The sequence below is a fragment of the Agrobacterium sp. GW821-FHT02D03 genome, assembly GCF_059421725.1.
Window position 1 is genome coordinate 505343 of sequence record NZ_JBWKVN010000002.1, and the last position, 57671, is coordinate 563013.

Consider the following 57671-nt stretch of genomic DNA (forward strand, 5'->3'; position numbering starts at 1 on the left):
TCATTCGGTAGTTGTAGCCAATTGTAGAATGCTGGTAGTGGGGTGCGGGATCCCTGGCTTGAGTTGCTAGAAATCTCGCGCGATCGGCCAGCGCCTCGTCCTCGGTTACGAGCATGCCGCCGCCGGAGGTGGTGATTATTTTGTTACCATTGAATGAGTAGATACCGATCTTTCCAAAAGTGCCGGAAGCCTTGCCCTTATACATGGCGCCCAACGATTCAGCAGCGTCCTCAATGATCGGGACATCATATTTATCACAGAGCTCAATTAGAGGATCCATATCTGCGCTTTGGCCGTAAAGGGATACAATAATAACTGCCTTAGGTAGACGCTTTTTTCGTGCTGCATGCTCGAACGCCTTCTTTAGTGCGATCGGAGACATATTCCAGCTGTTAGGTTCGGAATCGATAAGCACCGGCTCGGCGCCCACGTAGACTATTGGGTTAACACTGGCTGCGAACGTCAAGGTAGAGCAGAAAACAACGTCCCGCGCGCTCACGCCCAGAAGAACTAGCGCTAAATGGATTGCGGCGGTCCCGGAACTTAGTGCTACCGCATGGCTCGATCCGACAGTTTTTGCCAATTCATCTTCAAAGGCATCGACGTTCGGACCTAGTGGCGCGATCCAGTTCGTCCGGAAAGCTTCGCCCACGAACTCAAGCTCAGCGCTTCCCATGTGTGGTGTGGAAAGTAAGATTTGCTCGTCGATTTGTGCGCGTGCGACTAAGTCAACAACCCGGTTATTGGAGTCCACAACTGGTAGATGGTTGATTGCATGTTCACGCATTAGGTTTAAAGCGCTTCTGCGCGTGAAGCCGGGGGCAAGAACGACCGGATCCCCTGTCGGCAAGATGGAGAGGTCCTCCTCCAGTTGGGCACCATTCAAAATCAAGCGGCGCAAATCGCCATCTGTAATGGTTCTCTCAAAGTCGCCGCGGTCGTTATGGAGGAGGAGTATGCCCTGTCCCGTGCGGTCTAGCAGAGCCAATGCGTCGCGCAGAGTCGCCGAACGAGCTATATTGATTTCTAACGAATGCACTCTAAAACCCTCTTGTTATTCGTCGAGCCGGCACGCCGGCTACTTTAAGATCAGCCGATACATCATGAAGGACGACTGCGCCCGCGCCGATAACTGATCTATCGCCCAGCGAAACACCCGGAAGAACTGTTGCTCCTGCCCCTACTAAGACATGATCCCCCACCCTCGCGCCGCCTCCCAGAACAACTCCTGGAGCTATATGGCTGAAGTCCCCGACTGTCACATCATGATCGACAACAGCACGGTGATTTACGATGACGCCCATACCGATGGTAGTACGAGCCGCGACGACAGCGGCGGCAGCAACAAAGGCGCCAGAGCCGACTTCTGCAAATGAGGAGAGAATTGCTTGCGGATGAATAACCGTATTTGGTACATTTCCGGGCGTAGAGAACTGCTTGTAAAGCCGCTCGCGCGTACTGTTGTCACCGATCGCAACATGAAAATTGCCTAGGTCTGCATCATCATTCAAAAGAATGACCTCAGACTTGAGAAGCCATCGTTGTGTAGCTGACACGTCTTGCGAGTAGAAAACTAAAGAAGAAACCCCCTGCGACAATGCAGAATCGCCAACTACGGCAGCATGACCTCCGGCGCCTATGATACTGAGGGACTTAGTAGGCATTCGACTTTCTCAGTAACTCGCTCGGCAATGGTAGCTCCTCAAGAATTTTTGCGATACGCCTCCCCGTGCGCCCGTCGCCGTAAACATTATGATATCTCTTCCTACCCAATCTCCGGGCTGCACTGATCGCTTGTAAAATGGAGACTCTGTCAGCAGCTGTATCAATGACATTATCATTGCGCTGCCTTAAATGCTGCCGTGATCCGATATTGACGACAGGAATGCCGAAGGTAGCCGCTTCGATAATTCCACTGCTCGAATTGCCTACAAGAATATCAGCGTGTCGCAGCAATGAGGCGAACTGTTCTCTGAGCAAGTGCGTTTTAAGGACAATGCGACCTTCTTGCGCATACTGCTCAAGAACGGTGGTTATCATGGCGCTTCCAGGATCGGAATTTGGCCTAAGCGCAATCACAGAGATCCCTTCCGATAGCAGGGCCTCGAGAATTGCTTCTATCTGCTCATCAGCCTCAGCTGCTTCCTGCAAAACAGGATGATATACGAGCAGAGCAGTTTTTTTATTCAAAGCTAACCCAAGATCGGTAAAAAGTTGGCTATGATCAAGGATTGCCAACTCTTCAAGACCATCCAGCCCTGGCGCACCAACCACCCTTATGGTGTCCTTCTGCTCTCCCATCTTGACGAGACGCTCGCTACTTTCTTCGGTTGCAACAAGATGGAAATGAGCGAGTTTGGAAATCGCATGGCGCACAGACTCATCAATTGTACCCGACCGCTCACCGCCGTGGATGTGTACCACCGGAATTGACATATGGCCGCCGGCGATCGCCGCAGCAAGCATTTCGCCGCGATCTCCCAAAACCACGATACAATCCGGTCTGTTATCAGTAAAAACATCGACAAAGCCACTCAACATCGTTGCAATGTTTTTAGCCAGCGTGGCACCATCCGTCTTCACAAGATCCACAGGCACTCTTGCGACAATCGGCAAACCCGAGTTTTCTATCTCTGTCACTGTGCTGCCGAAGCGCTCGTCTAGGTGCATGCCAGTAGCAACTATGCCAAGTGTCAGCGCTGAACTAGCTTGAATCTGTTTTAAGCTTGAGCGCATAAGCCCGAAATCGGCTCGGGTGCCAGAAACATAAATAATTCTACGATGTGTCTTCACAGGAGGTCTTCCCAGATCAGCGTTTCTCCTGCAGCAATATCTCTAGCTGCCGTCCGACCGAGGGTGTCAGGCAAATTCTTGGGCTGAATGCCTGTCCCAGGTCGCATCAGCGCGAGATCGCCCGGAGTCAATACGCTGCCGACGGGAATAGATCTTGTTGTCGTGACGCTCCGTCTCACCAGCATACGTACGGGAATTTCAGATGGAGCCGGCGCTTTCACGCCGTCACCAAAAGCGTCTTCAACCATCCTGATTTGCTCGATCATCTTCTTCAGTTCTTCCGCATCAAGCGACGCGGCATGATCCGGTCCTCGCGCGGATTTATCCAAAGTAAAATGTTTTTCTATGACGCATGCACCCATGGCAACGGCTGCGGTCGAAACGATTGTCCCTAGAGTGTGATCCGAATACCCCACAGGCATACCAGTTAATTTACCTATGGTAAGCATAGCGCTGAGGTTTACGTCTTTAACCGCTGTCGGATAGTTTGAGGTACAATGCAGAATTGTCAAAACGCTCTCTAATGGAGTCAAAAAATTACGCACGCGACGTTCGTCGTCTATCACAGCGATCGCTTCTTCAATCTCTGATAAATCGGCCATGCCCGTGGACATAATAATGGGCAAGTTTTTAGCAGCCATAAAACGCAAGAACGGGTGGTTGGTGATCTCACCAGACGGTACCTTGATGCGTTTAATGCCAAGACTGACCAGAAGATCGAGAGCGTCCTCATCGAAGGCTGTTGACATGAATTCGATGCCGTTGCTGGCACATCGCTCCGCTAGCTCAAAATGCAACTCATCAGATATTTCTAGTGCTTTAAGCATGTCATACTGGTCGCCGTCACCAGTTGAGCGTTTTTGATACTCAGCTTTTTGAGCACCTCGAGAGGTCAACTTCTGTGCTGAGAAGCTTTGAAACTTTACAGCGTCCGCTCCACTTTCCGCTGCCACATCGACCAGACGCTTAGCGAGGTCTGGTTCGCCATTGTGGTTTACACCTGCCTCTGCGATTATAAAGGTCGACATTTAGATGGTTCCTACCATGCGTTGAGGCCGCCATCGACGACAACGTTCTGCCCGGTGATATATGATGAAGCATCTGAAAGCAGAAAGACCAGTGCACCCGACATTTCGTCCTGGTGAGCCATTCTACCCATAGGAACGCGCCTGCTATACGCGCTTACAAAAGTTTCGTTTTGGCCACTGAATACCCCGCCCGGCGTTAGAGCGTTTACTCGAATATTTTTATCACCCCAATATGCGGATAGATATTTTGTGAGCCCCCACAAACCCGCTTTGGATGCGCTGTAAACGGCTGGCGTATTGATTTTACGCCCTTCATATATCGACCCATCATAAATACGCTGATCTGGTGCCATTATACCATAGATGGACAACGTATTAACGATAGCCCCGGCGCCCCTGGAAACCATAGCCTTGCCAAAGATCTGGCAGGAGATCATAGCGCCAGTCAGGTTTACCCCCATCACGGTATTCCAATCATCAAGGGGAAAAGTCTCAAATGGTTCGAAAAAATTATCTGTTTTGACCGCTGCGTTGTTGACTAAACCATAGACGGGACCAAGTCTCGCCTCAATCTTCTCACTCGCTACACTCATTGCTTCGGGGATGGTAATATCGGCCGCAAATGCTTCCGCTAGACCCTGACCCTTTATCGCATCGACGACCGCTTGGGCTTTAGGTAAATCCGGTTCAATTATTGCTACACGAGCTCCAGCTTCCACCATTGCCTGGACCATACGTCTACCTAATATTCCGCCACCGCCGGTAATCACAATGGTTCGGTCTTTGAGAGAGAAGTTAGCGCCGTGTTTCATTCGCCATCTCCATTAACTTCTCGACGATGAGAAAATCGATCTCTGAATCTATATCAATAGATCGTTCCCGCGGCATTTCAAAAAGCTTGACCCTACCGTTCCACAAACCATGCTTCAGCGCTTCGACGCGCCAAACATAGATGGACGCATTCATGGAAAAAACTTGTGGTGCCGCCTGACGGCCCACGATGTTTGTTGCGGGCTTCTTAACTAACCCGATATTTCCGTCCGGCTGAACCTCCACCATGTTGAAATATGGATTTTTCTCGGACTTAAAGCCTGTAATTACAACGTCGGTGTTAGTATCGAATAAAGCCATAGCCTCTTCGATATCGCTGACGTTCCGTAGAGGGGAGGTCGGATCCAGGTCAACGACACGGTCTAAATTTAGACCCGCACGCTGCAACTCGCCAACCAGATGGTCAATAACCGGGACCTTAGCCGCAGAGCTGGTCGCTAGTTCCGCAGGACGAAGAAAGGGCATAATCGCACCAGCCCTTTCTGCAATACTAGCGATCTCTAGATCGTCAGTGGAAATATAGACGGCGTCAATACCAGGGCAAGCCTGCGCTTGTTCGATGGTATGTACGATGAGCGGCTTGCCACACAGCAAACGTATGTTTTTTCTAGGTACGCCTTGAGAACCCCCGCGAGCGCAAATCGTGGCGATCGTAGTCATGCTAATGCTCCAAGCTTATCAGCTGTGATCGCTAACTCAGTACTTAGAAGACCGTCCTCTAAGCTTGGTAGCAAAGTGCAGTCCTCTCCGCAGGCGCCCGCTAAGAAAGCTTTCATCGCGCTAACGTAGGTGGAGGGAATGTCAAAATCTGCAGGATTCTCAGTCAGAACTTCGCTTCTATCAGGGCTTAGCAGTTCCAACCTCCGCAGAGACAGATCCCAAATCAGCGTCGCTTCGGCTCCAACGAGTTCATAGCGCCGGATCGGTCGGCGGGCAACGTAGTCGACGCTGACTGTGACGAGGCTCCCGCTCCTCGCACGACCTATCATCGTCGCCGCACTTTCCGCATCAATTTCGAGAGCTGGTAGGTGCATAGTGTGACAATGGTCTATTCGGATATCATCAAGAAGATAGCGGGCTGCATCGAGCTCATGGCTCAAATCAAATACAACGCCCCCTCCTTCTGCTTTTCGCGCGCTGTAGCTGTTGCGAAAATCCACAGTCGAGCGCCAATCCGGCAACCACTGGCCCGCAGTAAATGAAGAGCGCGCAATCTCTCCGAGAGAACCTTGCTCAACCAGCGTTCTGGCAAGCCGCAATGAGGGCAACAGCCTCAAGTTGTACCCAGTCGCATGTGTAATTCCTGGCCGCTGTGCCAGCGCTGCGCGCACACGAACGACATCATCCATTGCAGTGACGACAGGCTTTTCCACATAAGTAGGTATGCCAGCTAAGATGAGATCGACGAGAACGTATATGTGTGCAGCGGACGGTGTCGCAAGTACTGCAACATCAGGTCGCATCTCAAGTGCAGCATCTAGGTCACAGACGACTGCAGCACCAGCTATGGTTTGTCCAGGCTTTCGTGCGAGCACTATGATCTCTGCATCCGGTAGCAACGCATGAATGTTGCGAGTATGTCGCTGCCCTATTGAACCGTAGCCAATTATCAAAGCACGCATGAGCCTGCCTCCTCCGCATTAGGATTCAGCTTCCAATGAAACTGCGCAGCATCTCAATTCCAGCTTCCCCACTGCGCTCCGGATGGAATTGGGTTGCGGTGATGTTTCCGCGTTTAATTGCGGCGGTGAGCCTATGCCCCCCATAGTCACACTCAGCCAGGCGATCACGAGGATCTGTTGGTACCGCGGCAAAGGAATGCACAAAATAGACAGCAGTACGATCTGGGGATGTCCCTCTCAGTATCGTACCATCCCAAGACCGATTTGTTTCCTTCGGTGCAAGCAGATTATTCCACCCGATATGAGGTATGCGCTGAGAAGTACCATCAAGTCCGCGCGGCGGAACTGGGCGAACCCACCCCTCGATAAGTCCGAGACCTTCAGTGTCACCGAATTCTTCGCTGCCATCAAACAGAATTTGCATTCCCACGCATATTCCTAACAGCGGACGACCGGTTTCTACAAAACATTTTATTGCATCTTCATGGCCGCGAGCCTTTACCTCGGCCATGCTGTCTGAAAATGCCCCAACCCCGGGTACGACCAATCGTTCCGCAGAACTGGCCACTCGAGGATCCTCTGTAACAGCAAGGTGCGCACCAGCATGCTCGAAGGCACGCGCTACGTTGAGCATGTTGCACATACCATAATCGAGCAGAGTAACTTTGTTAGAAGAGCTCATCTGCTTCTGACCTCAAGTCCAGCATCTAGAGCACCTCTCCGTATTTCAGGAAGAGTCATGCGCCCGTAATGCAGAACGTCAGCCATAGACACAGCGTCAGCTCCACCCTTCTTCGCGGCTTCTATGAGGTGTTCGATGCTTCCCATCCCTCCGCTTGCTATAACCGGAATGGTCACCGCGCTACGAATTTGCTCTATCAGATCGATATCGAAGCCTTTGCCTGTTCCTTCTCGATCAACAGCAGTGATCATGAGTTCGCCCGCTCCCATATCAACCCCGCGTCTAGCCCACTCAATCACATCTAACCCAGTTCGCTCGCGACCGTTATCTGTGTAAGCTTCCCACCTTCTCAATGCCACTTGCTTGGCTTCAATCGAGAGCACCATGGCTTGGGACCCGAAGCGACGCGCGACCTCACTTATAAGTTCTGGCCGGGCGATGGCTGCCGTGTTTATAGCGACTTTGTCCGCACCAGATCGTAGGAGGTGACGCACGTCATCTACTGTGCGGATGCCGCCACCTACTGTAATGGGAATAAAAATCTTATCCGCTGCCCTAGAGATAATGTCGGATAGATTATTGCGGCCATAAAGACTGGCAACGACGTCCATATAGATCAATTCGTCCGCACCGGCTTGATAGTACCGCAATGCGAATTCGTGAGGATCGCCCATCACGCGCAAGCCTTCAAGGCGAACTCCTTTTATAAGGTTTTTTCCTTTGATGTCGAGCCGCGGAATAATTCTGACATTACTCATGAAATCGACGTTCGCATCTAGTTGTCATTCTGCCAAACAGCGTGCCGCAACTGCCACTCGTCATTTTCTAGTTTCCATAAATGGGGTGATCGAAACGTGTCGCCAAGGCGATCGAAATACTCACGATCCATGAGCGGCTGCTCGAACATCTTGCTCGCGACAGGGAAGTCCTTTTCAGGAATCGAGAGATAACCGAAAATCTCATCAGCAAAACGGGTTGGAAACTCATGGTCAAATCGCTTGACGAGGGCCACCCCTTCCTCGCGCTCAATGTCTCCAGAGCGGATTTCCTGCGCAGCATCATAACTGGCTCGGCCGAGACCAAACTTCGCCCCTGTCGTGTAATAATGGAAATCGTCAATCCGATCATCGATGCTATTGTATTTGCTGTAGGTTCCCGGGGTTCGCTCGGGAGACGCCTCGAATCCCCCGTGCTCTACTGCATAATAATAAGCACTTTGAGGATGCCACTTAAGATAGTAGCCGAGGTAGTGAACCTCAACACCGAGTTCGTCAATTTGATCAGGATTTGCAGGTAGATAAGGCAGGAGATCCTGATGCTCTACACCATAGTCCGACTTAAGTTCAGCGATCGAGACGCCGCCAAGATAGACCTGAGATTGATCCTTGGCAGTGAAATACGACCAATCACGCTTTGCAGTGTCAGTATCGCCAATAGGATTACCGTACTCCGCCTCATTTTCGCCGTAGAAGACAAGTGGAATTTTGTGCAACAGCGCCATCTTGGGCGCTAAGGATTTCTGGCCAAACATGAAGGCTTGAAAGGGATGGAAAAGCAGATCAACCGCCAACCGAGTAAGCAGCCTGTGCACACGACCATTCGGAGTCATCAGAAGATTATCATGACCAGCGTGAATCCAGCTTTGGAAGTTCCGCCAACCCCATTCTGTGTAGACATGCGGGGCCCAGGTCACCGTGAGTGGATGCATGCCGTACTTTGTGCGTAGGATGTGTGAAGCGTAGAAACTATCCTTCCCACCTGAACCAGGAACGATACAGTCATAGCTGCCCTCGGTGCTCCGATGACGGTCACACAGTTCACGAAGTTGCTTATCGCGGTCCTGCCAGCTAATCGCGCCGTGCTTTTGTTCGGCGAAGCGGCAAGCATCGCAAATCCCATTTTCATCGAAATGAATGGTTTTCTTTAACGAAGACTTGGTGTGGGTATACTCAACAGCGGAATTTGGACGCTGATTGGATATGACGCATCTTTTGCAAAATTTCACGTCTTTAGGTAGCCCAAACTTAGCAGGCAAGTCGGTAGCATCCGGCGCAAATTCAGATTTGTCTATGCTTCCTGGGTAGCAGATATAAGGCATCCGATAGTTCCTTTGAGGACTCAATCGTCCTACTGTTTTCGCAGCCTGAGGGCGGATCCAGAAACAATCACTGCCTCCGTTAGGTTAGCTTCGCCGCCCAATCCATTCTTCTCACATACGGCAATTAATCCGTTAAATCAAACCCTTTAGCCCTGGGGCGCCTACGTTCCAAAGCTCGGCAAGAGTGCTATAATTTCTTCCGCAACAGCCTGCGTTGCAGCCTTTCTTTCGTTGACTGCTTTGACCGGTAAAGCCTCGCGGGCCAGTATCTGGCATAGCGCCTCATGAAGATCATCAAGATGAGTAACGCCAGTTGAAATTCCCATTCGGGAATAAGGCGCATCGGCGGTGAAAACGGAGCAGTCGACAGATACAACTGGTCGTCCCGCGAAATGCGCCTCAACTCCAACAGTGGACGCCATTACCACGACCGCATCAACAGAATGAATAAGTGCATGAAGGCTTTCCGTTCGATTGCTTAAGTACACATCTTGTTCGGGCTGGAACTCTACGTTCTCGCTTGGGTGATACCGTACGATGAGCTTCCAATTATGCTTTTGCCTGACGACGTGCCTCAACGCCACCTCAATGCGACGAGGAAGACTTGGATCACCTTTTTCCCCAGTGAAAGGGTGGCGCTCGGGCTCAACATTAGACGCCCAAAGAAGCACTTTATCATTCGCGTTAAACCCACGCTGGGCTCGCAATTCTCGGCGACTCTCTTCCAATTCAGTCGCGAAAATCGCATCGAAAGCCGGGTTGCCTGTGATTATGATAGATTCCGGAGAGCATCCTCGCGCAACCATGAACTCAGCAACCTGTTCGTTTAGCACGCAAATGGTCGTAGCATAACCTGGCTCTGCTATCCACTTGACTTCCTGAAGTCCAAACAGATCGACCACGCAGACGGATGGTATTCCCAAGTTGCGAGCAGCCATGAGAAGCGCCCGCTCAGAGCGAGGCGAATTAGTAGCGACAACGACGCGCGGCCGTATCTTTTGAAGTAAGGCCTCCATCGTCCTAACTGGTAGAAATCCCTGACGGCCATTTTTTTTGAAATGGCTTCGGGCAGCTATTTCACCTTTCGCGACAACGAGATCCCTAAAGTTTAAGCCGTGATAGGCGACACTCTCAGAATGATGAACAATAGAGCCTGGGACTTCCGGGCCTGCTAACTCCAATCCCCATGCTTGCACCTGAGCATCGTTAGCAAAATCGAGTTCGTTGTATCCGAAATAATCAAGCCCATGGTGTTCAAGGTCGGCCTGAGCTGTTGTCAGCCCCAGAAAGGCAGATCGAAGACCGTGACGTGTGATCGCTTGCGACACTGGGCGCAACATTGTCACGTGTCCGCCCCCGTACGCGGCGAATAGAACGTCGATTTGATCGTCAGGCGGCTTTCTCATGAAACAAACGTCTTTGCCCAGTGTTCAAAGGCGACCAGCGCACGTATCTCCCGTGTATTGTTCGAGGAACCTTCAATATGACTTTCTAGCAAGTGAGAAACTTCATCCGAAAAGAGGCCAGCACTGCGACCGAATGAAGCTTCTCCTAGCATCTTTCGGCAATATTCACGCAGTTCTTGACGAAACCATTCACCAACTGGGACGGTGAACATCTGTTTTTTCCGATAAGCAAGATTCTCGCCTATCATAGGAGCTACCGCTTTTTTCAAAATGTACTTCGTAACGCCGTTCCGAAGCTTCATGTTACCAGGCATGCGAAAAGCCAGTTCCATCATCCGGTAGTCAAGAAAAGGAGTTCTGGCTTCAAGTGAAACAGCCATTCCCATCCGGTCGGGTTTCACGAGATTGTTGCCGGAGAGAAGCAGCTCCATGTCGATATAGAGGGCCTGATTAACTCGATCCCAATGCGGCACCTTGTCGAACAGTTCTTCAACCAGTCCATAAGAGCCAGATCGAGGTATTCGACGCTGATAAAGTCTTAACTTGTCCTCATCATGAAAAAGGCTGATGTTTCGATAGTAAGCGCGTCTGAAGACCTCGTCACTCATCGAATCTACGTCGGCTTCGAAGAAAGTCTTATACTTATCGTAGCCAGCAAATAATTCATCACCGCCATCGCCAGTCAGCACCATTTTCACATGCTTCGAGGCCATCTCCGACACTTTAAACGTAGGCAGGAACGACACATCGCCGTGCGGTTGATCGCAATGGTAAGTTGCCATCGGCCAGAGGTTGAGCATGTTGGGTGCCACCCTCTCAGAAATGTGATCTGTTTGAAACAAATTGGCAGCTTCTAGTGCGAAGGCTGTTTCATCATATTGAGGATCGTTAAACCCAATTGAAAAAGTCTTCACCGGCTTGGTCATATGACGCGTCATCAGCCCAACTATTGTCGCAGAGTCCACTCCTCCAGACAAGAACGCGCCAAAGGGTACATCTGAACGCAACCTAATCCGAACTGCGTCATCCAATGTGGCGTTAATTTCGTCAATCCACGACTGCTCACTTTGTTCTCTCTGCTCAACCTTTGACAAATCCCACCAGCGTTTGTGCTCAGTGCCGTCTTTGTCTACCTTCAACCAGTGCCCGGGAAGGACATGTCTGACACCCTTGAACATCGTAAAAGGCCGCGGCACGTAATTAAAAGTGAGAAAGTGGTGCAGTGCATCATCGTCCATTGGCAAAGAGCCGGTAGCGGCTAGGATAGCTTTAATCTCCGAGCCAAAAATCGCGCAGTTTCCATCGTCATAAAGGAACAACGGTTTTACACCGATCCTGTCGCGGATCAGATACAGACTTTGCGCTCGCCGATCGAATATTGCGATTGCAAACATGCCGTTGAGCTTCGACAAAAAATCTATGCCTCGTTGCTCATAAAGCCGCAACAATACCTCAGTGTCAGAATGGGTTCGGCATGCGAATGGAGTTCCGCGCAGTTCGTTAGCTAGTTCGACGTGGTTAAAGATCTCGCCGTTTTGGACTACAACGACATTGCCGTCATCGGAAATGAACGGCTGGCCGCCCCCAGAGACATCGATGATAGAGAGCCGCTGATTGCCGAGCGCGATACCGTCCTCACTGAACACGCCGTTATCGTCGGGTCCACGATGAACGAGCGATTGCCCCATGCTCGCCAACGCCGTTTCTGAAACGGACGCACCAAGGCGGTCAAAATACCCAAAAATTCCGCACATCGTCAATTGCCGCCTTTAGTAATTACTTGCCGCATCGTCAGAAGGATAACCTTCATGTCGAAAAAAAATCCCAAGCGATCCACATATTCTAGGTCGTATCGAAGACGCTCTTCTGGCGTTGCACTGGATCGTAATTTTGCCTGTGCCAAACCTGTAATTCCGGGTCTTACGCTGTGCCGTTTAGCAAACTCGACGTCGCTGTAAAGGCTCCGCTGTGCTGATACATCTGGGCGCGGCCCCACTAGGCTCATTTCGCCTTTAAGTACGTTCAGCACCTGGGGTAATTCGTCAAGACTGTATCGACGCAATATTCGACCTACCGGCGTGATACGAACATCGTCGTCAGCAGTTGAATATCCACCCGCTTTATCTGCGTTTTTGACCATGCTCCGGAATTTGAGCATGTCGAAGGGACTGCCGAACAACCCTGTCCTCTTTTGCCTATAGAGCACAGGCGCACCGTCGTATGATCTTATGGCGATGGCAATGATGCACCAGATCGGAAATGTGACGAGTAGGACGATCGTGGCCACAAGCACATCGAAGCTTCGTTTTAACATTAGATCCATACCGTTCTGGTTACACGAGAGATCGCACTAGCGAATGCGATAGAGAGACCAATAGCCCCGATCGCAAACGCAGCACCCAAGTGAGCTGACTGCGTGTCGATTAAACTGAGAAGCGCTCCCGATAACCCAGTTGCCGCTGAACTGGCTGCGATTGGTTGGATAAGCATTTTGGCTATCCATTGCCACCCAACGAACGTTGGGTGGCGGGTACTTCGAGCGAGAAACAGCGCGCAGGTTAGATGAAAAAATGGAAGCGCCAGGATCGATATACGAGCATCCTCTAATGCTACGCCCGGGAGGGAAGCCATAGGGACCAGCAAAGCCGCTGCAACCGTCATTTTTAATAAACGTCCCGTTTCCCCGCGAGCGTTAAGTAGCGCGCTTGCCATCGAACTGACTGCGATGAAAGGGAGCGTTAGGAAGCCTAACGCTGCCAAGTCACTAACCAGTCTTAGGTCGGCCGAGGTCATGCGGCCACGGCCAAAGACCACGGACACTAGATCATTGGAGAAATAGACACAGGGTATTGCGATGCAAAGCGATAACAGCAGACTCCTTTGCAATCCACTCTCAAAGATACGATGTTGACCGTCGAGATCTCCTGATGCTCCGGCTTTACTTAAGGCTGGGAAAGCAACCGCGCTGATCGTAGTGATCGCAATTCCCAGCGGCAACTCCACTAGCTTAGCAGCAAAGTTGTAAGCGGAGAGGTTACCCGCGCCAATCAGAGAGACGATCGCGCGCAGCATAACAGGAACAAAAAGCACCAGAGTCGAGGCGCCAAGTGCCTGCGTGAAGCGGATTGCTAACACGCGGAATCGCGTTGGGTCCTGCGAATTCGGCTCGAGAGAAAGATAGGAAACGCAGACGACAAGCTGGCTCAGATAGCGCAAAAGGGCAGCCGATGCGACAGCGACTGCGAGGACACTTAGTTCGTTCCCAGGAACGGTGCCAAAATACAGCGCCGCAATAATCACGGAATTAAACAGCAAAGTTCCAGCACCTGCCAGAAAGAATTTCTCTTCAGCGTTCAGTAGCGCAGTGGTAATCCCGGTCAGTCCAGCCAAAGGAATTGCGAATGCGGTAATCGCAAAAACGGAGGAATACTCGCTCGATGGTACGTCTGCATAGCCCGGCGCAAAGGCGACGATCAGTAGCTTCGGGAACACTGCGATTACAGCTGCTATGGCTCCGAACGAAGCACCCACAAGCATGCTTATCGAGAAAAAAACTTTCGTTCGCGCCAGCCCCTGAAGGCGTCCAAACTCCGGGATCAATGCAACACTCAATCCGCCCGCCAGCAAAAGATTGACGAAGAGGTCTGGGGTCGTAAGGATAACTACGGCAAAGTCGGCGTCGCGCGACACGCCGAAAGCAACCCCAAGCTCAACCTCGCGAACAAACCCCGCAAACCGCCCCAAAAGAAGAGTCAAGCTTAGCACTAGGCTTGCTGAGGCGAAGCGTGGCATTTTGTTCAAAAACCGCCGGCCTTCGATGCTACAATTGTAGAGATCCGCTCTGATACTTCAGCATGTACGGCCAGTAATTCTTCAGCTGGAGCGTTGCTGTAATTGTGGTAAGCGTCCTGCAACTTTGCCAATTCTGAGGCAAAATCCATTTGCCGCTCAATATCCTCAATCGTCAAACTGTTCCGATGAAATGTGCGAGACAGGATGGCACCAGTCGACTTAAACCTAACATGTTCTGCAATAATCATCCTCGCTGGAAGCAACCCTTCGTCCGCTCGCGCTAGACCGCCGATGCCCAAAGGCAAACCTGCAAGAACGATCACTTGAGCTGCAGCTTCAACGATGCCATCAACCAAAGGCTGGAACATAAAGGTATTGCCAATATCTAGATGTAGGTCGTTCAATCCGATATGTATCTCGTCGACACCATCAATGGATACTATGTCGCATAGCTCATTGACTCCGCCTACGGTTTCCAAGAGCAAGCACACCCGCACCCGTTTTCGAACAAGATTGCAAAATTTTTCCACCGCGCTTGCCGTACGAAACATCGGCAACATCAGTACATCAGCACCGAGCTTGATAGCACGATCGATCTCGCTTGCTGAATCGAGATGTAGAGGATTGAGCCTAACTATTAGGTCTTTGTCTGGAATTGCTGCTCTGACGCGCTCGATGTCTCCGAAATCGTGACGGCTGATAACCGTCGAAAGATGCCCCTGACGTTCTACTTTGCCAAGCAGCTCGAGATCCACCATCACGCGGTCCACACCCCGATCCGTAACAAATTTAGCGAGCTCCGGAGAGTTAGTAATGAATATAAATCGCATCATTGCCTGCTGATCCGGACTAAAATTTCGTATTGATTGACGCCTACCTTCAAGCGAATCGAGTGGTGCTTGTATTTCAATTATGCGTCGAGCGAACGAGTTGTGGCGCGCTCTAGAACATCCGTCCGCACAACCAAGTCGAAAAGGATGCTCCGTGCTTTTGCTTCGTTTGCGTCATCCAACGCAACACGCAACTCGACAAGCTCCTGCTGCATCTCAAAAGTTTCAAGTGTGCCTGCGGACCGTAGTATTTTAGCGTGTTTTGTCGGCAAAGCCGTAGAATTATCGTAGAAGAGTTCCTCGTACATTTTCTCGCCAGGCCGTTTCCCGATTACTACTAGTTCAATGTCGCCATCGGGATTCGTGGCGTTTTTTACCGAGAGTCCCGCCAAAGTCACCATATTTTCCGCGAGCTCGCTTATCAGTATCGGCTCGCCCATGTCTAGTAAGAAAACGTCGCCTCCCTCCGAAAGCGCTCCTGCCTGAACAATGAGCTCCGCGGCCTCCTTGATTGACATAAAGTAACGCGTCATACCAATATCAGTTAACGTGATTGGGCCACCATGGGCGATCTGCTCTTTGAAAAGTGGAACGACTGATCCATTCGATCCCAGGACATTTCCGAACCTGACAGCGCAAAATCGTTGTCCTGTCTGAGCTTGAAGCGCCTTCAACGCCTTTTCACGCACAATAAGCTCGGCCCACCGCTTGGTTGCCCCCATGACATTAGTGGGACGAACCGCCTTGTCTGTTGAAATAAGCACAAAATTCTTGACGCCAGTTTCGAAAGCAACATCAACAATAGTGCGTGTACCAAACACGTTGTTCGCGATTCCCTCTAGGGCGTTGGCCTCAACTAGGGGAACATGTTTATGGGCGGCGGCATGGAACACAACCTCCACAGCGTAATCAATGATAGCGCGTCTCGCAAGCGGTGCGTCTATAACTGAACCCAGAACGGGCACGAAGGATACATCGTGGCTACCCGCCAGCTCGCGGTCGATCTTATAGAGCGCGAATTCATTGGCTTCGAAAAGCACAAGTCGCTGGGGGCGCCATTGGGCGATCTTTCGGCAAAGTTCTGAACCGATCGAGCCGCCTGCTCCAGTCACCATGATGGTTCTGCCCGCCACCATATCTCGGATGATATCTGAGTTTGGAGGCACTGTAGAACGCCCTAGAAGATCATCCACTTCAATCTCGCGAATTTGGCTAATGAGATACTTTCCACTCACCAAATTTGAAATATCGGGTAGTGATTGCACCTTGACCGCATATCTTGATACGTCCTTCACTATTTCCCTGTGGCGGGCGGCGGAAATCGACGGCATAGACAAAATGATAAGCTCCACCGAGAAGTCTGTCACCAACTCGTGCAACGCACTTGGCGGATAAACACGTACGCCGGCGATGTCGCGACGGTGCAAAGCAGTATCATCATCGATAAATGCCGCCACAAAATGGCTTTTTTTCAATGAACTAGCTAGTTGCGTACCTGCGGCTCCCGCGCCATATATCACCACAGAAGGACGCAACACTATGGACTCGCGACCAATCGTCCAAATCAGCCACTTTGCGATAAATCGACTCGAGATCAAGATGATAGACGCGAGCGCCCAGTAAATAATAGGTACCGAACGTGGGAGCCCCCCCCTCCACAAAAGCTGTGTCATGAACGCTAGGAGTACCCAAGCCAAAACTGCGATAGCGGTCGCGCGAAATATCGTCCACAGGGCGCTCTCGGGAAGGTAGCGAACTACCGGGCGGTAAAGGCCCACGCATATGAATACTGGAATTGCAACCAGCGGTGCTGAAAGTACTGCGAACCACTCATCGGGAGTGTCGGGCAACTGGTAGCTGTCAAGCCTGATAGCGAAGCTTAACCAGACGGAAAACAAAACGATTAATACGTCTATGGCGATGAGTATCAATCGCTTGATGCGACGTGGAATGCTCAGAACGCGAACGTCTAAATGTCTGATCATCCTGTATTGTTCTAACCCTTCTCAACACTAATCATCAGCATCTCTCATAGATAAAATGGGAGGTCAATAGCTCCAGCAAGATTGATGAACCGCGCTAGCGGCGCAATGACACTGCCAAAAAAAGCGCTTGCCTGTGTATTCAATCTAACTTAGTCAGACATCGCCATGGCTGTGGTGCAAAGCGTAAGCGCGAAAACACCGAACTTAAGAGCTGGTTCTGGAACCGCGCAATTATCAGTTACGGTCTTGGATATCCGAAGCGATTTAACATCACGCCGGTGTCGCGCCGCTAAATAAAAAGGCGTTGATAGATTCATGATGCAAAAGGTCCGTGCGGTACTTGATGATGGCTTTCTAGTTGGACTTGTGTTCGCCCTCTTCCTTGCTGGTAAAATAGTACCATACCTAGTTGTAGTCGGTGTAATCCCGATTTTTCTTTTTTGGAAGCAATCAGATTATGTAGGTGCAATCCACGTGGTCAAGCGGCTCCTTGTCCCTACTCTTGGTTATTTTGCCTTCTGTTATCTTCTTCTCTATCTTTATCCAGGCATTGGACCTGAGCAAAAACCACCTCGTAATCCAGACTTTGAATTGTACTTTGTAGCGCTGCTCCTGCTTGCAACAGGCCTGTTGCGAGGACTCCAGATCAAGGGCCTATTCGTTAGATTCCAAACGATTGTACCGCTATCATTATTCGCGGCCTTCGGCGTGCTTAGCATCTACATGTTCCTGGGTATTGACGGCTGCAGAGTGAAAGTCGCCGCTGCCTGGCCATTCATCCCTGCAATTATCTTTGCGACGTTGACCTTCCTGGTCCTCATGGGGTGGGAATTCCAGTCCAGAAGCCAGCGCCATCTTAGGCTGCTTTTAATTGCGCTTAGCATTGTTGTCACTTTGGCCTACACAGGCTCGCGTGGAGTGGCAGTTGGTCAGTTTGCCGTTCTTTTAGGCCTACTGTCGTTAAGGTGTGGGCCTCGGTTCAGAAAGGGCTTACCAACGACCGGAGGTTTTCTCCTGTCGATTTTTGGCGGTTTGATACTATCTGTCATTATAGGGACTGCTACAGGATGCAATGGGCTCGACAGGTGGCCGGCTCTCCTGAGCACCGCGGTTCAAAGAGCGGAACTCCAACTCCCGGTGGCTACCGATCTCGAAGGCGAACAACAGAGAGATGCTAGAGGCGACTCGATCAATGATAGCGCCTTTGTGCCGTCGACCGACACAACCTACTCAAGTGACACATCAATTTCTTTGAGACTGCACATGTGGGTGGTTTCGGTGCAAGCAATCCGCCAGGCTCCCTGGTTTGGCCACGGTGCTATGTCCCTCCGGACGATCATTCAGGACAAGTTTGGCTTCGAGCACAATCACAATCAATATCTAGCGTGGCTCGTAACGGGAGGGATTGTATTCCTAGCGTTTGGTACCCTTTTTGTGGCCACTCCGATACTCATTTCAACGGAATTGACAGCAGTTGACAGAGCAGTTCTAATCTTGTCAGTGACGGGCCTGTGGGGGGCTTCCATGATCTTCGATGCGTTCTTGAGTTTAGATTTCTATCTTCACTACTTCAGCCTTTTATTAGGCTTTCTCTTTTGCCTGATCCAGAGCGCCTCCAAACCGCAAGACCATGGCAGGAAGCGCGATAATGGATAAAACAATCTTTTTTGACCTCACTGAAGCTCTTCTGGCGACATCGCCACGCCGCGTTCAGTACTATGGTATAGCGAGGACAGTCATAGAGATTGGCAAAGAGGCTGTAGCGCTGGACCCCAACATTCGTTTTGTTGTATTTTCGTTTGGTGAAAGAGCTTTCTTTGAGGTGTCTTGGGACCGTTCAGCTGACGGCGACATAATGTTTAATTTTCCGCAAGAGGTTGGCCAGCGATGGTTTCGGACAAACTACGGTGGGTCCGCCTTTCTCTCAGCGGGCGCACGTGTGCTTAACTTCTTTTTCGGCAGAAAGAACCGGAGATCATGGAAAGAACACGCGACGAGCCTGTCTCGAATCCAAATCTCACACGGGACGCTAATTTCCGCAGCGCGGCCCAAATTGATCGTCGATATGATTAAGTCGCTCAAAAAAGAGAGGGCTACAGTCGCTGTGGTTCCTCTATTGCACGATTTTATGCCCCTACACCGACGTATGACGAAACGGTTCAGGCAATTTGACAAGAACTTCCTTTACGATAATCGCTTTGTCATCGAACGATCAAACCTTGTAATCGCCAATTCACAGTTCACGCTCAACGAACTAGACTACTTTGCTAAGACGGGTATGTTGCCTCAGGCGCGTTCGGCAGCGGTAGTGCCTCTGGTGCAGCATTGTCCAACTGGCACAGAAGAACCTGAAATTGAACTACCTAGCGCACCATATTTTCTGACTGTCGGCCTGAATTTGGGCCGGAAGAATATTGAAACTGTCTTCGAAGCTCTCTTGGTTATGAAGCAACAAGGACAAGTTTTGCCAACGCTCGTAGTAGCAGGGGCGTTGCGCAAAAGGCTTATGCGCTATATCGACCGGCCCTCTTTAAGGCCCATCCGCGACTTGATTGTACTCGCTCCCAATCCCAATCAAACTGACCTTGTACGACTTTATACAGGGGCAGTTGCACTCGTTATTCCGAGTCGAATGGAAGGATGGGGGCTTCCGGCGGGAGAAGCACTGTGGTGCGGAACTCCAGCGATTTGTTCAACTGCCCCCGTGCTACGTGAAGTATGCGGCGATCTCGGCATCTATTTCGATCCTGACGACCCGAACGCACTGGCGGATAAAATCAATAAGTTGATGAACGACACTGACTACCGCGAAAAGTTGCGCGCAAGAATAGCAGAGCGGAAGAGCCAGTTCCGCACATGGGAAGCAGTAGCGAAAGACTTGATTTCAGTTGCGCGCACGGGCGGCGAGAGAGCTAATTATCAGACAGCAATCTCTTGATAGGATCAAAGTGTCATCCTTGGTTCCGTAAGTCGGGGTTAAAGAAGCTCACTAGTGAAAAGGAGAATCGGCCCAGAACTCAACCCTAGTTGCAACATGGATTTGTCGAGCTCGTTCACCCAGTTAGCATGACGCCGAGTTGCCAGCCCCCTTGTTGCTCAAGGGCCTTGATGAGGACTTCTGATGAGATTTTCTGACGACCTCCGTAGCACCACAGGCCGCGAGATGATTACGATCTCTTCAGCCATTGTGGCATTGGTTGTGATTTGCGGCGTCGCCCGAGGCTACAGCTTCATACCCAATCAATTGCAAGACGGTTTTCTGTCACAAATTATCTACGCAAGAAACTTGATAATCAATAGGGACTGGCCGACATTTCTTAATGATCCTCTCGCGATCATTCACACGCTGCGGCTAGTTGTAGTCTGGCCATTCTTGACCGCTGAAAAATGTTTTGGGGCCTCCGGATCAACTTTTCTTCTTTGCATTACACTGTGGCCACTGCTGATAAGCTCGGAACTGCCGTATGCGGGATGGAGAGGGTGGGCATTGCTTGCGTTGCGGCTGACTACGTTCTTTCTGCCCCTTTTAGCGAGCGGTAGAACCACACTTGTCGCGGCGGGTATGGGGTATCTTGTCCTTGGAATGATGAGGAAAGTGTACTCGTGGCGTATGATGCTTGTGGGCAGTTTCTTAGCGGTACTAAGTTCTGCGTCTATTTTATTTAGTATCGCCATACTTATTTTTACAGGCAACTATCGAAATAGCTCTCCAAGGTTTCACATGTGGAAGGCGTTCATGGTGGTACTGCTTTCGTGCCTGTTTATGCCTTCCGTTATAGCGAAAATAGGTGGGTTTTCAAGCGGAGCGCCGGGATATGCTGCTGAGGTGTGCCTCGTAACAGACACGTTCGGTAACGGAGCGTTCGCGGCTGTACAGCGCGTGTTGGTCCGTTCAACAGTGGCGCAGAGCTATTGTGAAGGAAATAAAGCAAAAATCATTTTTTATCTTGGACTTTTCAGTGCTGCAATTGCTTTCGTCGGATATTCGAAAATCACTCGTGCAAACGATCGGCTAAACGGCGTTCTCATTGTGCTGTCGACGGGAATTCTGCTGGAGGGACTTGCATTGTGGCCTATTCTGTTCCCGCTGGTTTGGGCCTACACGCGATTTTTTCAAGTTGATAGTGACCGTGATACGTAGCCTAATAGTTCGCTTGGTAACTACTGAGGTGTCGGATCCCGCCCGCGTGGTAGGATCGAAGGACATCATCGTGGTTGCGAACGTGGGAGGTGGTGAACATCTCACAACGGCTAGCCCTCGCGTTGCGTTAGGACGAGGAGGGTAGAAGCGCCGGGCGGCCAGTTGGTAGAATCTGGCACCATCCTTCCTTATTGTGGTTTGGAGTAGTAGCCAGTTAAGTAGGTCACAAATTCGACACTCGATTTTCCTTTGATCTCCTTGCCGACCTGAAGAGTTATAGTTCCGGCTACGATCGGAACGACTGCGTTTGTGAACACGACGCGTCTGTTCTCCCCCTGCCCGTCCAAGCCCCTACCGTGTGTATGAAGTGGTTGGCGGTATGCCCAAGAATTGGCGCGCTGGCGTAAAGTAAAGCATAATTGGTGCCCTCTTCTGTCTTCAAATTTGTCACCCAGGCCTTAGCTTTGAATTTTAAGACCACGTGCGTTGCACTAGGCGGCGACTGAACTCTGATGGTAGCGATGCACTGGTTGCCATAATGGCTTCTCGCGCCTGACAGTCCACTGGTTCGTCTTCTTTGTGATCGACAGAATCCCACCACTCCGCTCGAAATATTATTTGATCATGATCCGCAGGCGCTCCATCTAAAAGTGAAACTCGGCCCGGTAATAGGGTTGAAGCTGTCTCGCGACTTTCCGCAGTTGAGTGATCCCGGGCAGATATTAATGTAGCTGACAAGACTAAAGCCCAAGTCAGAAATAATGTTGTTTTCATCCTACTGCCCACCAATCTCTATCAAAATCACCTTCTAGTTGAACAATTAAGAGATGTCGATGTGCAATATCCCATCGATAAGTTGCTTCGGAAACCCATCTGGTGGGCCGTGAACGAGCGGGCATAATGGAATTTCAGTCTTACAATGTGATGGCTTGCCAATGTCGCGATCACACAGAGGGCTTCACCGGGCAGCCGGCGTTGCCAAAGGGGTTAGCCCCGCTTGATGCATAGTGTGTCATCCTGATCTCTTAGAGATCGTGAGCCATTGAAATACGATAAGCATATCTCTAATGAAATCTATTTTGGCGTTAAGATTCGGCACTCCGTATACATCCTAATCACGCCTTTGACCATCGATGAGTATAAATTATCAGTCGCATATCACGATTTCACGCTAAAACTTCCGCCAACGTGATTTCAACTCGACCGATCTTATCCGAATATGAACCTTGTCTTTGGGCGCACTGAGCGCCATTGATGCATGAGCAGCTTAAAACACGCCGTAGGCTCTCCCGGGATGACAAAGAGCCTAAGAATAACAAAGCAACACTTGGTAAAGAGTAGCGACCTAAACCGTTTGGTGCCGAAGTAAGAAAATGTCCACGATCGCTTGGCATCATCAAGAAAAGGCTACCCATCCAACGCCTCACTTGTAGCTGGCGAGGAGCTTTCAGTCACGGACCTGATCTCATTCCTAAGTACAGTATCGCTCCCAATCGAGCGTCATTGGTCGCCGCTGATCAAAGGTCCAGTTTGGTGGTAAGCAGCCTCGACCGCATTTTTCACTGTGTGAGCCAGCGCCTTCTCGGCCATATCACGCGGGTAACCGTTCCCAGATGCCCAGTCGCGGAAGCTTGATCTGAACCCATGAGCAGTCGCGTTTCGGCCAACGGTATCACTTTCGACATGATGATCACGCAGAAATTTCGTCGATGCCATATCAGTAATTGGCTTCTTCGTCCGTGACTGAAATACCAATCCCGTTACATCCTCTGATTGCTGAAGCTCTTGTTTCACTTGTTCACGCCGTCCTTCGAGAATTTCGACCGCTCGTGGCCCTAGTGGTAAGCGATGAACAACTTTAGCCTTCATCCTATGTGCGGGTACTGTCCAAAAAGCTTGGGAAAAATCGACCTCTTTCCATTTCATATTCCGAAGCTCGCCGGAGCGGCAGGCGGTCAGCATGACTAACTCCAGTATTTGGCGGGTGATGTTGGCATCACCAGTTCGCAGAACGTCCCTAAAAAAGTCGGAAGCGATTTCCATGGCAGCGCGGGTTGGTGCTGAACCCGTTCGCGTTTGCCTGATTGCTTGGGCAAACTTATCAACTACACTGACGGGGCTCGCTACTATGAAGCCGTTCGCGGCCGCCCATTTCATGAGGGCATCACAAAGCTGTTTAACGCGTGAAGCCGTTTCCGGCTTTTCCAGCCAGATGGATTTGAGGCAGGCTGCAAAGTCAGCAGGGGCGAGGTCCTTAACGAGTGCCTTTCCTATCCTTGGGAAAACCTACCTTTCAAGTGTGCTGATCCATTCATCCTTGTGCTTCTTGTTGCGAAAGCCTTCCGACTTGTTAGTATGGTGCTGGTTTGCAGCTTCGGCAAAAGTTGGAACCGTCGCAAGCCGCCTAGCCTCGCGCTCCTGCTTTCGGCGGACCTCCAAAAGATCGTTGCCGCCATAATAGTACCACGCGCTTCGAATGCCTTTGTCCTTGCCTCCCTGATCGATGTGGTCGGATAACTACCAAGCCCCATCTCGCGACGGTTACCAGTGGTGGGAGACAGATAGCGTAATATCCATTTGCCGCTGCCAGCACTACTGTTCGGCATCAAATACAGCCTAGTGATTGTGCCGTCCGAAATGGGTTTATCGTTCGGTTTTAGCTTTCTGGCCTTCGTATCACTCAACATGTCTTAATCTCCTGCGTGCACCTCATGAGATTTTCCTAGCCCGCCACAATGTCCGAAAGACAATGTTACGGTATGACATGAGATGGCATGTTGACGAGCATGAATCCGACAAAATATAAAACAATTACAAGACGATATTGGATTTAATGAGCTTGGATGGATCGCTTCGCGAAGCGCTCACCATCTCCGCCATATTTTATGATTTTCTATGTTTTTTGAACGCTTTAGCATGTACGCGGTGAGCCAAGCCCACGAAAAAACTCACAAAACTGGATCGTCTTCATCGCATGGGTGAGTCTGAGGCGTACAGCCGCTCGTTGGAGGCGCTCACTGCATTTTCTCTTACGATGCGTCGAAGCTTGCAATAATCATCGGGGACACCTTTTTAAGGTCTTCCATCGACTTTATCGTAATTTCGAGATCACCTGTACCAAAATGCCCAATTTGTCGCACATCGCGCATCATCGTTGAGTCTAGTTCAACTGTATCAGGATCAAGATTCAGATAGACCCGCACCACGCGCTTCTGGTTGTATATTTGGACGGATGCAAAATTCCTGTTTCGACGTGATCTGAACCCTTCAAACTGGACCATTTTTGGCTAGAGTTTTCCGGTGCATTTTTCCTGGCTGTGAAAGGAACGGAAGACGATGAAGGCATCGCAGTTTTCGGACGCACAGAAGGCGTTCATTTTAAAGCAGGGTGATGAAGGCGTTACGGTTGCGGAAATCTGCCGGAAGGCAGGGATCAGCCAGGCGACCTATTTCAACTGGAAGAAAAAATACGCGGGCATGTTGCCGCCGGAGATGAAGAAGCTGAAGCAGCTCGAGGACGAGAATGCACGGCTGAAGAAGATTGTCGCGGATCTGACGTTGGACCGCGAGATGTTGCAGGACGTCATTCGCCGAAAGCTCTAAGGCCTGCTCGCAAGCGGGAGATGGTGAAAGGCATGTGCCAGGACTGGGCGATCTCGATCCGGCGTGCCTGTGGGGCGCTGGACTTCGATCGGTCAACCCACCACTACATCTCCCGCCGTGCCGATCAGGCCGGTCTTGAGCGTCGTATCCGTGAGATCTGCGAGACCCGTGTCCGCTATGGGTATCGTCGTGTGCATGTGCTGCTGGAGCGCGAGGGTTGGGGTACCAATATCAAGCGTACCTACCGCATTTACAGGGACTTGGGCCTGCAATTGCGTAACAAGACACCGAAACGCCGGGTGAAAGCCAAGCTGCGGGCGGATCGACAAATGGCCGTCGGGCCGAATGATATCTGGGCGATGGACTTTGTTCACGACCAGCTCGCCACCGGCAAGAAGCTACGCGTTCTGACCGTGGTGGATACCTTCTCACGCTACGTCCCGGTGCTTGATCCAAGGCACAGCTATCGCGGTGAAGATGTTGTGCAAACGCTCGAGCGGGTATGCCGTCAGGTCGGCTATCCCAAGACGATCCGAGTCGATCAGGGCACCGAGTTCGTATCCCGCGATCTCGATCTCTGGGCCTATGCGAAAGGCGTCACACTGGACTTCTCACGCCCTGGTAAACCGACCGATAACGCATTCATCGAGGCATTCAACGGCCGCTTCCGGGCAGAATGCCTGAACCAACATTGGTTCCTGACCCTTGCGGATGCCCGCGAAAAGATGGAGGATTGGCGTAGAGACTACAATGAGGTTCGGCCACATGGTGCGATCGGCAACAAGGTCCCGATCGCACTGATGAATCCGGGAAGCGTAACCAGCCCGCCTCCCTGACTGAAGCCGGAAAACTCAAGCCTCCGCTGGTCCAATGTCTGGGAGCAGTTCAGAAGCCGGAAAACTCAAGCCTCCGCTGGTCCAATGTCTGGGAGCAGTTCACATGTGCCGCTCAAAGTATCTGACAACGGTAGATCGACGGGTATCACAAGGTGGACACGTCAATATCTTCGATGATTTTACCGCCAACACAAAGATCGTCTGCGCCGAATTGGCTCTTGCCCTTGCGTCTTAAAAAGCCTCCTTTAAGACAGTTCCAGCGAGACAAGGGAGCGGACATCGCAGGCAGCGGTTGAGGCGTTCATTGCGCGTTGGCAAGGGCAGGAAGGCGGACAGGAGCGAGCAAATTACGCGCTGTTTTTGACAGAGTTGTACCATCTGCTGGGCCTGCCGCAGCCCGATCCGGCATCTGCCTTGCATGAAGACAATGATTATGTCTTCGAGCGCGTGGTGAAGGAAACGACTCGAGACGGCGCAGTCAACTCCAAGCGGATCGATCTTTACAAGCGCAATTGCTTTGTTCTGGAAGCCAAGCAAAGCCGTCTGACTGGCGATAAAAAGCTCGCAGACGCCCCTATGCTGCCCGGTATGGAAAGTGCGCCGCGCGGGCGCCGCGCCAGCGCCAACCGTGCCTGGGACGTGTTGATGATGAACGCCCGTGCGCAGGCCGAAAACTATGTCCGGCTTCTCCCTTCGAGGCATGAGCCGCCGCCGTTCGTGCTGGTCTGCGATGTCGGTCACTGCATTGAGATCTATGCCAATTTCCGCCGCGACGGAAAGGCTTACGACCAGTTCCCGGATCGCCGTTCCTTCCGCATCTATCTTGAAGATTTGCGTGACGAGACGGTGCGGGCGCGGCTGAAGGCAATCTGGACCAACCCGGTTTCGCTCGATCCTTCGCTGCATGCCGCCAAGGTCACACGCGATATCGCCACCCGCATTGCCAAGGTCAGTCAGGCACTGGAGAAATCAGGCTACGCAGCCGAAGAGGTGGCCATGTTCCTCATGCGCATGCTCTTCACCATGTTCGCCGAGGACGTGCAGCTTCTACCCAAGGATTGTTTCAAGGATCTGTTGAAGGACTGCGCGCAGAAGCCGGAGATTTTTCCCGGCATGATGGAAGATTTGTAGAAGGCGATGGATGAGGGTGGCTTCACCGCCACCATTCGCGAAAAGGTGAAGAAATTCAACGGCGAGTTCTTCAAGAACCGCAAGGCACTGAAGCTCGCCAGGGAAGAGATTGGCGAGCTTGTGGCGGCGGCCAATCACGACTGGAAGGATGTGGAGCCCGCCATTTTCGGCACGTTTCTGGAACAGGCGCTGGACCCGACGGATCGGCGTAAGCTCGGAGCGCACTACACGCCGCGCGCCTATGTGGAGCGGCTGGTCATTGCCACCGTCATAGACCCCTTGCGCGCGGAGTGGGATAGCGCCCGCTCCACCGCCGACCGGCAGAAGGCCGAGGGCAAGGCGGATGCGGCGATCAAGACCGTGCAGGCTTTTCATGACAAGCTGTGCGAGACCCGCGTGCTGGACCCTGCCTGCGGCACCGGCAACTTCCTTTATGTGTCGCTTGAACTGATGAAACGTCTGGAAGGCGAGGTGCTGGAAGCCCTCGTCAACCTTGGCGGACAGGAAGGTCTAGCACTCGAGACCCACACGGTCGATCCGCACCAGTTCCTCGGTATTGAGGTCAATCCGCGCGCCGCCGCCATTGCCGAGCTGGTGCTTTGGATCGGCCATCTGCAATGGCACTTCCGCAACCGCGGCGTGGCGCCATCCGAGCCCATTCTGAAAGCCTTCAAGAATATCCAGAAGATGGATGCGGTGCTGAAATGGGATGGTTATCCCATGCCCAAAGTGGTGGATGGCAAGGAAGTCTATCCCAACCCACGCCGCCCGGACTGGCCGAAGGCGGATTACATCGTCGGCAACCCACCCTTTGTCGGCGGGAAGGATATCCGCGCGCGTATGGGCAGCGTCTATGCCGAGGCATTATGGAAAGCGCACCGCCATATGAACGAAAGCGCCGATTTCGTCATGTATTGGTGGGATCGATCTGCAGAAATCCTCCTGAAACCCAAGAGCCAGTTGAAACGCTTCGGCTTCGTCACGACCAATTCCATCAGCCAGGTGTTTCAGCGCCGGGTGATGGAAGCGCATCTCAACGCCAAGAAGCCGCTCTCGCTCACCATGGCAATCCCCGACCACCCGTGGACAAAGGTCACCCGAGACAGCGCCGCCGTGCGCATCGCCATGACGGTGGCGCAGGCGGGCAAGCATGAGGGCCGGTTGTTGGAGGTTGTTTCGGAAGAGGCGGTCGAAACAGACAGCCCGGTGATCTTATTTGCGGAGAAGCGGGGGAAAATCAATTCGGATTTGACGGTTGGCGTGGACGTGACGAGTGCGCTTGAATTGAAAGCGAATGCTGCGATCTCGTCGCCTGGGATAAAACTGCATGGCGCGGGCTTCATCGTTTCGCCGCAAGACGCCCTGCATCTGGGCCTGGGACGGTTGCCCGATCTAGAGAAACATATACGCATCTACAGAAATGGTCGCGACCTTATGGATAGGCCACGTGGCGTCATGGTGATCGATATGTTCGGCCTTGGCGCAGACGAGGTCAGATCGCGATTTCCAGCCGTTTATCAGCACCTGCTGGCCACAGTCAAACCAGAAAGGGATGGGAATAATCGTGCGACGTATCGCGACAACTGGTGGATTTTTGGGGAGCCACGCAAGGATATGCGACCGGCCCTTGAGCACCTTCCACGCCATATCGCAACTGTAGAAACCGCCAAACATCGTGTATTTCAGTTTCTCGATGCATCAATCTTGCCGGATAACAAGCTCATCAACTTTGCTATGCGTGATGGATACTCCCTTGGCGTTTTGCATTCGAGACAGCACCTTGCGTGGTTTGTCGCAAACTCGGCGAAGATCGGTATGTATGAAGGTGATGCTGTCTACGTCAAATCCCGTTGCTTCGATCCTTTCCCCTTCCCCGATGCCACCGAAGCCCAGAAAGCCACGATCGACGCTATAGCCGAAGAACTCGATGCGCATCGCAAGCGGGTTCTGGACGAGCACCCGCTTCTGACGCTGACCGGCCTTTACAACGTGCTTGAGCGGCTGAAGGCCGGCGCGACGCCCGATGAGTTGAACGAGAAAGAACGGCGCATTTTCGATGACGGGCTGGTGCTGATCATCAAGGAGTTGCATGAGCGGCTGGATGCGGCGGTGGCGGATGCCTATGGCTGGCCGGTGGATCTGGCGGAAGAAGAAATATTGGCGCGGCTGGTTGCCTTGAACAAGGAGCGGGCCAAGGAAGAAAAGCGCGGTCTGGTGCGCTGGCTGCGGCCGGATCACCAGATCCCCCGCTTTGGCTCCGACAGGGAAAAAGCGGAGCAGATCGAGGCCGATTTTGGCGAGGCGGCGGTGGCGAAAGCGGGGCCAAAGCCGACCTTTCCTGCTGACGAACGCGACCAGACGCCCGCTGTCCTACACCAGCTTATGGAAGCGGAAGGGCCAATCGATGCAGCAGCGATTGCCAGCCGCTTCAAGCAGGGACGCAAATGTCTGGGCGCGGTTCAAGCCGTACTGAACGCCTTGTTCCGTATGGGCCTGGTATCGACAGTGGATGGCAAGCGCTTCGCTTGGCGGCGTGCGGCATAATTCGTATCCGGCTCCGTCGTCCATCGATGTGCCGCTCATTTGGGGGCCCAGTCGTCAGTTTCAGGCGGACCCTGACGGCATAATGGCGTGCGGGAGATTTATGCCAGGTGAGAGCTGGCCGTGTTGCGTCATCAAATTTTTCTATGCAGGCGATCATGACGGCCCGAACGGGCCGTCATGGGGCTTATTGCTGTTCAGCCGAAACCCCTCAAGACCTCGGCGGCAGGATCGGAAGAGGTTCTGCGCGACCGACGATGAAGGCGTAGGAGAAGGCGCCGACCAGTGCCATGCCTGCTGCCATCATGAAGGATGGCGTGTAGCTTCCGCCGAACATGTCCAGCAGGAAGCCGAAGAGCAGCGGGCTGATGATGCCGGCGATGTTGGAAGCGAAGTTCTGGATGCCGCCGATCGAGGCGACGTGGCGGGAGCTTGGCGCGACGTCGGCGGGTAGAGACCAGATGCCTGTCGCGGCAATGGCGAGGCTGCTGTAGGAGATCGCCAGGAAGAACAGCGCCATATAGAGCGACTGCGTCAACGATGCCGGCAGGATGGCAGCGCCACCCAGCATGCCGCCGACCATGATGATCTTGCGGACCGTGGTGACATTGGCACCATTCCGGATAGCCCTATCGGCCAGAGCGCCGGCAATCCATGCGGTGACGACAGCAGAGAGACCCGGCAGCATTCCATACAGGCCAAGTTCCGCAAGGTTGAGGCCGCGGGCGGTCTTCAGGTAGCTTGGGAACCAGGTGAGGAAGAAGTAGATCACGAAATTGAGGCAGAAGAAGCCGATCATCATGCCCCAGATGGTGCGGTATCTGAAGAGATCGACCCATTTGATCTTAGCCGCTTCAGGATCGTCGTTTTCGACGGTTCGCCCACCATTCTCGATGATGTAGCGACGCTCCAGGTCGTTTGCCCGCTCATGCTCGGTGGGATCGCGGTAGGTCACGTACCAGAAGAAGGCCCAGATGATGCCGACGGCGCCGAGGATGATGAAGGAATAGTGCCAGGTCGCCACGGCAATGATGGCCGTGACGATGGGCAGCGCCAAGACGGTGCCGACGCGAGAGCCCGAGTCGATCACTGCCGTTGCAAAGGCGCGCTCGCTCTTAGGGAACCATCGGGAGGCGGCTTTGGTGGCAGATGGATAGGCGGGGGCTTCACCGGCACCGAGCGCGAAACGAACGGCGAAAAAGGTCCAGAAGCTGTAGGCGAGCGGCGTCAATGCCGTAAATACCGACCACCAGACGGCGGCAAGCGAAAAGGTCTTGCGCGCGCCAAGCTTGTCGGTGATCCAGCCGGCAAGCAGCATCATGCCGTCATAGGCCCAGAAAAACGCGCCGAGAATCAAGCCTTTCTCGGTGTTGGTGAGGTTCAGGCCAAGCTCGGAGTCGATGAAGGGAAGTGCGACGCTCATATTGGCACGATCGAGATAGTTGATCGAAATCCCGATAAAACACATGAACAGAATAAAATATCGAACTTTCGTGGCGCCGGCGGGCGCACTCTTTGGGTTTATCATGACATCGAACCTCCCTAGCATGATGAACTCACCGCAGGCCGCGGGATTGCTCTGCTTCTGAGGATCGAGCAGATGGCACCGATCTTTTCAGAACGATGGAAGGCCTTCGGCATGCCGGGCAACATCAACGGGCGAACAGATGTCCTCCAATGATGGCCAGCATCATTCATTTATCAATCAACCCTCCACCAGTAAATAGACGAAACGGGGCGAGCCGATGCGAACGATAGGTGACGCTGGGATGACAGGAGCAACGTCATTTCTCGTGAGGACGCTGGCTCGCTGTCGTCTGTTGGTCGGGGTCTCGGTCGGGCGATTGATAGGGCGTTCTGCGGATAAACGCTGCGCGACTTGCTCGCTCGGCCTTAAGGGTTCGCCTGACATAGACGAAGGCGGGAGATGCCGCTGGATGCGGTCACTCCATCGGTGTCCGTAGGTCTGGTGAGGCAAAAGGCGCCTACAGCATCGGCCCGAAAATCGAGCTCGATTTTCGGAACAGCGCGATGTGTAGGTTCAAAAAGGTGAAGCGCCCTTTGTGCGTCCAATAGGACGCACAAAGGGCGCTTTAGGGCTTCCTAAGCGCAGGCCGTGCTCCGTTCCGGTCAAGAGCGGTTGACTGGCCGGCGTTCTTGTTGCTGGGCCATGCGCAACAATCAGCGCGCCACGAGTTCGATCTTCAATGGAGCAGCACCGGCCACAATCTCCAGCAAGCGGTCGATGTTCGGATGGGCGCCGGGACGGTTCTTTGCGTCGGCCGTGTGCTCGGCGAAAATATCGAGCCCATGGGTCGCTGCTTGCCTGCTCAGCGTCCCGAAGCATTGCTCAAGATATTGATAGACGGCGAGCGAGCCTTGCTTGCCGGGCTGGTTTTCGATCGTGGCAACAATATTGCCGTCGGCATCACTGAGGTTGATCTTCGCCAGTCCATCGATCGAAGGCAGCAATTGCAGGTTATCCTTGAAGGAAGCGGTAGGCTCAATCATGATCAGGTTCTCCTAGAGCATCGGCCCGAAAATCGGACTCGATTTTCGGAGAACACGATGCGTCGATTCAAAAAGGTAAAGCGTCTTTTGTCCGTCCAATAGGACGCACGGCGCTTTAGCGTCTGTTTCGCCAGCGTTTAGCAGCTTCATCACGCTGCCGCCACCGGCATCGACTGAGCTTTTGAATTGACGCTTTCGCTGCCATCACGCAGGCAAAAATCCTGATTGCCTGTCGGCATAAAGGCGCTATCATCGCGGTGTTGTAAGATCATTGTCTTTGGGAGGAGCAATAATGAGACGCATGTGGCCAGAGGAATTTTCCGCTCTACTCGACCATGCCGAAGAGGTGAACCTCTCCATTCCACCGGCAGAGGGCGGCGGCGCCAAGGAGCCGACCACGAGAAAGGCCCTCAAAGCCCGCATCACCCAGGACGACTTTGAGAAGATCTGGCCCCTGGCGGAAGCGCGCTACCGGCTGGATGGCAAGTTTTCGGGCAAGGCGACTACGCTCATTGCCAACAATCCGCATTACCGGCAGTGGCACCCGTCTGATGGCGGTAGCGAAGAAGGCGTAGCAGACAGCGGCCACAAATACACGACGCGCTACGTCATCGTGCATTTCCTATTGGATGAAGTGCGCGAACCCGTCGAGGCGTGAAAACGGCCTGATCGGCTTTGCGAAGCGATCGGTCATCCGGCTGCCGAACAAAAGATCGCTTGCGGCAGCCTTAAGCTGCCGCAGCGTACATCCCGCCCCTGACCGAACGCGTGGTGGCAAACTGCCCCACCATCTGCGCCAGCCTTTCGGTCTCGTGAACCAGAGTTTGCGCTGCTGCAGTCGTCTCCTCAACCATCGCCGCGTTCTGCTGGGTCACCTTGTCCATTGCGTCGCCAGCAGCGGACACTTCGCGCAGGCTCACGGCCTGTTCGCGCGCCGCAGTTGCAATCCTGTCGATGATGGCGCTGATACCGCCCACCTGCTCGCAGATATCCTTCAGAGACATCCCCGTTTCATCGACGAGCTGAACGCCTGTCGTGACCTGGGCTGACGATGTGGAGATCAGAGCCTTGATCTCGCGTGCGGCACCGGCCGATCGTTGCGCCAGTTCGCGCACTTCCTGAGCGACGACAGCAAAACCCTTACCGGCCTCTCCGGCGCGGGCTGCCTCCACCCCGGCATTCAGCGCCAGGAGGTTGGTCTGGAATGCGATTTCGTCGATCACGCCGATGATGTTGCCGATCTTTGTGGAGGATTCCTGAATTTCGCTCATGGCACCGATGGCGCGCTCCACCACGACACCGCCACTCTCCGCATTGGTTTTGGCAAGCGACACCGTCTTCTGCGCATGGCTTGCACCATCGGCGGTGCCGTTGATGCCGCTCGCCACTTCACCGAGTGCCGCAACCGTTTCTTCAAGAGATGCGGCCTGCTGCTCCGTGCGGCGGGCGAGATCGTTGGAGGCGCTTGAGATTTCAAACAGTCCCGACTGAATGGTGCCGACGCTCTGGATCACCGCATCGATGGCCTCTTCAAGCGTAGAAACTGCGCTATTGAAGTGGTCTCTGATCCGATCGTAGCGTGGATCGACTGCGCCGATACGTGCTGTCAGGTCGCCCTTGGCAAGCGCATCAAGACCCGTCGAAATCTGGCGGAAGGCATGTTCCATTGCCTGCGCTTCCGTCATGCGTTCAGCCTCGCGCTCGAGGCGCATATGTTCGGCCTGCTGTCTTTCCCGATCGGCCTCCGCCTCGGCATGGATGCGGGCGCGGTCATTTTGCTGGAACACCTGCAGCGCACCGATCATCTCACCGATTTCGTTATCGGTCTTCGCAAGCTTCAGTTGGGTGTCGGCCTCGCCCCGTGCGAGCCGCGCCATCGCTTGCGCCACCTGCATCATCGGGCGAGCCACAGAGCGCACCATGAAGAGCGCGATCGCCATCGCCAGGACAAGGCTGAACAGGCCGGCACCCCACATCCAGGATGTGCCCTGGCTGCCCTGACGTTCCGAAGTCGAGGCGATTTCGCCGGCGATCTTCACGATGCCGTCGGTAACGCTTTGCAATGTGGAAACAACGAGCGACGCCTGCTGGTCGGATGTCGCCAGATTGGTCTTCATCGCGTCGAAGGATTGACCGAGCTGAGCGAGATTGGCGGTCATGTCAGTCCCGCTGGTTTTCGACAGCATGGTGCCCAGCGCTTGCGCCTTCTTCAGCCCGGCCGCAATCACCTCGGCGGAGTCTGTCGATGGCTGGACGCGGTATCGTTCGACCTGGGCAAGCGTGTCCTTCAACACATTGCTGAAATTGCGCGCCGTACCGGAAATGATGCGCGCCTTGGAGCGCGCCTTGTCCTTCTCGCTTTTGGAGGCAAGTTCGGTCTCGGCGGATTTGCGCAGCGCTTCGTCAAGCGCCTGGGTGATGGTGGAAATCTTGGAGAAGAGGGCGAAATCCTGCGTTGAAACCAGTGCCGCGCCATTGTCCTTGGCAATCGCTTCTTGGATATCCGCAAATGTCGCGGCCAGATTGCTAACGATCGGCTGGATGTCCGGCGTGCCGCCGAGCTTCACGACTTCGGCAAGGCCTGCCTCGGCACGCGCCATCGGTTCGGCAAGCTGCGCGGTAGAGACCTGAGCGCCTTGGCCTGCGGCACGAACCAGCGCAAGCTCGATCGCGTTGATGCCTTCATTGAAGGTGCTGGCGTTCTGAATGAGAATGCGGATGCTGTTGAGCGTCACCAGCGCGTTGTTGGAATTGGTCTCTGCCTGGCTGGCAATATCCTGAGAGGTTTTCTCGGTCTGTTCGGCAAGCGTCACCATGCTGCCAGCCGCATCGCGCAAAGCAGAGCCTGCCTTCTGAACAGTATCCTGCGAGGCCGCAAGGGCTTTTACCGCGTCGGATGTCTTGGCGATCCCGCTGGAGAGTTCGGATTTCTCGCTTGTGGAAAGAGCAAGCGCGTTGAGCTTGGATTGGGCCGTATCGAGAGCGCCGACAGCCTCGTCGATCCATTTGGGATCCTTGCTGACGAGATATTGGATGATCGCGCCTTCGGCCTTGTTGGCGCCGATCAGCACCTTCGACGTATCCACCGTCTGGGTTACGGCGCCAGTAAGGCTCCCCATGCCCCGGATGCCAACGACCGCCACAAGCACGACGGATATGAGCAGCAACGCCATCCCACCCGTCGTTCTGAAACCGATGGACTTCACCTTTTGGGATAATGCCATGCCCGTACCCTCTTCCCCACAGCGGCTTAGCCGGCTGACCACCGGCAGACGCTAGAGGAAATGGATAAAAAACATCTTAAGTATCGAACGAGTGTCGGCCAGGCCGATACGGAGTTGTCTTCGTATCAGCAGGAAAGCATCACATTTAACGGTCGTCGCTGTTGATGAACGATGCGCTTGGGCGACGAGGTCTGGTCTTCATGTCTCGGCACCTTCTACTCTCGTCACGGGATACAGTCCTTTCGCCAAGAGATTGGCGGGCTTGGAACACAAGGCGAAAGATGACGTTGTGAAGAAAATGTCATGGATGAAGAAGCACTGCTCGACCTTTTCGACACGTTGAAATGAGACGCTTCTTTCGGCCGGCATGCGATCACACATGATGGATTATCGAATGGACATCCGCACGCACTCTGACGTCGAAAGCCATAATTTCTCAAGATATGAGAACGCGGGCAGCAACATCCCGCGGCCGATCTCAGATCACGGTATCGTCGGCGATCTCGCGACACTGGCGCTTATTGCCAAGGACGGTGCGATCGATTTCATGTGTTGGCCAAATTTCGATAGCCCAACCATCTTTGCCGGCCTGCTCGATCCGGAACGCGGTGGTCTGTTTGAAATTCTGCCGGATATTCCCGACGTCAGGATCGTGCAGCACTATCGGCCAGATACCAATGTGCTGGTCACTCGCTGGATGGGCGAGAATGCCAGCGCCGAACTCACGGACTTCATGGCCGTCAGGGAAGACAGTGCCTCTACCTCAACAAAATTGGTGCGGCGACTGAGAGTGACACGCGGGACGGTGGCCCTCACGCTACGCTGTGCGCCCCGTTTCGACTATGCAAGGCAGAAAGAAACCGCCGAGGTTGACGGTCACACTGCCCTTTGGCGGCCGAAGCACTGCGACGGGATCAGGCTCACTTCCAGTCTCACGCTCCAAGCGCTCGATGGCGACGTGATCTGCAAGGCGAACCTAACTGCCGGAGAAACAGCCGATTTCGTTCTGACCGGCGCCGACGAAGAGGCAATGGACTTGGCAGACGTCGCGGGGTTCGAGGACGCGACGATCCAATATTGGCAGGACTGGGCCGCACAATCGTCCTATCGTGGTCGGTGGCGCGAAATCGTGACCCGGTCTGCCCTGACGCTGAAACTGATGACGTCACGCCGCCACGGATCGATCATTGCGGCTGGAACCTTTGGCCTGCCAGAAGCACCTGGCGGAGTCCGAAACTGGGACTACCGCGCGACCTGGATCCGCGACGCATCCTTCACGGTCTATGCACTGATGCGGCTTGGCTACCAGCAGGAAGCGCAAGACTTCACATCCTGGATCGGGAAACGCGCGATGCGATGCGGTGCGAACGGAAAGCTCGACATCATGTATGCCGTCGACGGAAGCACGGTCGCCGATGAGGTATCTCTCGATCACTTAAGTGGATATGGCGGAGCGCGTCCCGTGCGGATCGGAAACGGCGCGGCAAAACAGGTGCAACTCGATATCTATGGCGAGTTGATGGATGCCGTCTATCTCAGCAACAAATACGGCCATGCCATTTCCCATGATGGCTGGAACGGTGTGCGCGACATCATCAACTATGTTTGCGAACACTGGGAAGAGCCTGATGCCGGCATTTGGGAAATGCGGCGCGGCCCGCAGCATTTCCTGCATTCGCGCCTCATGTGCTGGGTCGCAGTCGACCGCGCCATTCGCCTGGCGAGCAAGCGATCGCTCGCGGCACCCTTCAGCCGATGGATCGACGTTAGAAACAATATCTACGAAGACATCTGGGCAAATTTCTGGAACGAGGAGAAAGGACACTTCGTCCAGACCAAGGGTGGAGACACCCTCGACGCCTCACTCCTGCTGATGCCGCTTGTGAGGTTCGTCAGCGCCACCGACCCGCGCTGGTTGGCAACTCTGGACGCGATCGGTGACACGCTCGCCGATGACGGCCTGGTTCATCGCTATAAGAGCGAAGACGGCTTGAGTGGTGAGGAAGGGTCGTTTTCGGCCTGCTCGTTCTGGTACGCCGAATGCCTGGCAAGGGCTGGCGACTTGAAGAAGGCGCGTGCGACCTTCGAAGCACTGTTGAACTACGCCAACCATCTGGGCCTTTACGCCGAAGAGTTCGACCACCGTGGTGAGTTGCTCGGAAACTTCCCGCAGGCCTTTACCCATCTGGCCCTGATCAGTGCCGCCTTTTACCTGGACAGAGAGCTTGACGGCAAAAGTCCGCAGCAATGGCGACCCTGATATCATTCACGACGGGAACCGTCATACCAGCTCTCTTGCTTTATTCCCGCCTTCCATGTGCGGTCGGCAGGGTCGCGGAAGCGCTATAGCCTCAGCATAAGATTTAAGCACAAAAAAAGACGCATTTTCCTTAAGAACCCCCGCTTGCGCACCGCATAACTTCATGCTTGTATAGACAACCAAGGAGACCGGATCGCTGGCGACATCCGGGACCAGAAAAGGGAACGCGCCTATGATAACATTCGATCATGTCAGCAAGCACTATCGGGGGCCGACCACGGCTGTCGACAATCTTTCGCTGACGGCTCCCAGTGGCAAGCTCACCATCTTCGTTGGCCCATCGGGTTGCGGCAAGACGACGTCGCTTCGCATGGTCAACCGGCTGATCACGCCCTCCTCGGGCAGAATTCTTCTCGATGGCGAACCGACGGACGCCATGGATGTGGCGCTGCTGCGCCGCAAGATCGGTTACGTCATTCAAAATGCCGGCCTCTTTCCCCACCGCACCGTCGTGCAAAACATCGCAACGACCGCGCGGCTGAACGGAACGCCCAAGGAGCAGGCGCTTCGGACCGCGCATGATCTCCTGGAGCGCGTCGGCCTCTCTTCCGCTTTCGCCAATCGCTATCCCTGGCAGCTTTCCGGTGGCCAGCAGCAGCGCGTCGGCGTCGCGCGCGCACTCGCTTCAGATCCGAAATTCATGCTGATGGACGAGCCTTTTAGCGCCGTCGATCCGGTGGTCCGTGGTCAATTGCAGGACGAGTTCCTCCGCCTCCAGCGGGAAATCGGCAAGACCATCATTATGGTCACGCATGATATCGACGAGGCTCTGAAGCTTGGCGATCAGGTCGCGGTTCTGCGCACTGGCGGAACGCTGGCGCAGATCGCCACTCCCCAGGAATTGCTGGCACGACCCGCGGACGAATTCGTCGCCGATTTCATCGGACGCGACAGGGGTTATCGTATCCTGGGTTTTGCCGACTTCAACGATGATGGCGTGCAACTTGGCCAGGAACCGACAGCCACACTCGGCGCCACGCCGGAATCCCTTCGCCAGATTGCGACCGACAGATGGGTGCTCGTCGCCGACGCCGAGAACCGCCCGTTGGGCTGGGCCGATGTGGAAAGCATCAAGGCTCCGTTGAGAGAGGGCGACCTCAATCTCAGCGGCACGCTTGCGGTGGAAGGCAGCAGCCTGCGCAACGTTCTTGACGCCGCCCTCAGCTCACCCTCTGGCCGAGGCGTGATCGTCGGTCCGTCAGGTACATTGGCAGGCACCGTCACTTTGTCTCATGTTGTGACCGCGATCGAGGCGGCACGCACCGGTCGCGCGAGGGCGCAAGCATGAGGTTCGATTGGCTGTACCGCGAGTCCGGCCGTATCGCCGAACTCTTCCTCTGGCACCTCTGGCTTTCGGTCATCCCCGTCGTCATTGGTCTCCTCCTCGCGCTGCCGCTTGGCTGGCTTGCGCACCGGGCCGGCTTCCTCCGCTCCACGATGCTTGGTGCGGCTGGTTTGCTTTACACCATCCCGTCGCTTGCCCTCTTCGTTCTGCTACCGCTCGCTCTCGGCACGCGCATTCTCGATCCGCTCAACGTGGTCGTCGCGCTAACGATCTATGCGCTGGCGCTTCTCATCCGCACTGTCACCGACGGCCTCGATTCCGTACAGCCCGATGTCATTCAGGCTGCCAATGCCATGGGATACCGCACATTGCCGCGGCTTCTTTTCGTTGAGCTGCCGCTTGCCGTACCGGTGATTGCCGCGGGCCTGCGCGTCGCGGTAGTATCCAATGTCAGTATCGTTTCCGTGGCGGCACTCGTCGGCACGCCGCAGCTCGGTCTTCTGTTTACACAAGGGCTTCAACTGCGCTTCCTGACGCCGATCATCGCCGGTATCGTTCTCTGCGTGCTGTTGGCAGCGCTGCTCGACGGGATTGTGCTCTTTGCCACGAAACGCCTGACACCATGGCAGCCCGGAGGTGCAGAACGATGATCGCGTGGTTTTCCGATCCGGCGTACTGGACAGGTACCGATGGCGTCTTCGCGCTCGTCATCCAGCACCTGATCTATAGCGGCGTTGCCCTGTTCTTCTCCTGCCTGATCGGCTTGCCGATCGGTCTTTATGTTGGCCACACCGGCCGCGGCGTGGTTGTCATCGCAGGCCTTGCCAATGCACTGCGTGCACTGCCGAGCCTGGGTTTGATCGTGTTGCTCGTCATTATCTTCGGTCCGGTCTTTGCCTCCGACATGGCGTTCATTGTGCCCAGCATCATCGTTCTCGTGCTGCTGGCCGTGCCGCCCATCATGAGCGCGACCTATGCCGGCGTTGCGGCGGTGGATCCGGCAGCGGTGGATGCGGCGCGCGGCATGGGCAAGCGGCCGCTCGATATTCTGTTTGATGTCGAACTTCCTTGCGCCCTGCCGCTGATCTTCTCCGGGCTTCGGAGCGCGACATTGCAGATCATCTCAACGGCAACCATTGCGGCTTACGTATCGCTTGGCGGTCTTGGGCGCCTCATCATCGATGGCCGTGCGCAGAACGACTACTACCAGATGGCGGCGGGCGCCGTTCTGGTCGGTGCGCTCGCCCTTATGGTCGACTTAGTGATCGGCATCATATCGAGGCTCACGGTCTCACCAGGACTAACCCGCCGGGCATAGGGTGGGCATCAACCAAAACTGCATTTTCATTCTGAAGACGTTGACACAAAAGGAGTAGCTTGCATGGCATTCAATATCTTAAAGGCCGCCGGCGCATTCGCGCTGATCGCGCTTTCCGCCACTACGACGCTTGCGCAGACCGATCCTCTCGGGAATGCTCCGGCTCAGCGTTCGGATACGTCCACCATCATCGTCGGCTCGGCAGACTTCCCTGAAAGCCAGCTTCTGGCCACGATTTATGCCAAGGCCCTGGCCGCCAAGGGCATCAAGACGGAAACCAAGCTCAGCATCGGTAGCCGCGAAGTCTATATGCCAGCACTTCTCGATGGCTCGATCGACCTCCTGCCGGAATATGCCGGCGCGACCTTGAGCTATCTCGACAAGAACGCCACCGCCCATTCGCCGGCGGACGTCGCTGCAGCACTGACAAAGGCGCTGCCAGAGGGTGTCGTCATGCTGACGCCATCCGCGGCTCAGGATTCCGATGGTGTGGCGGTCACCCGTGCCACTGCCGAGAAATACAAGCTGAAGACCATTGCTGATCTCAAGCCCGTGGCGTCCGAACTGGTGCTTGGTGGCCCGCCGGAGTGGAAGACCCGCAAGGAAGGCATCATTGGCCTGAAGGAACTCTACGGTCTTGAATTCAAGTCGTTCAAGTCTCTCGACGTCGGTGGCCCTCTGACCCTATCGGCACTGCTGAACGACCAGGTTCAGGCGGCAAATCTCTTCTCGACGGACCCGGCGATCGCTGCCAACGACCTGATCATTCTGGAAGACATCAAGAACCTGTTCCCAGCCCAGAACATCGTGCCGATCATGGCGAAGGCCAAGGTCAACGACACGGTGACCAAGACGCTGGATGCGGTTTCGGCCGCTCTGACGACCAAGGACCTGATCGTCATGAACGGTCGCCTTGCCAACCATGACAGCTTCGACGTGGTTGCCGAAGAATGGCTGACGACGCACAAGTTGAACTGACGGCTGTTTGCGGGTATGGCACGCACCATACCCGCACACGCGCCCCGGACGCGTCCGGTGCCGAACCTTCGTCGTTCGCCTTTTGGAGCCCCATGCAAACGGTAGAGAAACAGATCGAAAAAGCGCAGCACGAGCAGGCCTCCGACAAGCCGCTTTACGTCACGCTCAAGGATTATGTTCGAAGCCGCGTCGAAACCGGCGAGTGGGCTGTCGGCCATCGCGTGCCGTCCGAAAACGAACTCGTCGAGCTGCTTGGCGTCAGCCGCATGACGGCCAACCGCGCGTTGCGCGAACTGGCCGACGAAGGCTTCGTCGTTCGCGTACAGGGTAAGGGGTCTTTCGTCGCCAGCAAGAAGCGGACGTCGCAATTTCAGAGCGTTCCCAATATTGCCGACGAAATCACCCGCAATGGCGGTGTCCATACGGCCAATGTCATCGTCCTGCGCATGGAAAGCTGCGATGCCGAACTGGCAGAGGCCCTGTCGATCGAGATCGGCAGCCCGGTGTCCCATTCGATCATGGTCCATGCGGAAGATTCCGTGCCGATGCAGATCGAAGATCGTTTCGTCAACCACGCCATCGTTCCGCACTATATCGATCAGGATTTCGGCAAGGCCACGCCGAACGGCTATCTGACCGCGATCGCACCGATCGTGAGGGCCGAGCAGCATATCGAAGCGGTGACGGCGCAGCCGTGGGAGTGCAAGCTGCTTGCCATCTCCAAGACGGAGCCCTGCCTTCTGGTGCGCCGCCGCACTTGGTCTGACGCCGGCGTGATCTCTTCCGTCCGCTTGCTCTATCCCGGTAGTCGGTATCGCCTCTACAGCACCTGATCCAGGGCCTGGGAAAGCCGAAACCGCGTTTCAGACGAACCCTCTCTTTGCATTGAATATCATCAGGAAAACCGAATGACCGTGTTGCTCGATAACAGGCTGACTTGGCAGGACGTGGCAAAGATCGGACAGGGAGAACCACTTGCACTCTCCGACGCCGCAAGTCAGCGGATAGAAAACGCGGCGCGGATCGTCGAGAGCATCGTCGAGCGGGGCATCCGTGCCTACGGCGTCAATACCGGCGTCGGCGCTCTTTCGGATACCGTTGTTGATCGCACAGCACAGGGCAAGCTCTCGCGCAGCATTATCCTGAGCCATGCCTGCGGCGTCGGTCCGCTTCTTCCCCCTCGTGAGGTGCGCGCCATCATCGCCGCGCAGATCGCCAACTTTGCCCATGGGTATTCCGGCGTCAGCCTGGAGATCGTTCGCCATCTTACCACCTTTCTCGAACGCGACTGCATTCCGGATGTCCCTTCCCGCGGATCGGCGGGCTACCTGACGCACAATGCGCATACGGCGCTGGTGCTCATTGGAGAAGGCTCCGCCCATATCGGTGGACGTGCCTTGAGCGGGCGTGAGGCCTTGGCGGAGCTCGGACTTGAGCCACTCGTTCTCGGCGCCAAGGAGGGATTGAGCCTCGTCAACGGCACCGCTTGCGCCACCGGCCTCTCCAGCATCGCGCTGGACCGGGCCGCGCAATTGCTCGACTGGGCCGATGCCATTGCCGCCATGACGCTTGAGGCGGCTGGCTGCCAGATGCCGGCTTTCAGCGAGGTCGTCCTGTCGTTACGAGTCTCCGATGGTATTGCCAAGGTGGGCAAGGTGCTGCGGGCACGTCTTTCTGGCAGCGGACTGATCGAAGCTGCCAAGGGCCGGCGCACACAGGATGCACTCAGCCTGCGCTCTATCCCCCATGCCCACGGTGCGGCGCGCGATCTGTTCGAAAACTGCGCCGCCATCGTTGACCGTGAACTCGCATCAGTCACCGACAACCCCGCTGTCGCCGGCACGCCGGAGGAGCCGCTTGTCTGGTCGGAAGCCCATGCGGTGGCGCCAGCACTCGGTCAGGCCGCCGACGCGCTTGCCATTGCCATTGCGCAAATTGCGGCCATGAGCGAACGGCGGATCGACCGCCTGGTCAACCCGCTGGTGAGCGGCCTTCCGCCCTTCCTCGCCTCCGACCCAGGCAGCCATTCCGGCTTCATGATCGCCCAATACACGGCAGCAGCGCTTGCAAACGAAAACCGCAGGCTTGCAGCGCCCGCCTCCACCGATGGCGGCCTCACCTCGGCGCTGCAGGAGGATTTCCTTGCTCATCCGACCGCTGCAGCCAACAAGCTTCTCGCCGTCATCGACAATGCCGAATACATTCTGGCGATCGAGTGGCTGGCGGCTACGCAGGCCCATGATTTTCTGGAAACCGCGGCGCGCCGAGCACCGGGTACGGACGCGCTTTACAGCCTGCTCCGGTCGCACGTCAGCCATTATTCAGACGATCGGCCGATCTCATCCGACATGGAGAAGACCAGAGCGCTCCTGGCGAAGACACTGCCTCCCCATCAAACTATCTGAGGTGCGCGAAGCGCCTACATGAGGAAGTCGAGATGGATGTTTCTGGCGCGGATAAAGGGCAGGCCCTTGCGCCGCCCTGTCCAGCCGACGACATGCAGATCCCTCGCCGCAGGCTCATAGCGCTCAGCCAGCATCCAGGATCGGCAGTCGATTGCCGCGAAGTCGGCTTCTCCCCGTGCGACAGCCGTCACCGACGCCCGATGCGCTCCGGTTTCCACCAATTCGGAAAACAGCTTGAAGCTTTCGCCTATCGCTTCCAGATCGCGCTTCAAGGCCAGATGACCGGACATCGAACGGTGCTCGTTAAAGGCAAGTTTTCTTTCTCGAAGTAACGAGATCGGCAAGATCGGTTGGCCTGTCTCAGGCGCCATCACGCTGGCGCCCTCCCCTCTCCGACCAACAATGGCGCTCGAATAGAATATTCCCGAGCCTCCCGCGACATCATCATACGGGCTTTGTCCGATGACCTGGACATGATCCTGCAAGCCAAGTTCCATCGGCCCCCAACAGGTGCCAGAGACGAGAAGAGCCGGATGGCGCCACAGGACATCGAGATCGAGAGCATCCGGATCGAGCGTTGCCGGGTCCGGCGCGATGATCGATCCATCCTCGCCACGGATGCCGCCCGGAACCGGTGGCATGTCCGCGTTGCGTCGAACGAGTTGCTCAGGCGCATCGATGCCATTTGCGATGAAGCGGGCGCGCATTATCTCCCAGCTGCGATCCACATCGGATCGCAGTTCCGGCCAGTCATACATTGGCAGAGCGGCAATCCACTTCATGCCGGAAGATCCGGAATTGCGGTACCACCCGCGGCTTGATAGCTCGCGACCTCGCCCTGATCCTTTACCACGATGTCGTTCGCGACGACCGGTTCCTCCCGTCGCCAGGCAGGATGCACCACCGGCTCCTTCGCCTTGAAAGCGAATGCGCGGAAAACCTCGAAATAGTTGGCGAAGACATATCCCTCGTTCATCCTTTGCCATTCTGCACGCCCCGCGCGATAGAGCGACGGCAACCTGTACCATGCCACGGTAGGCAGCTTGTGGTGCACGAAGTGCAGGTTGTTGTAGAGAAAGAGCGGTGCCAGAACCGAGCTTTCGACGATGATCGTGCGCCCGTCCGGCTGCTCCGCCCACTGATGCTCGCAATAGGAGCGGATGGCGATAATGGAAACGCCGAGATAGGCGGAAACGCCGACGTAGAGCCAGAGGGGAATGCCAAACAGGCTCGAGACCACCAGCAAGGTCGGAATGAGCCCGGCAAGGTGGAGGGTCCATGCCATGATGACCTTGCGATCGCCCTTGAAAATCTTGTGCCATTCGGAAGCGGTGAACCCAACCACCATCAGCGGCGGGCCGATCAGCACACGTCCAATCAGCGTGTTGTTCCAGGCAAGCAGACGCTTCAGTAACGCCGGCATCGTCTCCCAGTCGCTCATGGCGCGGTAGTAGCTCTCGGGATCATCGAAGGGATCGGTGAGGCGCTCATCCGCGTGGTGCTGAAGATGCGTCCGCTTGTAGCTGCGGTAGGGGTAAAACACTCCGAGCGGAGCGAAGACCAGCGCCTCGTTCACCTTGGCACTCCTTGTGGGATGTCCGTGCAGAACTTCATGTTGAAGCGACGAGTGAAGCGCGACCGCAACGCCCATCAGCACGAGCGCGTCGATGGGATAGGCCGGATAAAGACTGTAGCCGGCCATCCCCCACAGGCCGTAGCATGCAAGAAGTAGAGCAACTGTCGGCCACTCCACTCTAGGTGCCCTTGTTCGACGTTGATGGATTCCTTGGTGTTGCCTATCGAATGACGTATCGCTCATCATATTCCCTGATTTGCCCCGGAACAGAGTTTCACTGAGCCGCGATGCGCACAATGAGAGTTTGGTGACCGACTGTTGATTTTGATAACAGAAATCATACAATGTTGATAATAGTAAACATTGGGGTTGATTATGGACAAGCGTGCCTTGGCGGAGCTCTTTCGCCTCCGCTTGCTGGAACTGGTCACGCGGTCCGGCGATAGCCATTCGGCTTTTGCGGCCGGAATCGGCGTTGACCGCTCGGCGCTATCACAGCTTTTGTCGGGTGATTCGGCGCGTCTACCGCGCGTGGAAACTCTTCTCAACATTGCCGAACGCCACGCCGTATCGCTCGATTGGCTGCTCGGCATCTCGCACGATCCAGGCTTGACGGGAGAACTACGCCCGAGCTTCGAGATCGAGGAAGGCGGTGAGGACTATACCGACACGCTGCTGATGAAATGGCATGCCGAGGCCACAGGTTCGAAGATCCGTTACGTTCCCGCGCGCATCCCGGACCTGCTACGCACACCGCAAATCATCGCCTTCGAAGCCGAAAGCGCGCATCAAAGTGTGAAAGCACAAGCCAGCGAGTCCGCTTTTCGCCTCGACTACAACCGCCAGCCGGGCACGGATATGGAAGTCTGCATGCCGTGCGAAACGCTGGAAGCTTTCGCCCAGGGGCGCGGCATGTGGAGCGGTTTGAAGAAGGAGATCAGGGCAACACAGCTGCAATACATGTCCGAACTCATCAACGAGCTCTACCCGTCGTTTCGGCTATTCCTGTTCAACGAGAAAGAGCGCTTTTCTGTACCCTACACGATCTTCGGCTCGCAGCGCGCAGCGATCTTCGTGGGCGGCATGTATCTCGTTCTCAACAACGCCGAATCCATCCGCAAGATGCAGCGCCACTTCGATGAACTGATCCGGTTTACCCGCATTCATGCTCATGAAAGCGCGAATTTTGTTAAAAGTCTGGAGGTTGCGTGAGCGACAGTACCAGCAGAGCCAATTTTGGTCTGGACTGGAGCCACTCGATCATTCTGCAGTGCGCGGCTTTTTCCGATGCAGGGTTTCCGACGCCAGTCCCGCCAGTTCGCGAATGAAGAAGTCCAAGATTGTCGATGGCCTCTCGCTCAGACGAGTGGCGATGATGAAGGGAGAATTGATCCGGCCTTCTTTCGCCAGAAGGGCACGCAAGATGCCTTTCTGTACCCAGTCGGCCGCGTAGTGATCCGGCAAATAGCCGAGATATCGGCCTGACATCACAAACATCGCCTGGGCCTCCATGTTCGAGGCCGAGGCCTTGGCGCGCGCTCCAGGAAAATACTGCAACTCGCGCATATTGGCATAGGGCCTGACGACGAATTCGAAGCCTTCCACACGTTGCACGGAAATGTCCGCCTCATCTGCAGTGAAAAGTGGATGTCCCTTGGCGCAATAGAGGGAATGCATCTCATCGCGCAGGCGCGACAGTTTGAGGCCCTGGTAAGGTTCCGTTTCCGGAAGGATCGCAATATCGAGACCGCCATTGGCGATTTCGGCGAGCAATGCGTCCGGCGAATCAATGACCAGTTCAAGGCGTGCTTCCGGCGCCTTGTCGCTGATGCGGGCAATGATGCGATGAATGGGCAAGTCCGCATCGGTAATGGTGTTGTCCACCAACCCCAGCCTGAGCGTCCCGGTGATCCTGTTTTTCAACGTGCCTATTTCGCTTTCGAAGGCGTTGAGTGCCAGAAACAACGCTTTCGATTTCGCATGAACGATCGCACCGCGATCTGTCAATTCAAAGCCCGCACGCCCGCGGCGGCAAAGCTTGTAGCCAAGCCTGTCTTCTAAGGCCTTGATGTGGAAGCTGACAGCGGACTGGCTGAGGCCAAGCATGATCTGCGCGCCGAGAAAGCTCTTATGCTCCACCACTGCACGAAACACGGTGAGAGCCCGGAGGTCGGACTGGGCAAATTGCATGAGACGACCTTACATCATCTTTTCTAATGTGAACTCCACATCTTTCCTATTTTTTTGCGCTGATGTCCATGGTTCGTTGGCAGAATAAACAACCGGGGAACGAACCATGATGCCATCGTCCATTTCCAGAGCTTTGCTTTTCGGCGCAGCGCTCGTCACGATCCTGTCGTCGACCGCCGCGAACGCTGCAGATCTTCTCGACAAAATCAAAGCGGACAAAGTCTTTACCGTTGCCACAGAAGCCCGCTTTGCGCCTTTCGAGTTCGTCGAAGACGGCAAGATCGTCGGCTACTCGGCCGACATCATGGTTGAAGTCATGAAGGCTCTGCCGGGCGTCGAGCTCAAGCGATTGGACCTGCCCTGGCAGGGCATTCTGCCGGGCCTCGCGGCTGGCCGCTTCGATTATGTCGCCACCTCCGTCACCGTCACGCCGGAACGCATGACGGCCTACCATCTCTCGGCTCCGATCGCCGATGCAACCATGGCACTACTGAAGCGCAAGGGCGATGCAACCATCACCAAGCCGGAAGATATCGCCGGCAAGGCGGTCGGTTCTCAGGCCGGCTCCGCGCAGCTTGCCGCGCTTGCGACCTTTGCCGCAACGCTGAAAGACAAAGGCGGTCCGGTGACCGTCTCCACCTATACGGACTTTTCCGAAGCCTATGCCGATCTCGGCGCCGGCCGTATCCAGGCTGTCGTCAATTCCCTTCCCAATCTTCTAGAAGCCGCCCGCCAGCGGCCCGACGTCTTCGAAGTCGTTCTGCCGACCTTCGGGCCGAAGACCTATTTCTCCTGGGCAGGCCGCAATGATGCCGACAGCGCATCGCTGAATGCGCTGATGGACGCCGAACTGGTCAAGCTCAACACATCCGGCAAGCTTGCGGAGCTCCAGAAGAAGTGGTTCGGCGCCCCGATGGAACTTCCAGAGACTCTCCCTGCCGCTGAATAAGATAGGAAGGGTCGGCCATGGACAGGACAGCCGCACATATCTGGCCCGCGCTTCTCGATGGCCTCACCAACACAATGACGATCAGTCTGACGGCGCTTCTCTTCGGCGCGCCGTTGGCTCTTCTGTTGGCCGCCTGCGCGCGTGGCACACGGTGGACGCGCGTCCCGGCAGCGCTTTATCTTTCCTTCTGGCGCGGAACACCGATCCTCGTACAGCTTTTGATCACCTTCTACATTCTTCCATTCCTCGGGCTTGAGCTTGAGCCGATCGTTGCCGCCACCTTGGCCTTGGCGCTCAATACGGCGGCGTTCCAATCGGAAATCTATCGGGCGGGGCTTCAGGCTGTGCCGAAAGGCGAAATCGAGGCGGCAAGAATGCTGGGTCTCTCTCCCTCTGCGATCTTTATCAACATCGAGGTCCCTCAGGCTGTACGGGCTATGTTGCCAGCGCTGGTGGGAGAAATGCAGGCTCTGATCAAGAACTCCTCGCTCGTCTCGGTCATCGCCGTGACGGATTTGACCCGCCGCGCCCAACAGGTCGCGTCCTCGACGTTTCGCCCCCTGGAAGCCTATGCCTCAGCCCTGCTTCTCTATGTTGCAGTCGGCATCCTTATCGCCGCTCTGGGACTCATGCTTGAGAGACGCCTGTCACGCAGAGGGCAAAATTGATGACCGGCTTTATCACTGACCTGCCGCTCTATCTTGCCGGGCTACTCACAACGATCACAGTCTCGGCAAGCGGCGTCACTATTGCTGCCCTGCTTGGCATAGTGCTCGCCACTGGTTTGCGCAGCAGCTTTCGTCCGCTTGCAATCTTGACCAGAGCCTATGTCGAGTTTGCCAGGGGCGCGCCTCTCGCCCTCTTGCTTTTCCTTCTCTACTACGGCGGACCGCAGATCGGGCTGTTGCTCAGTCCCTATGTGGCCGGCACCTTCGGACTTGGCATCTATGGTGCAGGTCCCTTCGCAGAGATTTTTCGTGCAGGCCTTAACACCGTTCCCAAGGGAGAGCGCGAAGCCGCAGAGATGCTGGGCCTCACACGCGAGCAGCGCTTCCTGCACGTGGAGCTTCCGCAAGCCCTTCGGCTAACGCTGCCGCCCTGCGTGGGTCAAGCGATCGCGCTTTTGAAAGAGTCGGCTGTTCTCTCTGTGATCACGGTTGGAGAGTTGACGAAGGTAGCCGGAACGATCAGCTCGATCAGCTTCAGCGTCGTGACGCCCTACCTCACTATCGCCCTGCTCTACTGGGCCCTTGTTGAAATTCTGTCGAAGTCGGGACGCGCTCTGGAGCGCCACTTCGCCCAGAGAGGTTCCTGAGATGACGAGACCGGCAGCCATTTCCGTTCGCGGACTTGAGAAGCGATTTGGCGACAAGACCGTATTGCAGGGCATCGATCTTGATATTCAAGATGGCGATGTCACCTGCATCATCGGGCCTTCCGGGTCAGGCAAGAGCACCCTGCTGCGCTCGCTTGCGTTTCTCGACGCCTATGATGCTGGCGAGGTTCACATCTTTGGCAAGATGCTGGGATGGCGCGAGACACCGCTTGGACGCGAAAAAGCGGGCTACAGGGAATTGACCGATACCCGTCGCCCGATCGGAATGGTCTTCCAGCATTTCCACCTGTGGCCGCATTTGAAAGTGCTGGACAATGTGACGCTCGCATTGCGGTTGGTCCATGGCTTCTCCCGCACGAGGGCAGAAGAGATCGGGCGCGAAATGCTCAGTAAGGTCGGACTGCTGTCCTTTGCCGACCGCTGGCCTGAAAGCCTCTCCGGCGGGCAGAAGCAACGTGTTGCGATCGCCAGAGCTTTGGCCGTGAAGCCGAAGGTGATGCTGTTCGACGAACCGACCTCGGCGCTGGACCCCGAACTGGTCGGCGAAGTCCTCTCCGTGATGAAATCGCTCGCTTCGGAAGGAATGACGATGGTGATCGTGACCCACGAAATGGGTTTTGCCGCACATGTCGCCAATCGCGTTGTTTTCATGGATGCCGGCAGGATTGTCGAAGAAGGCGCACCGAATGTGCTTTTCGCAACTCCAAAAAGCGACCGTCTCTCTCAATTTCTGGAAACCTGGCGCGAACGCGCGATTTGATGCCTGAAAGGAATAAGCATGACAGCCCACGGCTACGACAATGGACGGTTAAACCTACCCTTCGTTGGCATTTCCACCTTCGCGAAAAGTCCCTATGTGGAGAACTGGGACAAGATCGACGCCGATGTCGCTGTCCTCGGCGCACCCTTCGATTTTGGAACCCAGTGGCGCGCCGGCGCACGCTTCGGACCACGCAGCATCCGCGAAGCCTCGACGCTTTTCGCCTTCGGTCACGCTGGCGCTTACGATCATGAGGATGACGTCACTTATTTGGAAGGCGTTCGCATCGTGGATCTTGGCGACGCGGATATCGTCCACACGGACACAATGAAAAGCCATGCCAACATAGAGTTCGGCGTTCGCAAGATTCTTGCGGCGGGAGCGCTGCCTGTCGTGCTCGGCGGCGATCATTCGATCAATATTCCATGCATCAATGCTTTCAGCGAGCAGGAACCGATCCATGTCGTGCAGTTCGACGCCCATCTCGATTTCGTTGATGAGCGCCACGGCGTTCGCTTTGGCCATGGCAGCCCGCTGCGCCGCGCCTCGGAGAAGGCTTGGGTCACCGGCATGACACAACTTGGCATTCGCAATGTCTCCTCAACGGCTAAAGAGGGTTACGATTACGCCCGCGCTCAAGGCTCCGATATTCTCTCGGTCCGCCAGATCCGCAAGCTTGGCATCGATGCCGTTTTAGCCCGTATTCCGACTGGAAAGAGATATTACCTAACAATCGATATCGACGGCTTCGATCCCTCAATCGCACCAGGAACGGGTACACCGAGCCATGGCGGCTTCATCTATTATGAAGTGCTGGAACTGATTGCGGGCCTTGCCAAACAAGGAACGATCGTCGGCGTCGACCTGGTGGAAGTTGCACCCGATTACGATCACACCGGTTCGACCGCGATCCTGGCCGCCCAACTGCTACTCAACACAATCGGGCGCGTGTTTGCCAAAACCGAGAGTAGAGATGAGGCGTAGCAGTTCAAAAGGGTGGTTGCGCAATGCCGACGCCGCACCGCTCGTGTGAATCTCTCGACATCATCAACTAAAGCGTGTCGCGATCTTTCAGATTCGCTCGCCACGCTTTAGCTCTTTGTCTTATCTCATGTCGTTATGGCAACCGCTGCGCACTTCAGTTGCGTTTAGGCGACTTTCTTGACGTCGGCGGTGGCCGGGACTGTCTGCGAGTTGACCATAGCATCAACCGCCTGCCGGAGCGTCAGCACAGCTATCGTACGACCCTCTTCATCGACAACCGCGGTTTCGCTCTCTCCTGCCGATGTCATCGCTCTTGCTGCCTCCTCGAGCGTTGCGCCGACCGGTACAGAGATCCTCAACTCGCGGCGTGGGTCTGTCGTCGCCGTCGCCACTGTTTCTGCTTTGATAATGCGCGCGCGGTTCACTTCCCGAACGAAGCTCGCAATATACTCGTCGGCTGGCTTCATCACGATATCCTGCCCGGTGCCCTGCTGCACAACTTCGCCGTCTCGTAAAATAGCAATCCGGTCACTCAGCCTGAGCGCCTCGTCCAAGTCATGTGTGATGAAGACGATCGTCTTCTTTATTTCTTTCTGGAGGTCGAGAAGAACCGTTTGCATGTCGACACGGATGAGAGGATCAAGGGCAGAAAATGCTTCGTCCATCAGCAGGATTGGCGCGTCGTTGGCGAGTGCGCGGGCGAGCCCCACGCGTTGTTGCATGCCGCCCGATAGTTGATTTGGGTATCTATTCTCAAAGCCCTTGAGCCCGACAAGCTCGATCCAGCGCATGGCACAGTCCACCTGCCTGTTGCGGGGTGCCCCCTGTATCTCGAGCCCATAAAGTGTATTCTCAAGAACGTTTCGGTGCGGGAGAAGAGCGAATTTCTGAAACACCATTGCCGTCTTGTGCCGACGGAATTCGCGCAGCTGTGCCGCGTCCATCTTCACCACGTCCTCGTCACCGATCAAGACTTCACCGGCTGTTGGATCAATAAGGCGATTGATGTGGCGAATGAGCGTGGATTTTCCCGATCCGGAGAGCCCCATGATCACCTGGATCCCGCCGGCGGGCATGGAGATATTGATGTGACGGAGCCCGAGCACATGGCCATGTTGCGCAATCAATTCAGCTTTGCCAATACCTTGCTCCACGAGCTTGACGCACGCCGCGCCATTGGGGCCGAAGATTTTGTAGAGCTTTTTGATTTCGATGCCGTAGCCGCCAACTTTTCGGTTACCCATGAGCAGCCTCCCGGTGCTTTTGAAGGCGAGAACCGAAAGCCTGGCTGACGCGATCGAAGATGATGGCGATCCCGACAATGGCGAGCCCATTGAAGACGCCGAGCGTGAAGTACTGGTTTGATATGGCCTTCAATACAGGCTGGCCGAGACCTTGCACGCCAATCATCGAGGCGATGACCACCATGGCGAGCGCCATCATAATCGTTTGGTTGATGCCGGCCATGATGGTGGGCAGAGCAAGAGGCATCTGCACATTCTTGAGCTTTTGCCAATTGGAGGAACCAAAAGCATCCGCAGCTTCCAATACATCGCGGTCAACCAGGCGAATGCCGAGATTGGTGAGGCGTATCATCGGCGGTATGGCGTAGATGACGACGGCAATGAGGCCAGGTACTTTGCCGATCCCGAGCAACATGACGACAGGAATGAGATAAACGAAGCTCGGCATGGTTTGCATGACGTCGAGCATAGGGTTGATGATCTTCTCTATCCTATCAGAACGGGACATTGCGATGCCGATGGGAATCCCGATGACAATCGACATGACGGTGCAGACGAAAATCATGGACACTGTCTTCATCGTGTCATCCCACATATCGATATAACCGATAAGCAAAAGGGTCACGACAGCGCCGACAACGATCTTCCAGTTGCGGCTGGCGAACCAGGCGAGTGCGGCGATCAAAAGAAGAATGATGGGCCAAGGCGTCTTCGTCATGAAGCGCTCAGACCAGATCAAAAAGTGCTGCAACGGTTGGAAGAGCGTCTCAAGCCCGGCGCCGTACTCTCGCGTAAAACCGCGAAAGCTTTCGTCGATGACCTTTTTGAGTTCGCGTAAAGACGTTTCATCCATGTGTGGAAAGCTGAATAGCCAATCCAAAGCCAATCCTCCTCGATAATGGTCGATGCGCCCCATGACGCGCGGCTCGTTGTCGGCGCGATCCGCGCCAACCACGTCTTGGACGAGATCAGAGCGCCGCCTTGATCTTTTCGGCAGCCTCTGGCGAAACCCACTGCTTCCACATGTTTTCATTCTCTGCGAGGAAATGCTTGGCGCCGTCTTCGCCGCTTGCCTGGTTGTCGGTCATCCACGCCATCAGCTTGTTGACGGTTTCGTTGCTCCAGCCGCGTTTGTTGAGATAACCCATGACATCTGCCCCGGCACGTTCGGAGAAGGACTTGGTCACCAGGGTCTGCACAGTATCTTTGGGCCACTCATTTTTCTTCGGGTCTGGGCAATCCGCCACGGTGTTGCAACGCTTCCACTCGGCGGCGTTGAATGGCACGCCATAGTCGAGCTTCACCATCTCATATTTTCCAAGAAGAGCGGTGGGTGCCCAATAATAGCCGACCCAGCCCTCTTTGCGCTCATAGGCCTTGGCAATCGAACCATCGAGACCAGCGGCGGACCCCGTGTCGACAAGACTGAAATTGGCCTCCTTGCCACCGTAAGCCTTGTAAAGCTGCGCCGTTACGACGGTTCCGCCCCAGCCTTGGGGCCCATTGTGGATAGCGCCCTTGGATTTGTCTTCAGGATCCGGGAAAAGTTCCGGGTGCTTCAGAAGGTCATCGATTGTTTTGATATCGGGATGGGCATCGGCGATGTATTTCGGCATCCACCAGCCCTGTACCGCGCCATCCGTCAGAACTGTCGATGCGACAACGAGTTTCCCGCTTGAAATGCCGCCATTGACGACATCCGGCAGAAGATCGACCCAGCCTTCGGGCGCGATGTCCGGCTCAGCCTTTTCGGTCATGGATGTGATCGTTGGAACCGTGTCACCCTGGATAATGTCGGCGTTGCACCCATAGCCCTCATTGAGGATAAACTTGTCGAGGCTGGCGAGAACTTCGGCGCTCTGCCAGTTCATGCTTGCGATTGTCACATCGCCGCAATCGGCCGAATGAGCCGAACTTGCGAAGCACAGCATCGATGCTGCAAGGCATGTCGAAGCAAACAGTTCTTTCATGGTGGTTCCTCCCTGTGCGATGGTAAGGTTCGAGGCCCATCGACGCCATCGCGTCCTTCGGCGGGCTGCAAGCCGCTTCGGTATCCTCCTCAGAACCCGAAGCCGCCTCTCATACTAGCTCGGCAGATATTCGGCACTCCACGTCTCGCTGACCGTGCCGGATGCGATCAGTCTATCAATCTCGGCGTCGGTGTAGTTCAAGGAGCGTAGCACGATGCGCGTAGAGGCCCCGTATTTCTCCGCTGGAGCGACCGCCGTAACCTTTCCGAGTGCCGGACGAATAGCAAACGGATCAAGCTGAGTGACGGTGTGACCACTCGGGTGATCCGGGAAAATGGAGAAGGAGTAGCTGCCACGGTCGGTGCCTGGCGTCCCATCGGCAATACGGGCACTTCTCCTGCGGATCGTCTCGATGTTTTCGCACAGCGATGCACCAATGTCGGCTCGGCGCAAACGCTGCAGCCACGTTTCCGCGGGTTCCGCCATGAAGGCCTTCTCCAGATATGCCAGGCGATCGGGCTCTGGCATGCCTATAATCTCCCGCAGTTCCGGAACTTTGGCGAAGCGCGGCAAATCTCTTTCCGAGGCGCAGAGCAGCAGATGATCACCCGAGGCCGTTTCGTAAAGCCGTGAGAGTGCGTCATAACCCTTGGTTTTGCGACCGGACGGCTCATTAAAAGGCCCCCGTCCAGCATAATCGTAGCAGAACGGTATCTGTGCCAGACCCGTCAACGCCGAAAGCGACGTGCGCGGGCGGCCGATCACACCTGTCCTCGACTTCTGATAAAGCGCTGCCGCTATGCCCAGGGCCGCTCCGAAACCGCACATCACGTCGATCGTTCCGACATGCGCATGTTCTTCCGGCGTCTCCATCGAGCCACCGAAACGTAACATGATGCCCGTTGCCGATTGGACCAGGTCGTCATAGCCGAGATAGTCTGTACGCGGCCCGGTTTGCACACCCCCGAAGCAATCGAGCTGGCAGAAGATCGCTTGTGGATTGATCGCTTTCAGGCTCTCTGCATCGAGCCCCATCGCTTTGACCTGACGATCCGTGGCATTCCAGACTACGACATCGACGCAGCGCACCAGGTTCTCGAATACGATACGCCCGTCTGGGGAGCCGATATTCATCAAAACCGATTGCTTGCCGCGCATATGCGACATGCCGAAAATCACCGTGTTCCAGCAGTCGTAGAAGGGCTTTGACGGATCGATCTTGATAACGTCCGCACCGAAGCGGGCAAGATAGGCGACGGAATGCGGACCTGCGATGACGTTGCAGAGATCGAGCACCTTCACGCCATCCAGCCAGCCACCTTGAGCTCCGGCGACAGGAGACGGAAGCGATGCGCGTTCATTCCGTTTAAACAGTGCAAGCGCCTCGTCTGCGGTTCCCCAGCGCCTGGGATGAGGTGCGAGCATGGCTTGTCCGCTTTCCTGCAGCCATGCCATTGGCCCCGGCTGCACCATACGACCGAGGATTGGGTCGTCCACCTCGATCATCAGGCCTGCGGCTTTTGCGTGATCGTCGGCGATCCATTCCTTCAGCCAGCGCTGCGGGGCACCTGGGAAGAGGCCCTCGCCGAAAACCCGCTCCCATTCATCGGAGGTTTTCGTCAGGAAGACGTCTTTCATCCGCGTCGCGATCTTGTCGGCCCAGAATTTCGGAAGAGGATAAACGCCAAGCGATACATCCGAAGACCATTGGGAAACGGGCAGATAGGTATCGTCTTCCTCGCGAAGCCCCTCGGCAACCAGTTCGTCGTAAAGGCCCATCGCCTGCAGGCAGCGCTTCGCGTGGTTCTTGTGGCTGGGGCAGACGACATAGAACATGCGCCCGTCAGCGCACATGTAACTTCGGTAAAAGGGATCGAGGAACTCCTGAAGGTCGTCGTAGGACATGTCCATCGGCAGGCCGTCTTTGCGCCGCCGTTCAATTTCCCGTTCGCGCTGCGTCTGGTATCGCAGCGGATAATCATCGATCAGGATCGAATTGTAAGAGAGACCTTCCATAACCGCGCTTGCCAGCGGCACTTCGATATGATCGCCGTGACCCGTCCGCTCGCGTGCCTGAAGTGCCAATACCGTCGCGGAGGCGGCAAGCATGGTGCCATAGGCCGACGAGAGCGGCAGTGGCGAGAAGGATGGGTTGATGCCCATCAGGACGCGATTGAGACCCATATCCGTAAAGACGCCGGACGAAGCGGCAATCACGGCTTCGAATGCGCGCCAGTCGCGGCGAAGCTCGTCGTTGGACGCAAAGCCGGGGATCGACAGTGTGATAAGATCCGGCCGCACGTCGCGTAGCGCGGCAAAATCGATGCCGAGCCGGGCGAGCACACCGGGCCGAAAATTCTCAACGACGATGTCGGCCTCGTCGATAAGCGCCGACGCCTGCTTCAGCCCCTCTTCCGTCTTGAGATCGAGGTTGATGGTCAACTTGTTGCGGTTGAGGATGGCGTTTGCAGGATTGTTCCAGAGCGGACCGCCTGGCGGATCGATATGCACGACGCTCGCCCCAAGATCGCCAAGGATCATCGCGACGGCGGGACCGGCAATATATTGCCCGAAATCAACCACCCGGACGCCGGAAAGAGGACGTGCGGAGCGCGAGATCGATGTCATTGCTGTTGTCTCCCCAAAAAAATTCTACGCACGCGCATCGGCAACGATCCACCCGGCTGCCTTTTCGGCAATCATCAAAGTGGGTGCATTCGTATTGCCGCTCGTAATCTTAGGCATGATGCCTGCGTCCACAACACGCAGCCCTTCGATGCCGCGCACCTTCAGACGGCTGTTCACCACGGCCATCGGGTCATCGTCACGGCCCATCTTCGTCGTTCCGACCGGGTGAAAAATGGTATTGGCAATATCACCGGCAAGCCGCGCCAACTCTTCGTCACTCTGGAATTGCGGTCCTGGCTTCCATTCCTCGGGCTGGTATTTCGCCAGTGCTGGCTGAGAAACGATCCTGCGCACCTGCCGCAGGCTTTCTGCGGCAATCTTCCGATCTTCGTCCGTGCTGAGATAATTTGGCGCGATCGCCGGAGCGTCTTCCGCCTTGTCAGACCGGATATGCACGCGGCCCACGGATGTCGGATTGAGGTTGCACACACTTGCGGTAAAGGCGGGAACATTGTGCAAGGGTTCGCCAAAGGCGTCCAGACTGAGGGGCTGGACGTGATACTCTAGGTTGGCATGCGGCTGGCTTTCATCCGAGCGGGTGAATGCGCCAAGCTGCGAGGGCGACATGCTCATGGGGCCGCTGCGCTTGAGCACATATTCCAGCCCGATCATCG

Annotated in this window: 49 protein-coding genes and 2 pseudogenes (2 of these 51 running past the window's edge); 21 read left to right on the plus strand and 30 right to left on the minus strand. The window is 55.2% G+C overall.

Annotated features, from left to right (window positions below; all coding sequences use genetic code 11):
• The 16 genes from AC07U5_RS15775 to AC07U5_RS15850 form a co-directional block, all read right to left on the minus strand.
• Positions 1–1039, minus strand: the 5' portion of a protein-coding gene (locus AC07U5_RS15775; RefSeq protein WP_494723576.1) for an aminotransferase class I/II-fold pyridoxal phosphate-dependent enzyme. Its footprint begins 428 nt before the window's first position; the window shows 1039 of its 1467 coding nt (coding positions 1–1039); the start codon lies at positions 1037–1039; its stop codon lies off the left edge, out of view.
• 1 nt (position 1040) lies between these two features.
• Positions 1041–1664, minus strand: a complete 624-nt coding sequence (locus tag AC07U5_RS15780; RefSeq protein ID WP_494723577.1) for a NeuD/PglB/VioB family sugar acetyltransferase — start codon at positions 1662–1664, stop codon at positions 1041–1043.
• Positions 1654–2793 carry a UDP-N-acetylglucosamine 2-epimerase gene (gene neuC, locus AC07U5_RS15785; protein ID WP_494723578.1) on the minus strand — a complete coding sequence of 380 codons (1140 nt, stop codon included), beginning with the start codon at positions 2791–2793 and terminating at the stop codon, positions 1654–1656. Before neuC ends, AC07U5_RS15780 begins: the two co-directional genes overlap by 11 nt.
• Positions 2790–3821: an N-acetylneuraminate synthase gene (neuB, locus tag AC07U5_RS15790; protein WP_494723579.1), complete on the minus strand. Its 1032-nt coding sequence runs from the start codon at positions 3819–3821 to the stop codon at positions 2790–2792. Before neuB ends, neuC begins: the two co-directional genes overlap by 4 nt.
• A gap of 11 nt (positions 3822–3832) precedes the next feature.
• A complete protein-coding gene (locus AC07U5_RS15795; protein ID WP_494723580.1) occupies positions 3833–4633 on the minus strand; it encodes an SDR family oxidoreductase in 801 nt (266 codons plus the stop codon).
• Complete coding sequence (locus AC07U5_RS15800; RefSeq protein WP_494723581.1) at positions 4617–5312, minus strand: acylneuraminate cytidylyltransferase family protein; 696 nt, start codon at positions 5310–5312, stop codon at positions 4617–4619. The genes AC07U5_RS15795 and AC07U5_RS15800 overlap by 17 nt, the downstream gene beginning before the upstream one ends.
• Positions 5309–6274 (minus strand): Gfo/Idh/MocA family protein, encoded by a 966-nt coding sequence (locus AC07U5_RS15805; RefSeq protein WP_494723582.1) that lies wholly within the window; start codon positions 6272–6274, stop codon positions 5309–5311. The genes AC07U5_RS15800 and AC07U5_RS15805 overlap by 4 nt, the downstream gene beginning before the upstream one ends.
• A gap of 25 nt (positions 6275–6299) precedes the next feature.
• Positions 6300–6956 carry an imidazole glycerol phosphate synthase subunit HisH gene (hisH, locus tag AC07U5_RS15810; RefSeq protein ID WP_494723583.1) on the minus strand — a complete coding sequence of 219 codons (657 nt, stop codon included), beginning with the start codon at positions 6954–6956 and terminating at the stop codon, positions 6300–6302.
• Complete coding sequence (hisF, locus tag AC07U5_RS15815; RefSeq protein ID WP_494723584.1) at positions 6953–7714, minus strand: imidazole glycerol phosphate synthase subunit HisF; 762 nt, start codon at positions 7712–7714, stop codon at positions 6953–6955. Before hisF ends, hisH begins: the two co-directional genes overlap by 4 nt.
• Positions 7715–7731: 17 nt before the next feature.
• Positions 7732–9054: an N-acetyl sugar amidotransferase gene (locus tag AC07U5_RS15820; RefSeq protein WP_494723585.1), complete on the minus strand. Its 1323-nt coding sequence runs from the start codon at positions 9052–9054 to the stop codon at positions 7732–7734.
• Positions 9055–9215: 161 nt separating this feature from the next.
• Positions 9216–10382 carry a CDP-glycerol glycerophosphotransferase family protein gene (locus tag AC07U5_RS15825; RefSeq protein ID WP_494723586.1) on the minus strand — a complete coding sequence of 389 codons (1167 nt, stop codon included), beginning with the start codon at positions 10380–10382 and terminating at the stop codon, positions 9216–9218.
• Between the two features lie 74 nt (positions 10383–10456).
• Positions 10457–12214: an asparagine synthase (glutamine-hydrolyzing) gene (asnB, locus tag AC07U5_RS15830; RefSeq protein WP_494723587.1), complete on the minus strand. Its 1758-nt coding sequence runs from the start codon at positions 12212–12214 to the stop codon at positions 10457–10459.
• A 2-nt stretch (positions 12215–12216) separates the two neighbouring features.
• Positions 12217–12783 carry a sugar transferase gene (locus tag AC07U5_RS15835; RefSeq protein WP_494723588.1) on the minus strand — a complete coding sequence of 189 codons (567 nt, stop codon included), beginning with the start codon at positions 12781–12783 and terminating at the stop codon, positions 12217–12219.
• The gene (locus tag AC07U5_RS15840) at positions 12774–14252 is read right to left on the minus strand and encodes a lipid II flippase MurJ (RefSeq protein WP_494724259.1); all 1479 of its coding nucleotides are present in this window, start codon (positions 14250–14252) and stop codon (positions 12774–12776) included. Before AC07U5_RS15840 ends, AC07U5_RS15835 begins: the two co-directional genes overlap by 10 nt.
• A 5-nt stretch (positions 14253–14257) precedes the next feature.
• The gene (locus AC07U5_RS15845) at positions 14258–15085 is read right to left on the minus strand and encodes an aldolase/citrate lyase family protein (RefSeq protein WP_494723589.1); all 828 of its coding nucleotides are present in this window, start codon (positions 15083–15085) and stop codon (positions 14258–14260) included.
• 77 nt (positions 15086–15162) lie between these two features.
• The gene (locus AC07U5_RS15850) at positions 15163–17067 is read right to left on the minus strand and encodes a polysaccharide biosynthesis protein (protein ID WP_494723590.1); all 1905 of its coding nucleotides are present in this window, start codon (positions 17065–17067) and stop codon (positions 15163–15165) included.
• A gap of 315 nt (positions 17068–17382) precedes the next feature.
• Between AC07U5_RS15850 and AC07U5_RS15855 the strand changes: the two genes are divergently transcribed.
• The 3 genes from AC07U5_RS15855 to AC07U5_RS15865 all read left to right on the plus strand — a co-directional run bounded on the left by AC07U5_RS15855 (position 17383) and on the right by AC07U5_RS15865 (position 21208).
• Positions 17383–18723, plus strand: coding sequence for an O-antigen ligase family protein (locus AC07U5_RS15855; protein WP_494723591.1), 1341 nt, complete (start codon positions 17383–17385; stop codon positions 18721–18723).
• The gene (locus AC07U5_RS15860; protein ID WP_494723592.1) at positions 18716–20005 is read left to right on the plus strand and encodes a glycosyltransferase family 4 protein; all 1290 of its coding nucleotides are present in this window, start codon (positions 18716–18718) and stop codon (positions 20003–20005) included. The genes AC07U5_RS15855 and AC07U5_RS15860 overlap by 8 nt, the downstream gene beginning before the upstream one ends.
• 183 nt (positions 20006–20188) lie before the next feature.
• Complete coding sequence (locus AC07U5_RS15865; RefSeq protein WP_494723593.1) at positions 20189–21208, plus strand: hypothetical protein; 1020 nt, start codon at positions 20189–20191, stop codon at positions 21206–21208.
• Positions 21209–22708: 1500 nt separating this feature from the next.
• On the opposite strand, the gene AC07U5_RS15870 is transcribed toward AC07U5_RS15865, so the two are convergent.
• From AC07U5_RS15870 to AC07U5_RS15880, 3 genes and pseudogenes are all read right to left on the minus strand, one after another.
• A complete protein-coding gene (locus AC07U5_RS15870) occupies positions 22709–23365 on the minus strand; it encodes a tyrosine-type recombinase/integrase (protein ID WP_494723594.1) in 657 nt (218 codons plus the stop codon).
• Positions 23366–23377: 12 nt separating this feature from the next.
• Positions 23378–23482, minus strand: a pseudogene (locus tag AC07U5_RS15875) (integrase); the annotation flags it as partial.
• The gene (locus AC07U5_RS15880; protein WP_494723595.1) at positions 23479–23895 is read right to left on the minus strand and encodes an Arm DNA-binding domain-containing protein; all 417 of its coding nucleotides are present in this window, start codon (positions 23893–23895) and stop codon (positions 23479–23481) included. The gene AC07U5_RS15880 and the pseudogene AC07U5_RS15875, both read right to left, overlap by 4 nt.
• A 649-nt stretch (positions 23896–24544) precedes the next feature.
• On the opposite strand from AC07U5_RS15880, the gene AC07U5_RS15885 reads away from it, so the two are divergent.
• The 4 genes and pseudogenes from AC07U5_RS15885 to AC07U5_RS15900 all read left to right on the plus strand — a co-directional run bounded on the left by AC07U5_RS15885 (position 24545) and on the right by AC07U5_RS15900 (position 29322).
• A protein-coding gene (locus AC07U5_RS15885; RefSeq protein ID WP_113181014.1) for an IS3 family transposase occupies positions 24545–25647 on the plus strand; the annotation gives its coding sequence in 2 pieces (ribosomal slippage) (positions 24545–24806 and positions 24806–25647; 1104 coding nt in all).
• 294 nt (positions 25648–25941) lie between these two features.
• Positions 25942–26607 (plus strand): annotated as a pseudogene (locus tag AC07U5_RS15890) (type IIL restriction-modification enzyme MmeI); the annotation flags it as partial.
• 36 nt (positions 26608–26643) lie between these two features.
• Entirely contained in the window at positions 26644–26778 is a 135-nt protein-coding gene (locus AC07U5_RS15895; protein WP_494724260.1) for a type IIL restriction-modification enzyme MmeI, read from the plus strand.
• A 6-nt stretch (positions 26779–26784) separates the two neighbouring features.
• Entirely contained in the window at positions 26785–29322 is a 2538-nt protein-coding gene (locus tag AC07U5_RS15900; RefSeq protein ID WP_494723596.1) for a class I SAM-dependent DNA methyltransferase, read from the plus strand.
• A 208-nt stretch (positions 29323–29530) separates the two neighbouring features.
• Here AC07U5_RS15900 and AC07U5_RS15905 read toward each other — a convergent pair whose 3' ends face one another.
• Positions 29531–30847 (minus strand): MFS transporter, encoded by a 1317-nt coding sequence (locus AC07U5_RS15905; RefSeq protein WP_082546522.1) that lies wholly within the window; start codon positions 30845–30847, stop codon positions 29531–29533.
• A 653-nt stretch (positions 30848–31500) separates the two neighbouring features.
• Entirely contained in the window at positions 31501–31830 is a 330-nt protein-coding gene (locus AC07U5_RS15910; protein WP_494723597.1) for a DUF2322 family protein, read from the minus strand.
• 301 nt (positions 31831–32131) lie between these two features.
• Here AC07U5_RS15910 and AC07U5_RS15915 point away from each other — a divergent pair, with 301 nt between their 5' ends.
• Positions 32132–32488: a hypothetical protein gene (locus AC07U5_RS15915; RefSeq protein WP_494724261.1), complete on the plus strand. Its 357-nt coding sequence runs from the start codon at positions 32132–32134 to the stop codon at positions 32486–32488.
• Between the two features lie 70 nt (positions 32489–32558).
• On the opposite strand, the gene AC07U5_RS15920 is transcribed toward AC07U5_RS15915, so the two are convergent.
• Entirely contained in the window at positions 32559–35054 is a 2496-nt protein-coding gene (locus AC07U5_RS15920) for a methyl-accepting chemotaxis protein (protein WP_494723598.1), read from the minus strand.
• A gap of 394 nt (positions 35055–35448) precedes the next feature.
• Between AC07U5_RS15920 and AC07U5_RS15925 the strand changes: the two genes are divergently transcribed.
• From AC07U5_RS15925 to AC07U5_RS15955, 7 genes are all read left to right on the plus strand, one after another.
• Complete coding sequence (locus AC07U5_RS15925; RefSeq protein WP_494723599.1) at positions 35449–37314, plus strand: glycoside hydrolase family 15 protein; 1866 nt, start codon at positions 35449–35451, stop codon at positions 37312–37314.
• 232 nt (positions 37315–37546) lie between these two features.
• The gene (locus tag AC07U5_RS15930; RefSeq protein WP_113180526.1) at positions 37547–38662 is read left to right on the plus strand and encodes an ABC transporter ATP-binding protein; all 1116 of its coding nucleotides are present in this window, start codon (positions 37547–37549) and stop codon (positions 38660–38662) included.
• Positions 38659–39309: an ABC transporter permease gene (locus tag AC07U5_RS15935; protein WP_313061427.1), complete on the plus strand. Its 651-nt coding sequence runs from the start codon at positions 38659–38661 to the stop codon at positions 39307–39309. Before AC07U5_RS15930 ends, AC07U5_RS15935 begins: the two co-directional genes overlap by 4 nt.
• Positions 39306–39977, plus strand: coding sequence for an ABC transporter permease (locus AC07U5_RS15940; RefSeq protein WP_494723600.1), 672 nt, complete (start codon positions 39306–39308; stop codon positions 39975–39977). Before AC07U5_RS15935 ends, AC07U5_RS15940 begins: the two co-directional genes overlap by 4 nt.
• Before the next feature lie 63 nt (positions 39978–40040).
• Positions 40041–40955, plus strand: a complete 915-nt coding sequence (locus AC07U5_RS15945) for an ABC transporter substrate-binding protein (protein WP_062427649.1) — start codon at positions 40041–40043, stop codon at positions 40953–40955.
• Between the two features lie 92 nt (positions 40956–41047).
• A complete protein-coding gene (gene hutC / locus AC07U5_RS15950; RefSeq protein ID WP_062427648.1) occupies positions 41048–41788 on the plus strand; it encodes a histidine utilization transcriptional repressor HutC in 741 nt (246 codons plus the stop codon).
• Between the two features lie 75 nt (positions 41789–41863).
• Entirely contained in the window at positions 41864–43360 is a 1497-nt protein-coding gene (locus tag AC07U5_RS15955) for an HAL/PAL/TAL family ammonia-lyase (protein WP_494723601.1), read from the plus strand.
• 14 nt (positions 43361–43374) lie between these two features.
• On the opposite strand, the gene AC07U5_RS15960 is transcribed toward AC07U5_RS15955, so the two are convergent.
• Both AC07U5_RS15960 and AC07U5_RS15965 read right to left on the minus strand, forming a co-directional pair.
• Positions 43375–44142 carry a PhnD/SsuA/transferrin family substrate-binding protein gene (locus tag AC07U5_RS15960; RefSeq protein ID WP_494723602.1) on the minus strand — a complete coding sequence of 256 codons (768 nt, stop codon included), beginning with the start codon at positions 44140–44142 and terminating at the stop codon, positions 43375–43377.
• Positions 44139–45182, minus strand: a complete 1044-nt coding sequence (locus AC07U5_RS15965; protein ID WP_494723603.1) for a fatty acid desaturase — start codon at positions 45180–45182, stop codon at positions 44139–44141. Before AC07U5_RS15965 ends, AC07U5_RS15960 begins: the two co-directional genes overlap by 4 nt.
• A 129-nt stretch (positions 45183–45311) precedes the next feature.
• On the opposite strand from AC07U5_RS15965, the gene AC07U5_RS15970 reads away from it, so the two are divergent.
• The gene (locus tag AC07U5_RS15970) at positions 45312–46148 is read left to right on the plus strand and encodes a helix-turn-helix domain-containing protein (RefSeq protein ID WP_494723604.1); all 837 of its coding nucleotides are present in this window, start codon (positions 45312–45314) and stop codon (positions 46146–46148) included.
• A gap of 48 nt (positions 46149–46196) precedes the next feature.
• Here the strand turns inward: AC07U5_RS15970 and AC07U5_RS15975 are convergent, their stop codons facing one another.
• A complete protein-coding gene (locus AC07U5_RS15975; RefSeq protein WP_494723605.1) occupies positions 46197–47126 on the minus strand; it encodes a LysR family transcriptional regulator in 930 nt (309 codons plus the stop codon).
• Between the two features lie 106 nt (positions 47127–47232).
• Between AC07U5_RS15975 and AC07U5_RS15980 the strand changes: the two genes are divergently transcribed.
• The 5 genes from AC07U5_RS15980 to speB are packed head-to-tail and all read left to right on the plus strand — an operon-like array spanning position 47233 to position 51155.
• On the plus strand, positions 47233–48075 hold the full coding sequence (locus tag AC07U5_RS15980) for a transporter substrate-binding domain-containing protein (RefSeq protein WP_494723606.1): 843 nt from the start codon (positions 47233–47235) through the stop codon (positions 48073–48075).
• A 17-nt stretch (positions 48076–48092) separates the two neighbouring features.
• Entirely contained in the window at positions 48093–48743 is a 651-nt protein-coding gene (locus AC07U5_RS15985; protein WP_494723607.1) for an amino acid ABC transporter permease, read from the plus strand.
• Positions 48743–49390 (plus strand): amino acid ABC transporter permease, encoded by a 648-nt coding sequence (locus AC07U5_RS15990; RefSeq protein WP_494723608.1) that lies wholly within the window; start codon positions 48743–48745, stop codon positions 49388–49390. Before AC07U5_RS15985 ends, AC07U5_RS15990 begins: the two co-directional genes overlap by 1 nt.
• A 1-nt stretch (position 49391) precedes the next feature.
• Positions 49392–50171 carry an amino acid ABC transporter ATP-binding protein gene (locus AC07U5_RS15995; RefSeq protein ID WP_343107164.1) on the plus strand — a complete coding sequence of 260 codons (780 nt, stop codon included), beginning with the start codon at positions 49392–49394 and terminating at the stop codon, positions 50169–50171.
• Between the two features lie 18 nt (positions 50172–50189).
• Positions 50190–51155, plus strand: a complete 966-nt coding sequence (gene speB, locus AC07U5_RS16000) for an agmatinase (RefSeq protein ID WP_494723609.1) — start codon at positions 50190–50192, stop codon at positions 51153–51155.
• 164 nt (positions 51156–51319) lie between these two features.
• Here speB and AC07U5_RS16005 read toward each other — a convergent pair whose 3' ends face one another.
• From AC07U5_RS16005 to AC07U5_RS16025, 5 genes are all read right to left on the minus strand, one after another.
• The gene (locus AC07U5_RS16005) at positions 51320–52399 is read right to left on the minus strand and encodes a quaternary amine ABC transporter ATP-binding protein (protein ID WP_494723610.1); all 1080 of its coding nucleotides are present in this window, start codon (positions 52397–52399) and stop codon (positions 51320–51322) included.
• Entirely contained in the window at positions 52392–53279 is an 888-nt protein-coding gene (locus AC07U5_RS16010) for an ABC transporter permease (protein WP_494723611.1), read from the minus strand. Before AC07U5_RS16010 ends, AC07U5_RS16005 begins: the two co-directional genes overlap by 8 nt.
• A gap of 88 nt (positions 53280–53367) precedes the next feature.
• Positions 53368–54369 carry an ABC transporter substrate-binding protein gene (locus tag AC07U5_RS16015; protein ID WP_494723612.1) on the minus strand — a complete coding sequence of 334 codons (1002 nt, stop codon included), beginning with the start codon at positions 54367–54369 and terminating at the stop codon, positions 53368–53370.
• 114 nt (positions 54370–54483) lie between these two features.
• Positions 54484–56997 (minus strand): CoA transferase, encoded by a 2514-nt coding sequence (locus AC07U5_RS16020; RefSeq protein WP_494723613.1) that lies wholly within the window; start codon positions 56995–56997, stop codon positions 54484–54486.
• Between the two features lie 24 nt (positions 56998–57021).
• On the minus strand, positions 57022–57671 hold the 3' end of the coding sequence (locus tag AC07U5_RS16025; protein WP_494723614.1) for a GMC family oxidoreductase. 1039 nt of this gene lie beyond the right edge of the window; the window shows 650 of its 1689 coding nt (coding positions 1040–1689); its start codon lies beyond the right edge, outside the window; the stop codon is at positions 57022–57024.

Bases quoted from the DNA above. Each gene is read 5' to 3' on its own strand.
- AC07U5_RS15855 (WP_494723591.1), top strand. From the start codon at position 17,383: ATGATGCAAAAGGTCCGTGCGGTACTTGATGATGGCTTTCTAGTTGGA.
- AC07U5_RS15845 (WP_494723589.1), bottom strand. From the start codon at position 15,085: ATGATGCGATTTATATTCATTACTAACTCTCCGGAGCTCGCTAAATTT.
- AC07U5_RS15960 (WP_494723602.1), bottom strand. From the start codon at position 44,142: ATGAAGTGGATTGCCGCTCTGCCAATGTATGACTGGCCGGAACTGCGA.
- AC07U5_RS15970 (WP_494723604.1), top strand. From the start codon at position 45,312: ATGGACAAGCGTGCCTTGGCGGAGCTCTTTCGCCTCCGCTTGCTGGAA.
- AC07U5_RS15985 (WP_494723607.1), top strand. From the start codon at position 48,093: ATGGACAGGACAGCCGCACATATCTGGCCCGCGCTTCTCGATGGCCTC.
- AC07U5_RS15965 (WP_494723603.1), bottom strand. From the start codon at position 45,182: ATGATGAGCGATACGTCATTCGATAGGCAACACCAAGGAATCCATCAA.
- AC07U5_RS15980 (WP_494723606.1), top strand. From the start codon at position 47,233: ATGATGCCATCGTCCATTTCCAGAGCTTTGCTTTTCGGCGCAGCGCTC.
- AC07U5_RS15940 (WP_494723600.1), top strand. From the start codon at position 39,306: ATGATCGCGTGGTTTTCCGATCCGGCGTACTGGACAGGTACCGATGGC.
- AC07U5_RS15805 (WP_494723582.1), bottom strand. From the start codon at position 6,274: ATGCGTGCTTTGATAATTGGCTACGGTTCAATAGGGCAGCGACATACT.
- neuB (WP_494723579.1), bottom strand. From the start codon at position 3,821: ATGTCGACCTTTATAATCGCAGAGGCAGGTGTAAACCACAATGGCGAA.
- AC07U5_RS15910 (WP_494723597.1), bottom strand. From the start codon at position 31,830: ATGATTGAGCCTACCGCTTCCTTCAAGGATAACCTGCAATTGCTGCCT.
- asnB (WP_494723587.1), bottom strand. From the start codon at position 12,214: ATGTGCGGAATTTTTGGGTATTTTGACCGCCTTGGTGCGTCCGTTTCA.
- AC07U5_RS15990 (WP_494723608.1), top strand. From the start codon at position 48,743: ATGACCGGCTTTATCACTGACCTGCCGCTCTATCTTGCCGGGCTACTC.
- AC07U5_RS15800 (WP_494723581.1), bottom strand. From the start codon at position 5,312: ATGACTACGATCGCCACGATTTGCGCTCGCGGGGGTTCTCAAGGCGTA.
- AC07U5_RS16020 (WP_494723613.1), bottom strand. From the start codon at position 56,997: ATGACATCGATCTCGCGCTCCGCACGTCCTCTTTCCGGCGTCCGGGTG.
- hutC (WP_062427648.1), top strand. From the start codon at position 41,048: ATGCAAACGGTAGAGAAACAGATCGAAAAAGCGCAGCACGAGCAGGCC.
- AC07U5_RS15955 (WP_494723601.1), top strand. From the start codon at position 41,864: ATGACCGTGTTGCTCGATAACAGGCTGACTTGGCAGGACGTGGCAAAG.
- AC07U5_RS15820 (WP_494723585.1), bottom strand. From the start codon at position 9,054: ATGCCTTATATCTGCTACCCAGGAAGCATAGACAAATCTGAATTTGCG.
- AC07U5_RS15860 (WP_494723592.1), top strand. From the start codon at position 18,716: ATGGATAAAACAATCTTTTTTGACCTCACTGAAGCTCTTCTGGCGACA.
- AC07U5_RS15835 (WP_494723588.1), bottom strand. From the start codon at position 12,783: ATGGATCTAATGTTAAAACGAAGCTTCGATGTGCTTGTGGCCACGATC.
- AC07U5_RS15795 (WP_494723580.1), bottom strand. From the start codon at position 4,633: ATGAAACACGGCGCTAACTTCTCTCTCAAAGACCGAACCATTGTGATT.
- AC07U5_RS15850 (WP_494723590.1), bottom strand. From the start codon at position 17,067: ATGATCAGACATTTAGACGTTCGCGTTCTGAGCATTCCACGTCGCATC.
- AC07U5_RS15975 (WP_494723605.1), bottom strand. From the start codon at position 47,126: ATGCAATTTGCCCAGTCCGACCTCCGGGCTCTCACCGTGTTTCGTGCA.
- hisF (WP_494723584.1), bottom strand. From the start codon at position 7,714: ATGAGTAATGTCAGAATTATTCCGCGGCTCGACATCAAAGGAAAAAAC.
- AC07U5_RS15915 (WP_494724261.1), top strand. From the start codon at position 32,132: ATGTGGCCAGAGGAATTTTCCGCTCTACTCGACCATGCCGAAGAGGTG.
- speB (WP_494723609.1), top strand. From the start codon at position 50,190: ATGACAGCCCACGGCTACGACAATGGACGGTTAAACCTACCCTTCGTT.
- AC07U5_RS15900 (WP_494723596.1), top strand. From the start codon at position 26,785: ATGGATGAGGGTGGCTTCACCGCCACCATTCGCGAAAAGGTGAAGAAA.
- AC07U5_RS15905 (WP_082546522.1), bottom strand. From the start codon at position 30,847: ATGATAAACCCAAAGAGTGCGCCCGCCGGCGCCACGAAAGTTCGATAT.
- AC07U5_RS15870 (WP_494723594.1), bottom strand. From the start codon at position 23,365: ATGAAATGGGCGGCCGCGAACGGCTTCATAGTAGCGAGCCCCGTCAGT.
- AC07U5_RS16015 (WP_494723612.1), bottom strand. From the start codon at position 54,369: ATGAAAGAACTGTTTGCTTCGACATGCCTTGCAGCATCGATGCTGTGC.
- hisH (WP_494723583.1), bottom strand. From the start codon at position 6,956: ATGAGCTCTTCTAACAAAGTTACTCTGCTCGATTATGGTATGTGCAAC.
- AC07U5_RS15895 (WP_494724260.1), top strand. From the start codon at position 26,644: ATGTTCCTCATGCGCATGCTCTTCACCATGTTCGCCGAGGACGTGCAG.
- AC07U5_RS15935 (WP_313061427.1), top strand. From the start codon at position 38,659: ATGAGGTTCGATTGGCTGTACCGCGAGTCCGGCCGTATCGCCGAACTC.
- AC07U5_RS15780 (WP_494723577.1), bottom strand. From the start codon at position 1,664: ATGCCTACTAAGTCCCTCAGTATCATAGGCGCCGGAGGTCATGCTGCC.
- AC07U5_RS15920 (WP_494723598.1), bottom strand. From the start codon at position 35,054: ATGGCATTATCCCAAAAGGTGAAGTCCATCGGTTTCAGAACGACGGGT.
- AC07U5_RS15930 (WP_113180526.1), top strand. From the start codon at position 37,547: ATGATAACATTCGATCATGTCAGCAAGCACTATCGGGGGCCGACCACG.
- AC07U5_RS15865 (WP_494723593.1), top strand. From the start codon at position 20,189: ATGAGATTTTCTGACGACCTCCGTAGCACCACAGGCCGCGAGATGATT.
- AC07U5_RS15880 (WP_494723595.1), bottom strand. From the start codon at position 23,895: ATGTTGAGTGATACGAAGGCCAGAAAGCTAAAACCGAACGATAAACCC.
- AC07U5_RS15925 (WP_494723599.1), top strand. From the start codon at position 35,449: ATGGACATCCGCACGCACTCTGACGTCGAAAGCCATAATTTCTCAAGA.
- AC07U5_RS15840 (WP_494724259.1), bottom strand. From the start codon at position 14,252: ATGCCACGCTTCGCCTCAGCAAGCCTAGTGCTAAGCTTGACTCTTCTT.
- AC07U5_RS16005 (WP_494723610.1), bottom strand. From the start codon at position 52,399: ATGGGTAACCGAAAAGTTGGCGGCTACGGCATCGAAATCAAAAAGCTC.
- AC07U5_RS15945 (WP_062427649.1), top strand. From the start codon at position 40,041: ATGGCATTCAATATCTTAAAGGCCGCCGGCGCATTCGCGCTGATCGCG.
- AC07U5_RS15995 (WP_343107164.1), top strand. From the start codon at position 49,392: ATGACGAGACCGGCAGCCATTTCCGTTCGCGGACTTGAGAAGCGATTT.